The following is a 54707-nucleotide window of genomic DNA, read 5'->3' as shown; positions in this document are numbered from 1 at the left end:
GTGGTCGGCGCCGTCGCCGGCGCCCTCGCCGCTCAACCGCTGCTCAGCGAGGGTTTCGAGGGGCTCGGGCTCGGCGGCGGCATCGGCGCCGCGCCCTGGGTGTGGGCGGCGGCGCTGCTGGGCGTGCCGCTTCTGGTCGCGGTGACCGCGCTGGTGCCGGCGATGCGGGCGCGGCGGCTGTCGGCGGCTGAGGCGATCAGCGCCGGCAGTTCACCCCGGACCGGTCGCGGCCTGCGCGTACAGCGCCGCCTGGCCGGTGCCCGGCTACCCCGGTCGGTGAGCCTCGGGCTGGGGCTGCCGTTCGCGCGGCCGGGCCGGACCGCCTTCACGGTCGCGGCCGTCCTGCTGGGCGTGACCACGGTGACGTTCGCGACCGGGCTGGCCGACACATTGACCCGGATCTCCGCCATTGAGGAGCGGGCGTCCGGGCAGATCGGCGTCCGGCCGTCCGACGGCCGGAGCCGGCTCTCCGCCGAGGGCCAGCCGCCCGACCCGGGTGTGGCGCCGTCGATGACCGGCCGGTCCGACGCGCAGGTGGAGGAGCTGCTGCGTGGCCTGCCGGACGTGGCGCGCGTGACGGCCGTGCTGGGGATGCCGGTACCTGCGCTGGGGCAGACGCAGCCGCTGCCGGTGAATTTCGTGCGCGGCGACGCCGCGTCGATGGGCTACGAGGACGAGCTCACCGCGGGCCGCTGGATGACGCGGTCGGACGAGACGGTGGTGCCGTCGGAGGTGCTGCGCGAGCGCGGGCTGGCGGTCGGCGACCAGGTCACCCTCGAGCTCGACGGGCGGCGGACGGAGCTGACGATCGTGGGCGAGACGATGGACGGCGCCGCCGGTCCGCCCGCAGCTTTCGTCGACCGGCGCGTGCTGGCCGAGCTGGCCCCGGACCGGGTCGTCAAACCGTGGGAGGTGTACTACCAGGTCCAGCTGGTCCGGGGCGGCGACGTCGCGGCGTACGTCGCGGCGGTCACGGCGGCCGACCCGGCCATCGACGCGTGGGACACCTCGCAGCTCAGCGACTTCGCGGTGGTCGTGATCAGTTTCTCGGCGGTGCTGGCGCTGCTGCTGTCCACGGTGGCGGCGCTCGGTGTGTTCAACACGGTCATGCTCAATGTTCACGAGCGCCGCCGCGACCTCGGCATGCTGAAGTCGATCGGGATGACCCCGCGCCAGGTCGTGACGATGGTGCTGGCGTCCATGGCGCTGCTCGGCGCGGTCGGTGGGGTGCTCGGCATCCCGCTGGGGATCGTCGCGCACCGGCACATCATCCCGCTCACCGCCGACGCGGCGCAGCTCACCATCCCGGCGGTCGTCCTGAACATGTGGCACGCTCCGACGCTGGCTCTGTTGGGCATCGCCGGCGTCCTGATCGCACTGGTCGGGGCGCTGGTCCCGGCCCGCCGCGCGGCCCGCCTGAGGATCGCGGAGGTGCTCCACAACGAGTGAGCGGTCCCAGCGGGTGGGGTCGCCCCGTGACCCCACCCGCTGGCCCTGCTCCCGCCATGGCCGGTCAGCGACCGCGGCGACGCCCGTCATGCCCGTCGGCGAGCCCGGGCCGCCCAGATGACGTACGCGGGGTCGCGGTCGAGGTTGTGCCGGTCCCGGTCGTAGCGGCGGGTGGTACGCGGATCGGCGTGCCCCATCGCGTCCTGCACGTCCTCCAGCGGCACCCCCTCGGCCCGGGCCGTGGTGGCGAACGCGTGCCGCAGCGAGTGCGGGGACAGCTTCGCCCAGGCGGGGATGCCGGCGGTCTGGGCGAGCCGGCGGACCAGCCGGAACACCGAGTGCCGGTCCAGCCGGGCGCCGGTGGCGGTGACCAGCAACGGACCGGTCAGCTCCGGCACGGTCACCCCCTGCGCGGCGGCCCGCGCGGCCAGGTAGGCGTCCACCGCGTACGCGGTGCCGGGGGTGAGCGCCCGGCGGCGTGCCTTGCCGCCCTTGCCGACGAACCGCACACTGCGGTGCCCGCGTTCGGCGCCGAGGTCGGTCAGGTCGAGGGAGATCAGCTCGCCGACCCGCAGCCCCAGATCGGCCAGCAGGGCGACGGTGGCCCGGTTGCGGGCGGCCGTCGGCCCGGTGCCCGCCTCGGCGGCCGCGAGCAGCGCGTCCACCTCCTCCGGGGTCAGCCCCACGGTGGCGGAGTGGTCCCGGTCCACGCGGGGTCGGTCCGCGGCGGCGACCGGGTTGGCCCCGATGGCGCGCAGCTTGACCAGGAAGTCGTACCAGCTCGACAGGGCGGACAGCCGGCGGGCCACGGTGGCCGGGGTGAGCGGCCGGCCGCTGCGGGCGGCCAGGGTGGACTCCAGCTCCCGGGCGTAGGCGTTGACGTCGAGGAAGCTGACCCCCAGCGGTTCGAGACCGCGGCCGGCGCACCAGCTCAACCAACCGGTGATGTCCCGCCGGTACGCGTCCCGGGTGTGCTCCGACAGCCGCCGGTTGCGCAGCCACGCCTCGGTGAAGTCGGTCGGCCCGCCCGGCAGGGCGGGCCGGGCCGACCCGCGGAGCACCTCGGGACGCAGCATGTGAGAAAGGCTCTCAGCCGGCGCGGTGAATCGCGACGAGGCGCGCCCGACGGAAACCCGACGAAGGTCACACCGTCTCGTCGACCAGGCGGCCGTCGGCGACCCGCCAGCGCCGGTCGAAGCCGACCGCCTCGGCGAACCAGGTGTCGTGGCTGACCATCACCACCGTCCCCCGGAACTCGCGCAGCGCCGCCTCGACCACCTCCAGCGAGTCGAAGTCGAGGTAGTTCGTCGGCTCGTCGAGCAGCAGCACCCGGGCCGGGCAACCACCGCATTTCCGCCCGGGTTACGGTCAGCCGTGCGCGCCAGTCGCCTTGTCTCCCTGCTGCTGCTCCTGCAGACCCGGGGGCGGATGACCGCCCAGGAGCTCGCCGACGCGCTGGAGGTCTCCGTCCGGACGGTCTACCGGGACGTCGAGTCACTCAGCGCCGCCGGCGTCCCGGTGTACGCCGACCGCGGGCCGGCCGGCGGTTACCAGCTGGTGGAGGGCTACCGCACCCGGCTGACCGGGCTGACCGCCCCGGAGGCCGAGGCGTTGTTCCTGGCCGGGATGCCCGGCCCGGCCGCCGAGCTGGGCCTCGGGCCGGTGGTGGCCGCGGCCGAGCTGAAGGTGCTCGCCGCGCTGCCCGACGAACTGGCCGACCGGGGCGGGCGGATGCGGCAGCGGTTCCACCTGGACGCGCCGGGCTGGTTCCGGCACCCCGAGCCCACCCCGCACCTGGCGGCCCTGGCCCGGGCCGTGTGGGAGGACCGACTGGTGGAGATGCGCTACCGGCGCTGGCGGGCCCCGCGCGAGGTGACCCGGGTGGTGGCGCCGCTGGGGGTGGTGCTCAAGGCGGGCCGCTGGTATCTGGTGGCCCGCTGCGACGAGCAGCTGCGCACCTACCGGGTCGGCGCGGTGCTCGACCTGGTGGTGCGCGACCAGCGGTACGCGCGGTCGGCCGACTTCGACCTGGCCGGGTACTGGCGGGAGTGGACGCAGCGGTACGAGCGGGACGTCTACCGCGCCCACGCCCGGGTCCGCATGACGGCGGCCGCGCTGGAGTTCATGCCGTACGTCTTCCCGCCCGAGATGAGCCGGGCGGCCCGGGCGGCGGCCGGCGAGCCCGACGAGCACGGCTGGCTGGAGACCACCGTGCCGATCGAGTCGATGAAGCACGCCCACACCGAGCTGCTCAAGCTCGGCGCCGAGGTGGAGGTGCTGGAGCCGGCGGAGCTGCGGGACCGGCTGACCGCCACCGCGCACGCGCTGGCCCGGCTCTACCCGGCGACCCCCGACATGGCGGTGGGGGCGTCCGCGATGGACACCCCCACCTGACCCGCCGTCAGGCGCTGATCCCCCGGCGGCGTCCTGGACCCAGGGACGTCAAGTTGAGTCTGTGTGACTCAAGTCCTCGAGTTCTGGTTTAGCGCGGCGCGACGGCATCGTCAACTCGGGTCGGCAGGAGCTTCTCGAACCAGCGCTGGGCGTACTTGTCGTCGTTGAAGGCGGGGATCTCGGCGTAACCGTTGCGGGCGTACAGGGCGCGGGCCTCCACCAGGTCGGCGCGGGTGTCCAGCCGGATCCGGTCCGCTCCCGCCGCCCGGGCGTGCGCCTCGACCGCGGCGAGCAGGGCGGCCCCGCCGCCGGCGCCGCGGTGCGCGGGGCGAATGTAGACCCGGGTGAGTTCCGCCCATTCGGGGCGCCAGCGCAGCCCGGCGCAGCCGGCGAGGGCCCCGTCGCGGTAGGCCAGCAGGAGCAGCCCGGTGGGCGCCACCAGGTCATCGCTGGGTGACTCGGCGAGGGCCAGGTCGACCTCGCCGGGCCGTTCCGGGCGGCGGTGCCAGCGGCGGACCATCTCCGCCAGGTACTCGCGCAGCAGTGCCGCGGCGTCCGGCGTGGCGGGATGGGTGGGATGCGTCGTCCAGGTGCTCACCGCCCGATCCTCGCCGGACGGTCAACGGCTTTTCCGGCTCAGGGCCGCCAGTAGACGCCGTGGTCCCGGGCGAGCAGCAGGTCGTCGACCAGGTAGCGGCGCAGCGTGACGTGGTCGGCGCCGCTACCGTCGCACCAGGCCCGTAGCGCGTCGTCGACGGCCCGCTCCGGATACCGCACGCCCGGTTCGAAGGAGCGCTCGGTGATGTGTTCGAGCAGCACGCGACGGCGTCCGCGCTGGGCGGGCAGTCGGGTCAGCACGCCGTCGCGCAGGAAGGTGCGCAGGATCGTCTCCCGGGGGTTCGCCGCCGGCGCCGCCATCGGCGGGCCGCCCGCCCGGGCCAGCTCCCGTAGCCACTCCCCGTCGATGCGCAGCCCGACGTTGTCGTCGGCCACCACACCGACGTCCACCAGCCGGCGTACGGCGGTGGCGGCGTCACGCGCGGACAGTCCGGTGCGCGCCGCGACGGCGGGAAGGTCCGCCTCGCCGAGCGCGATCGCGGCGAACACGGCACGACGGCGGTCGTCGGCGAGCGCACCGGCCAGGGCTTGTGAACTCATGCGGCGCAGCCTCCCAGCCGCGCCCGCCGACGGCCAGGCGTTTTCCGCCGCCCTCGACTGTCAGGCGGGGGCGGGCACCGCGAAGTCGACCTCTGCGGTGTCGACGGTGCCGCCGGTGCGGCCGGGAGCGTTGTGGTAGCGCCAGTAGAGGTTGGTGTGGGCGATCACCTGGTCCGGCGGCGGCGCGCCGTAGGCGGTGAGGTCCTCGGTGGTGTGGGCGTCGGCGACCAGCGTCGCGTCGTAGCCCCGGGTGATCGCACCGTGCAGGGTCGAGCGGATGCACTGGTCGGTCTGTGCGCCGGTGACGACGAGCTGGCCGATGCCGCGCGCGGCCAGGACCGACTCCAGGTCGGTCTCCTCGAACGAGTCGCCGTACGCCTTGTGCACCAGCGGCTCGGCGTCGCGGCGCACCAGCTCCGGCACGTACTGCCAGGGCTCGCTGCCGGTGGGCAGCTCGTCGCTGTTGTGCTGGACCCAGACGACCTCGACGCCGCCGGCGCGCGCCCGGTCGACCAGGGTGGCGATGTTGGCGATCACCCGGTCCCGGTCGTGGGAGTGGGCCACGACGCCGTTCTGAACGTCGATGACGAGCAGGGCGGTGTGCGGTCGGTCGACGAGTGTGGTCATGGTGCCTCCTCGGACGTGCGGCTGCGGTCTGCGACCAACCTAGACCGGCCCACCGACATCGTCGGAGGCTCCGGATCGGGCCGGTGTGCCCTCGGCCGCGAGGGTGACCCGGCGGAGCAGGTCCGACAGGACGCGTCGCTCGTCCGGCGTCAGGGCGCCGAGCACCCGGTGCTCCTCGTCGCCGACCACCCCGATGGCACGCCGCCAGGCGGCCCGGCCGGCGTCGGTCAGCTCCACGTCGATGCGGCGACGGTCCACCGCGGAGGGGATCCGCCGGACGAAGCCGCGGCGGACCAGCGCGTCCACCCGGGCGGTGATCGAGGCGGGTGCCATCCGCAGGTCGCCGGCGATCTCCGAGGGGGCGGCCAGGCCGCCGCGGCCGGCGAGCGCGTGCAGCGTGCCGTACTCCTTCTCCTGCAGGTCCAGGTCGGCCAGGGCCCGGTCCTTGACGTCGCGCAGGTGCCGGGTGAGCACCGACATCCGGGTGACCGCGCCCTCGACGTCCGGGTCCAGGTCGGCCAGGACGGGCAGCCAGCGGTCGATGTGCTGGTCGATGCGGTCACGGGCGGTCACCCGCTCACCGTACGCCGGGTCGCAAAATTTCGTTGTCTAAATATTAGACGTCGAAGTATTCTGCGATGGTGACGCACCCCCTCCGGCTACCCGCCTTCCGCCTGCTCTTCCTCGGCCGCACGGTCTCCGCCGTCGGCGACGCGGTCGTTCCCACCGCCCTGGCCCTGGCCGTGCTCCGGGCCACCGGGTCGACGGCCGCCCTCGCCGTGGTGCTCGGCTGCGCCATGCTGCCCCGGCTGCTGCTGCTGCCCCTCGGTGGCGTGGTCGCCGACCGGTTCGACGCCCGGCGCGTCGCCCTTCTCACCGACCTGGTGCGCTGCGCCGCCCAGCTGGTCGTCGGCGTCGAACTGCTCGGCGGCGCCCCGGCGCTGGTCCACCTCGCGGCGGCCTCGGCCGTCGGCGGCGCGGCCTCGGCGTTCGCCAACCCCACCGCCGCCCCGCTGGTCGCCGGCACCGTCGACGGCGACGGCCGGCAGCGGGCCAACGCGCTGATGGGCGTCACCGCCAACGCCAGCCGGCTCGCCGGCCCGGCCCTGGCCGGCCTGCTGCTCTGGACCGCCGGCCCCGGCTGGGCGTTCGTGCTCGACGCGGCCTCGTTCGCGGCCAGCGCCGCGCTGCTGTCGGCCATCCGGGTCCGGCACGTGCCCGTGCCGCACCGGTCGCTCCGCGCCGACCTGGTGCTCGGCTGGCGGGAGGTCCGCGCCCGGGACTGGTACTGGAGCAGCCTGCTCGCCCACGGGGTGTGGAACGGCGCGGCCGCGGTGCTGCTCACCGTCGGCCCGGTGATCGCGGTGGACCGGCTCGGCGGGGAGGGCGTCTGGGTGCTGCTCCAGCAGGTCGGGGCGGTCGGCCTGCTGGCCGGGTCGCTGCTCGCCGCCCGGGCCCGCCCCCGCCGGCCGGTGCTGCTGGGCAACCTGGCCCTGGCCACGTACGCGGCGCCGCTGCTGCTGCTCGCCGCCGCCGCACCCGCCCCGGTGGTGGTCACCGCCTACTGCCTCGCGCTGACCGCCCTCGGCTTCCTCAACCCGGTCTGGGAGACGGTGGTGCAGGGCCAGTTCCCGCCCGAGGTGCTGGCCCGGGTCACCTCCTACGACTGGCTGATGTCGCTGGGCGCCATGCCGATCGGGTACGCGCTCGCCCCGCTCGCCGCCCGGACCTGGGGCGCACCGGCGCCGTTGGCCGTCGCCGGGCTGCTGGTGCTGCTCGCCTGCGCCGGCACCGCCGCCGTCCCCGGCGTACGCCGGCTGGGCTGGCCGGCCGGTGCCCCGGCCGCACCCGCGGAGCCGGTGTCGGTGGGGCGCTGACCCACCGGCGTCGGTCACAGGGGACGGTGCATCACATGCAGCCCCACCCGGCCCAGGGTCGGGTGGGCGAACGCCTCCGGCACGGTGCCGATCACGGTGAACCCGAGCCGCCGGTACAGCTCCACGGCCGTCGCGTTGGACTCCGCCACGGCGTTGAACTGCATGGCCGCGTAGCCCTGCCGGCGGGCCCAGTCCAGGGCGTACTCGACCAGGGCCCGGCCGACGCCGCGACCCCGGGCGGCGGCGGCCACCATGAAACTGGCGGTGGCCACGTGCGAACCGGGCCCCGGCCTGTTGGTGCCCATCTTGGCGGTGCCGAGGATCGTCCCGTCCTCCTCGGCGACCACGGTGTGGCCGGGGGGTCGTTCCACCCACACGTCGTGCAGCACCTCGGCCGGCCATGCCGGGTCGTACGGGAAGGTGTCTCCGGCGGTGACGACGTCCTCGACGATCGGCCGCACCTGCACCCAGTCGGCCTCGCCGAATTCACGGATCAGCATCCCGCGCACGCTAGCCGCCCGCCCGGGCCATCCGCGAGCCGATTCCGCACGCTAACGGGTCAGCGCGGGGTGGCGCGGCGGGACGATGATGGGCGGCGTGGCCGAACCCGTCACCGACCTCGACCGCCCCGCGCCGGCGCCGTCCCCGACGGACCCACCGCCACCGGGCCCGCGTACCACCGGGCCGTGGCTGCTCGGCGCGGCCGTCAGCACCATGCTCCTGCTGCTCGCCGGCCGGTACGGCTACCACCGCGACGAGCTGTACTTCCTGCTCTGTGGCCGACACCTGGACTGGGGCTACGTCGACCAGGGTCCGCTCGCGCCGGCCCTCGCCCGGCTGGCCGACACGATCGCGCCGGGCAACCTGGTGGTGCTGCGTACCCCGTCGGCGTTGATCGGCGGCGCGGCGGTGGTGCTGGTCGCGGCGATCGCCCGGGAGTTCGGCGCGGGCCGCGGCGCCCAACTCCTCGCCGCGTTCCTCGCCGCGACCGCCGGCGTGGTGCTGGCCACCGGGCACCTGCTCAGCACCACCACGGTCGACCTGCTGGTCTGGCTGGTCGCGGCGTGGTGCGCGGCCCGGATGCTGCGCACCGGGGACAGCCGGTGGGCCCTCGGCGTGGGGCTCGCACTCGGCATCGGGCTGCTCGACAAGCTGCTGCCCGCCCTGCTCGCCGTCGGCCTGCTGGTCGGGGTCGCGGTCGCCGGGCCGCGCCGGCTGCTGCGGGACCGGTGGGTGCTGGCCGGCGCCGGCGTCGCCGCCCTGCTCGCCGTGCCGTACCTGGCGTGGCAGGCCGCGCACGGCTTCGCGCAGCTGTCCGTGGCGTCCTCGATCGCCAACGGGGACAGCTCCTACAGCGGCCGGCTGGACGCCGTCGTGCTGCAACTGATCATCGTCAGCCCGTACGCCACGCCGATCTGGATCGCCGGGCTGGTGGCGCTGCTGCGCCGCCCGGCGTGGACGGCGTACCGGGCGCTGGGGTGGGCGTGGCTGGTGGTGTTCGCGCTCGTCCTGATCCTCGGCGGCAAGGGCTACTACGACGCGCCGCTGCTGCTGGTGCTCGCCGCCGCCGGCGCGGTGGTCACGGCCGGGTGGGCCGGCCGGGGCGGGGTGCGCCTGCGGCGGGCGCTGCTCGCCGCGGGCGCCGCCGTCACGCTGGCCGGCAGCGCGGTGCTGCTGCTGCCCACGCTGCCGGCGGACCGGCTGCCCGGCTTCGTCGTCGACGTCAACTACGACGCGGGCGAGACCATCGGCTGGCCGGCGTTCGCCGACTCGATCGCCGCTGTCCACCGCGGCCTGCCCCCGGCGGACCGCGCCCGCGCGGTCGTGCTCACCGGCAACTACGGCGAGGCCGGGGCGCTGGCCCGGTACGGACCCGCCCGGGACCTGCCGCGGGCGTACTCGGGGCACAACAGCGTGGCCGGATTCGGCCGCCCGGCGGACGACGCCGACGTGGTCATCGCCGTCGGCTGGGCCCGCCCGGACCAGCTACGGACCTGGTTCACCGAGGTCACCGAGGCTGGCCGGGTCGACCAGCGGGTCGACGTCGACAACGACGAGAACGGAATGCCGATCTTCGTCTGCCGAGGCATGCCGCGGCCGTGGTCGCAGATCTGGGACACCGAGGTACGCCACGCCTCCTGATCATTTTCAGTCGCACTTCGATCATGGGCGGTGCCGCGGAGGCCCGGGTGAACAGGTTTCGGGCCGGCTGAGCCGCCGAGCAATACTTGGCGCCATGCTCTGGGGTGTCAGCGGACCGCTCTTCCTCCTCGACTACGTCACGGCGGTCGCCGGGGCCCTCGCGATCGCCCTCGCGGTACGCGAGCTGACCGGCCGGCGTACCCGGGGCGCGGCGCCGGACACCGTCGAACTGGCCTACCTGACCGACCGGGCGGGCCTGGCCTGCCAGGTCGGCATTGCCGCTCTCCGCCGCGCCGGCGTGGTGCACCACGGCGAGCTGGCCACCCTGTCGGTCGGCGGTCCGCCACCGGCCCGCTCGGCCGCGCTGGTCCGTGGCCTGCACGCCGCCCTGCGCCGGCCGCAGACCTGGGCCGCCGTGCTCGCCGACCCGGGCGTGGGCCGGGCCCTGCGCCGGCTGGTCGGCCGGTTGGTCCGCGACGGCTGGCTGCTCACCCCGGCGCAGCGGCGGCGCGTCGCGCTGGGCACGCTGCCGCTGTTCGCGGTCGCCGCCGTCGGAGTGACCCGGCTGGTGGACAGCGCCGTCGAGGGCCGCGATGCCGGCGGACCCGCCTCCGTGGTGGGCCTGCTGCTGTGCTGCCTGGCCACCGCCCTCGGCGGCTGGTGGCTGTGCGAGGTGCCGGAGACCGGTGCGGCGACTCGGCGGCTGCTACGCCGGCTCCGTCGCGAGCACGCCGACCTCGCCCCCGAGCGGCGGCCGGCGTGGAGCGAGCGCGGCACCGACGAGCTGCTGACCGCCATGGCGCTGTTCGGGCCGCGGCCGCTGCTCGCCGTCGACCCGCGGTTCGCCGTGCAGGTCGGCGTCGACCCTGAGGGCACCCGCCCGGCCCCGCAGCACAAGCTCGCCCGGACCTGACGGGTCATCGGCTGTCGTACCCCCGGTCGAAGATGTCGGCCGGGGCCCGCAGCCCGGATCAGCGCAGTTCCTCGGCCGCGCGGATCACCCGCCCGAGGTCCCGCACCTCCGCGTCCTCGGTGGCGGCGGCCGCCCGGTCCGCGATCGTCGCCAGGTCATCCAGGCGTGCCTCTCCGCCGCCCTTCAGGGCCACCGCGAAGTACGCGGCCGCGTAGCAGGTGCGCAGTCGTGGGGACGCCGAGGCGAAGTTACGGTCCAGGTCGGCGACTGTCACCGACTCGTACGTCTCGGCCGGCTCCCGGTCCTTCGGATCGGTCCAGCGCACCTGTACCCGGGCGATCCGGGCCGAGGGGCCAGGCTCGTCGGCGAGCCGGACGGCGTACAGCGCGGTGACGTTGTGCCCGGGGCCGACCTCGCCGCCGTCGACCCGGTCGTCGCGGAAATCCTCGTCGGCGAGGGCCCGGTTGTCGTAGCCGACGAGCCGGTAGGAACGCACCGCCGACTTGTCGAAGGTCACCTGCACCTTGGCGTCGAGCGCCCGGACGCTCAGTGTCGCGGGCAACCGCTGCGCGAACACCTTCCGGGCCTGGTCACGCTCGCTGACGTACACCGCGAAGCCGTCGCCCCGGTCGGCCAACTGCTCCATCAGCGTGTCGCCGTACTCGCTGCCGACGCCCACGCCGAGCAGGGCTATCTGCTTCTCCGCCTCCTCGCGCACCCGGCGCAGAATCGGTTCGGCCTCGGTGCTGCCGGTGTTGGCGAGCCCGTCGGAGAGCACGATGACCCGGTTCGTCTTTCCGGGACGGAACCCGTCGCGGGCCACCTGGTACCCGAGCACCAGGCCGGCTTCGAGGTTCGTGCTGTCCTTGGTGTGCAGGGAGTCGATGGCCTCGTGCAGCTTCCCGGCGTCGGAGACGGGCGTCATCTCCCGGATCACCTGCGCCCTGGTACTGAACTCGACGATGGCGATGGAGTCGGTGGGGCGCAGCTGGTTGACCAGGGTGTGCAGGGCGTCCTGCACCAGGTCGAGCCGGCCGGGTTCGTTCATCGACCCGGAGACGTCGATGACGAAGGTGAGGGCGGCGTCGGGCCGGGTCTCCTGGTCCTCCGAACGGGTCTGCAACCCGACCCGCATCAGCCGGACGTCGCCGGCGGCCTCGTGGGTGCCGGGCAGGCGGGCGCCGTCGACGTGCACGGCGAAGCCGTCGCCGGCGGGCTCGGCGTAGTCCTGGCGAAACGAGTTCACGAACTCCTCGGGGCGCACCTCGGACCGATCCGGCAGCCGGCCGTCCATGATGAGCCGCCGGGCGTAGCCGTACGACGCGGTGTCGACGTCGACCCCGAAGGTGGAGGCCGCATCGTCCTCCGTCGTCGTCTCCTCCCCGCCGGACCAGGGCGTGCCGGCAGGCGGGCGGACCGGCCCGTGGGCCGAGTCGCTGCGCTGCCCGGAATCCCCGGACGAGCAGGCGGTGATCGTCATGGCGGCGGCCAGCACCGCCGGCAGCATCATCAGGCGGCGTCTCACGTGGACCATCGGACCTCCCGGCTGGACTGAGGGGCGAGCGATCCGGCCACACCACGCCGGATCCGTCACGGTCATTGACGCAGCGCGACCGTACGACGGCTCCCACCGTGGCCGAGCCGATACACAAGCGTGAACGTCGTGACCGATCCGTGCACGAAGCGTGATCTGAACCGGCCGCCGCAGCCGGCGGGCCTGTGCTGCGGCTCAACCGCGGATGCGGCAGAGTGGGCCCCGATGTCCGCAGCCGACGAGAGGAAGGTGACCGTGGAGGGCCCGACCGGGGTGGTGTTTCCCGAGACCGGCGGTACGCGCAGCACGACCGCGCTGGGCCGGGCCGTGGTCGCCGACGCCCTGCGCGCCGTCGACCCGGTCGGCGCGCGTGCCGCCGAGCACGAGACCAACTGGCGACACGGCTACCTCGGCCACTTCCGCCGGCTGGTCGAGGCCGGCCTGCTGTCCCGCGAGGCGGCGCTCACCATCGCCCGAGACGGGCTCGCCGCCCTGCACACCCGGATGCCGTACCTCCCTACCGGCGGCGAGGAGGTGCGGCTGGCCGAGGTGTTCGACCTGCCGGACCCGGAGCCGCTGGAGACCGTCACGGTGACCGGAACCGGCGAGGTGGAGCGGGAGCTGTCCCTGCCGTACCGGGGGCAGCGGCTGCGCGGCGACGAACTGCGCCGCCGCCTCGACGCCTGGGTGGACGCCGGTGTCATCGAGCCGAGCTGCGCCGAGGCGGTCCGCGCGGTGCTGGCCAACCCGGACTGGCTGGACCTGCGCGACCAGCGCATCGTGGTGCTCGGCGCCGGTGCGGAGATGGGCCCGCTGCCGTCCGTGCTCAGGTGGGGCGGCGAGGTGGTCGCGGTCGACCTGCCCCGCCCGGAGATCTGGCGCCGACTGCTGCGCACCACCCACCGGTACGGCGGACGCCTGCACCTGCCGGTACGCCCCGGCACCGGCCGGGACGACGCCGCCCTCGCCGCCGGTGCCGGCGCGGACCTGCTGCACCGCCTCCCCCAGGCCGCCGGGTGGCTGCGCGGCCTGGACGGGCGGCTGGTGCTCGGCAACTACGTGTACGCCGACGGCGCGACCAACGTGCGCGTCGCCACCGCCGTCGACGCGCTCACCGTCCACCTGGGCCAGCACCGCCCCGACGTCGCGCTCGCCTTCCTGGCCACCCCCACCGACGTCTACGCCGTCCCCGCCGAGGCCGTCGCCCACGCCGAACGCGGGTACGCCGCCCGCGGCCTGGCCCGACGATCACTGCGGGTGCTCTCCGGCGGCCGGCTGCTGCACTGCAACTACCCGCCGCACGCGGACCCAGGGATCAACGACAGCCTCGTGCCGCAGCAGGGGCCGAACTACGCCCTGGCCAAGCGCCTGCAACGATGGCGTGCGGCGGTGGCCCGCGACGCCGGGGCGACGGTCTCGTTCACCGTGGCGCCACCGACCCGCACCCGCTCGGTGCTGCGCAACCGCGCCCTCGCGGCCGCGTACGCCGGGGCGCACCGGTTCGGTATCGAGGTGTTCGAGCCGGCGACCAGCAACACCCTGATGGCCGCGCTCCTGGTGCACGACCTGCGCACCGGGGGCGGTCCCGCGCAGGAGCACCCGTGGCGGGACGAGGCGTACGGGGCGGCGCACGGCGGCCTGTGGCGGGTGCCGTACGCCCCGCGCAGTGCCCTCGGCCTGGCGGTGCTGCTCGGCCTGGGCGGGGCACGCGCCTGACCTGGCCAGGTTTCCGCTCGCGGCCCCCGGGAAGCCACCCGTATGGCCGAGACCTTCGCTGATCAGGACCTGATGACCCTGCGGTCCATCGCGCGCGGTGCCGGCGTACCGGACACCGAGCGCATGCCGCACGACGAACTGGTCGACATGTTGCGCCGGGCGGGTCTGGCCGACCCGGACGGTCGGCCGATCGACACCCAACTGGCGGATCCCGGTGATCCGGGCACGAACGAGGCCGTCTACCACGGCCGGGGCGTCGGACGCCGCGAGGCCGCGGGCGGCCCGGCGGCGGAGACGGGGTGGCCCGACCAGCCGACGCAGGACCCGGCCGGGTGGTCCAAGGTGCCGCGCAGCGACCTCACGCTCGGTGACGAGAGCACCGGCGGGCGGGCCGCCGAGGAGGCGATCGGCGCGCAGCCCGGCGAATCCGGCAAGGAGATCCCGGATCGCACCCAGGACGCGCGCGGCCCGCAGGGCGAGATCCGGGATCCGGCCGGGCTGTCCGGACTGCCCCGCAGCGACCTGACGCTGGGCGACGAGAGTACCGGCGGGCGGGCGGCCGAGGAGGCGATCGGCGCCCGGCCCTGGGAGTCCGCAACCGAGATCGAGGACCGCACGGAACGCTGACCGCCGCGGCGGGCCGCCCCGGGAAGGGGCGGCCCGCGCCGGCCGTCCGGATGCGGCTACCGCTGGTGGGCGGTCCGCGTGCTCCAGTCCGCGAGGGAGGTGCCAGCGATGCGGCCACCGTCGACGGGAACCAGTGACCGTTCGCCCAGCGTGGCCCCGAAGTACTGCGCGGCGGGGTCGGTCACCACCTCACGGGAGTCGTGACGCGCGGCGAGGGTGGACCGGCCCAGGTCGTCGAGACGGAACTGCTCGGGGCCGGCGATCTCCACGACGCCGGTCGCCGGATCGCCGACCGCGACGTCGGCCACCGACGCGGCGACGTCGTCGGCCGCCATCGGCTGGATGAGCACCGGCGCGAGGCGTACGGTGTCGCCGTCCGTGGCGGCGTCGACGATGCCCTGGACGAACTCGAAGAACTGCGTCGCGCGTACGAGCGAGTACGGGATCCCAGACGCGGCGATGAGCTTCTCCTGGGCGACCTTCGCCCGCATGTACCCGCTGTCGGGGATGCGGTCGGAACCGACGATGGAGAGCGCCACGTGGTGCCCCACGCCGGCGGTGGCCTCGGCGGCGAGGAGATTGCGGGTGGACGTCGTGAAGAACTCCAGCACGGCGGCGTCTTCGAACGATGGCGAGTTCGACACGTCGACGACGACGTCGGTGCCGTCGAGCACCTCGGCCAGTCCCTCGCCGGTCAGCGTGTTCACGCCGGTCTTGGGCGACGCCGCCACCGCCACGTGGCCCTGCTCACCGAGCCTGTCCACGACCTTGGAGCCGATGAGTCCGCTGCCGCCGATGACGACGATCTTCATGATCGAACCACTCCTGTCTGTCTGCGGCGGGTAGAGCCGCGGGTCACCCACTACGACCGGGCAGGGCCCCAATCTGTGACAAGGCGTTCGGCTGGCAGGTGGCGGAGCTGGCCGCGCCGGGCGATCATGCGGCAATAGGGGCCGGGTCCAGCTGCCCTGAATGCGGCGGGTCGCCGCGATCAGACTACGCGCCGATGTGGCCCGCAGCCCCACCTCCGGCTGCTTCTCCCGATCCTGGTGAACCGGCCGTTCCGTTTCGTGCAGCGGCCTAGCATCGGTGGGAGCCGAGGCGGGCGGGCGGGTCTGCCTCGTACGGTGCCGCCCATGGCAGATATCCGCGTGCGTCGCTGGGCCGGGAGGCGTGACAGGAGCTTTGCGAGCCCCGAACGCGCCGTTACCCGCCGTGCCGGGGCGCTTCGGCCGGCGCCGCTTCGACTCGGGAGTCGGACCCCGGGAAGAAGAGGCCCTCGTGTCCGTCGAGCCAGCGCACGACGTACGGAGGAGTGCCGTCCTCATGCCGTAGCGCGATGATTTCGGCGACCCGCCGCGGGTGCCCCACCCGGGTGCCCTCCACGATGACCCGGTCGCCGACGTTGGCCTTCATGATGCCCTCCCTCGCGGTCCGTCGTGGCCGGTCTGCCAGCGGCTCGGCCTTCCCGCAAGCCGCCGGACACCGCGCGCTCCGCTTCACCCAGGCTGGCCGCTTCGGACGCGCCCGTCAACGTCGAACTCGTACGAGCGGGTGGTGGCCGGCGGATGCGCCCGGCCACCACCCGCGGGACGACACGGTCAGTGGTGGTGTCCTAGTTGGGATCTGATCTCGCCGCCCGGGTACTTGGTGCTGTGGACGTTGACGTAGGTGCTGCCGGAGCGGAGTGCCTTGATGAGTTCGGCGAACTCTCCCGCCGCGATGCCCTGCCCAGCGGGACCGATGACGTCGGCGGGCCGGAGGGTCCCCGAGATCGTGACCGGCGCGGGTGGGCAGGCCTGGGTGCCCACCGGGCCGTTGCCGAGGTTGGAGCAGAGGAAGACGCTGATCCCCCCGGACTGCGACGGACTGCCCAGGTGGATGTGCGCCTGGGTCACAGTGCCCTCGAGACCCGTGTAGCTCAGCTCGTACGAGATCTCCTGTCGCCCCTCGTCGACCTGTACCCGGAATTGACCGTCGCCGGTCGTCGACAGCGCGAGCGGCGTCTCGTTGTAGCCGGTGAGTTGCTCGTGCAAGGTGTTCCCGGTTGTGCCGTCCGGATCGGCGAGAGCCGCGCTCCCCGTGACGGTGCCCGCCACCACGACGCTGGCCGCGGCCGCGATCGCGAATCTCCGTGCCCGTCCTGTCATGACATCGTGCCCCCTTCTGTAGACACGTGGTCTCCCCTCGGGTACACGCGTCAATGGCGGACCGGGTTCACTCCACGAGGCGGTGCGACCGATTTGCCAGCCTCGCCATCCACCATCGGCCCGTACCGGGGCCAGCTCCGGGCCGAGATCGTCCGGATCAAGGTGGCATCCTGTCCTGCATGGCCGAACCGATCGATCTCTCGCTTGCCGATGCCGAACTGGCAGCCTTCATTGAGGCCGTTCGGCACGATCCCGGACCTCCTGCCCGCGCTGTGGGAGCGGCGGAACTGCGGCGCGCGCAACGGCTTCGCGTCGAAGCGCGTGCCCCAGGCCCCGAGATCGCCTGGGTCGAGGATCTGGCGGTCGGTTCGACCGCCGTGAAGGCCCGCCTCTACCGGCCGTCGGCGGCGGCTCAACCGCTGGTGGTGTTCCTCCACGGCGGGATGTGGACGATCGGCGATCTTGAGTCGCACGACCGGGCGTGTCGCCGCTTGGCGTTCAAGACTGACACGGCCGTACTGAGCGTCGACTACCGCCGAGCTCCGGAGCACCCGTGGCCGGCGGCCGTCGATGACTGCGTGGACGTCATCCGGTGGGCGGCGACCAGCGGAGGTTCGAGCCTCGGCATCGGGGGCCCGACAGTCGTCATGGGCGACAGCTCTGGCGGAAACCTCGCCGCGCTCGCCTGCCTGCGCCTGCGCGATGAAGGCGGACCACTGCCTGCCGCCCAGATCCTGTTGTATCCCAACACCGACCTGACACTCTCCTATCCCAGCGCGCGGACGAAGGCCACGGGTTGGGGCTTGATCACCGACGACGTCGCGTGGGGGGCTGAGCAATGGGTCCCGAACCCCTCCCGGCGCGCCGACCCCGACGTCAGTCCGGTGTTCACCGCCGACCTTGGCGGGCTGCCGCCCGCCGTTGTTGTCACTGCGGAGCACGATCCGCTTAGAGATGAGGGGAACGCGTACGCGGCTCGGCTGGCGGCCGCGGACGTTGCGGTCAGGCATCGCTGCGAGGCCGGGATGGTGCACGGATTCCTCACCCTCGACACCATCTCACCCGCCGCGGCGGCGGCCGGAGACCGAGTTTTCGCCGACGTCGCCGATCTGGTCATCGGGGCATGATCATCTATACCGCCAATTTCTGCACTCAGAGTCCTCGGGGCCGGTCCATGTATCGGTGCCCACGGCCGCCTGGCCTTAGGGATCTTCAGAAAACGAAGGTCTATTGAAGATCTGCAGCTCTGGGAGTCTGACGGTCTCCGTGGTTCGGCCGGCGGCGGATTCGACCGGGGGACGGAGCGGCGGGTGCGGGTCAGCGCCCTTCGCCGGGGTGCGCCTTCGCCGCGGGGAAGAGGCGTTGGATGGCGGCGCGGCGGTCGGCCAGCTGCATGGCGCGCCGCGCTGGCCGGGCGGCAGTCGAGAGGAAACTATTTCCAGCGCCTCTCGGGCTGTTAGCCTGCGCGGATGTCCGACCTGGGGCCCATCGCCTGGCCGCCTGAGCCGATCAAGACCGAGAGACTCGTGCTCCGTGAGCCCGAGGCCCGGGACCGTGCGGCGTTCATCGAGCTGCTGGCGTCGCCAGAGGTGCACATCTACCTCGGCGGCCCCCGCCCGCGTGACGAGCTTGAGCGCGAGATGCCCGGGGCGCCCGAGCGGTGGCCCGGGAGTTTCGTCGTTGATCTCGACGGGGCGATGATCGGCCAGATCCTGCTCAGGAGAGCAACGGAGCACCGTCGCCCGGCTGCCGCGGGGAAGGCCGATCTCGGCTACCTGTTCCTGCCGCGAGCGTGGGGATTCGGGTACGCCGCCGAGGCGTGCGCGGCGGCACTCGACTGGTTCGACGGCGTCCTTCCCGGCGAGCCGGTGGTGCTCACCACCCAGACCGCCAACGTCGGCTCGATGCGCCTCGCGGCAAAGCTGGGGTTCACCGAGGTAGAGCGGTTCCAGGCCTGGGACGCCGAGCAGTGGCTCGGCCTGCGGTCCCCGGTCACGCCGTCCGCTTGAGCCCAAGGTCGCGCGCGTGCACCCACAGAATGTCCAGGTGGTCGGTGCGGAGCCGGCGCAGCGACGCCTCTACCGCCTGGCGGAGGTTGGCCGGGGCCGCTGGCGGTGATATTGAACTGGTAGCGGCCGAGGAAGTTGATGGGTCGGTCCTTGAGCGGGGAGAGTCGGGCCACGTCCTCGGCCTTGATGTCGTGTCCCGCTGCGCGAAGCTGGGCGACGGCGGGACGGTCACGTAGTTGTCCTGGTCGTGAAGTTGTTCCAACCGAGGACTCCTGCCCGTCAGTCGATCGGTGTCACGGCCGTGCATCGAGGAATCGCGTGATTGCAGCCGCGACGGCTTGGTGGTCTTCGAGCATCGGTAGGTGCCCCGTATCCAGGTCGTTCTGCCAGGCGGCGCCGAGCCGCTGGGCGCATCGTTGTTGCAGCGCCATCGGCAGCTCATGGTCGTCGGTGGTGCGCAGGTAACCGTGCCACCCGCGCCACGGCCGGTGAGCGGTCCGGTCTCGGTAGAGGGCGGGTGACTCGGGGGTGAAGTCGGCGATGATGCGGTCGGCGACTTCCTTGTCCAGACCATGGGCGAGGCCACGTCTGATCGCCGAGTCCGGCGGCCGGGTCCCGGCGAATCGCATTGCGGCACTGACCACCCACCGGTTCGGCACCGGCATCGCCGAGATGAACGATCCTCCCGGCTGCGGGATCATGGCACTGATCGCCAGGAACGCGCTGACGCGTTCGGGCACGAGCCTGGCGACTTCGGCGCCGATCACACCACCGGCCGAGTGTGCGACGATCGCGTACCCACCCGGCGGTGCGGAGTCGATGACCGCCTGGGCGTAGTCGCGCAACCGCGCTCGGCCGCCCTGCGGTCGGGAAGCGACACAGGTGTGCTGCCCTTCGCCGAGGTCGCGGCGGACGTCATCCCAGATCCAGGCGGGAAGCCCGGCGCCACTGAGGAACATGATCGGTTCGCGTGAAGTGCTCATGACACCATCGTCACCCTCAGCAATGTCACTGGTATGTCACTATCTATTTGATGAACCGCACCGACCGTCTCTACGCCTTGCGTGAGGAACTGCGGCGCGCGGGGCCCGCCGGGCGCTCGGCGGAACGACTCGCCGAGGTCTTCGAGGTCAGCGCCCGCACGATCAAACGAGACATTTCGACTTTGCAACACGGCGGTTTCCCGGTCTGGGCTCGACCCGGACCCGGTGGTGGCTACGTCGTTGACGCCGCCGCGACCCTCCCGCCGGTGAACTTCACCGACGCCGAGGTCTCCGGCCTCGCCGCCGCCGTGGCCGCCCACCGCGGACAGCCCTTCGACAGCCACGCCCGCGCCGCCCTCGTCAAGGTGCTCAGCGTGATGGACACCCGCGCACGAGAAAACGCCACCGCGTTGAACGGTCGTATCTGGATCGACCACACCGACACACCCGGCGATGCTCGGACTCGACACGCGATCGAGCAAGCACTCCACGCACAACGCGTCCTCGTCGTGGACTACCGCGACCGGCATGGCACGCCCACCACCCGGCAACTCGATCCCGTGCTCCTGGCCCGCACCCAAGGACACTGGTACCTCGTCGGGCACTGCCACACTCGTCAAGCGATCCGCTGGCTCCGCCTCGACCGCGTCACCGCCGCACACCTGACAGCCCAGCCCGCCACTCGTATCCCCGTCGAAGCCGTTGGCAGACCGCCCACCACCGCCGAAGCCATCGCCGAACTGTGACGCCACCCGCCATCGCCGACCAGTCCGCTACCACGGTCGACTGACACCAGCCCCTCGGCAAGCCGTGGACGCCGCGAACTTCGCCGCGTCCTCGGGAGCGCCCCTTGAGGACACCGCGCAGATCGTTGATCGTCATAGTCGTCTCCCTCTTCAAGTCTCGGAAATGCACCTGCCGGACCACGCGGTTTACGCGACGAGCAGGAGCACACTGATCGCCAGCATCACCACGGCGCCGATCAGTCCGGCGAGCACAGTGGCGATGTTGCTGAGCATGAGTTGTCCCCTCAATCCCCGATTGGCCCTCGGCGGGGCGATGGCATCAGGCGGGCTGCGGGGCGGGCGTCGCCGGAGCGGCCGCGACCTTGCGGGTCTCGCGCATCATCAGCAGGCCGTTGACCACCATCAGCGTCGCGGTCAGGCCGTGGACGCCGAGCGCGGTGGCCACGGAGCCGTGGTGGGCCAGCACGTTGGTCATGTCGCCGTACGCGGCGAGGGCCTCCACCAGCAGCACCCAGCCCAGCGCCCGGCGGTGGCCCGTCACCAGCAGGATGCCCAGGACCAGGGCCAAGACGACGTCGCGGATTCCCTTGATGATCAGGAAGCCGTCGCCGTCGCCGGACGGCCAGCTCGGCAGGCCGAAGCCCGGCGCGGTCGTCTCCGGGCTCAGGATGAACTCCATCCCGAACCAGAGGATGAAGAGGATGAAGGCGGCGGCCAGGGCGGTGTTGATCTTCTTCAGCGACATTGTTCTTCTCCTTGCGAGTCTTCGGTGAGCTTGGTGAGTCGTGCGTGGGGTTTGGGGTCTGGTCAGGCCGCGCGGACGCGGCGGATGTGGCGGGCGTAGCGGGGGCGGCCGATGACGTGCCAGATGCCGCGCACCGGCGCGGGGAGGGCGGAGAGGAGCGTGGCGCGCTCGGCCGGGTTCGCGTCCTCCAGGACGAGGCCGAAGAGCGTGAGCAGGGTGAGCTTGGGCGTGTTGGCCACCAAGTGGTCGCCCTGTGCGGCCCACTCCTGCTCGGTGATGTGCTCGGCCGCGAGCGGGAGAAGAGTGGCCTCCTCGTCGTCGAGGTGTTCGAGCAGGACCGCCCGGTGATCGGCGAGGGCCGCCACGAGGGTGTCGCGCTCGTCGGCTCCGGCGGTGGCCTCCCACGCCGGGACTGCGGCGTCCAGCCTGGTCAGCGTGGCCGCGACGCGCTCGTGCTGGGCCTCCATGCGTAGGACGATGTCCGCCTCCAGATCTACCCGGGACAGGAGCGGCGGCCACAGCAACTCGTCCTCGCCCTCGTGGTGGTTCTTCAGTCCCAGCCGGTAGTCGCGGAAGTGGTCGGCGATCACCTTGGCGCGAGCGGTGTCGCCCGGGGCGACCGCCGCGACGAGCTCCATCAGCAGCCGCGACTCGCGGCGGAAGGCGCGGTGGACGATCTCCATGTCCTGGGTGTTGACGCTCATCTGTTCCTGCCCCTTCATCTGTTCTGTTCGACGTGCTCAAGGCTGCTCTCGGGGGTTTGGAAGGCACTTGGAGCCGACTTGGAACGCGTGCGGCGGCCGCGCGTACGATGTCTCACCTCATGGTCTTGATCAGGGTGTTGGGCTCGTTCGCGGCCGAGGCCGGCGGCGAGCCCGTTCCCCTCGGCGGACCGCGGCAGCGCGGCGTGCTGGCCCTGCTGGTGGCGGCGCGCGGACAAGTCGTGCCGGTCGACCGGATGGTCGAGGACCTGTGGCGCGGCGAACCGTCGTCGCGCGCCCTGGCGTCGTTGCAGGCGTACGTGTCGAACCTGCGCCGCCTGCTGGAACCCGGCCGCCCGCCGCGGACCCCGGCCCGCCTGCTGGTGAGCGCGTCGCCCGGCTACGCACTGCGGCTGCCGCCGGGGGCGGTGGACGCATGGCGCTTCGAGGAGCTGCTCGACGAGGCCCGTACGCTCATCGATCCCCGTGACAGCCGCGCCCGGCTGGACGAGGCGCTGGCGCTGTGGCGCGGACCCGCGTTCGCCGAGGTCGCCGACGAGCCGTGGGCCGCCGCCGAGACGGCCCGGCTGAACGAGCTGCGCCTGGTCGCCCGCGAAGTGCACATCGCCGCGGGACTGCGGCTCGGCGACCCCGGGGCGGTGGTACCCGAGGCGGAGGGCCTCACCCGCGACGCTCCCCTGCGCGAGGAGGGCTGGCGCATGCACGCTCTCGCGCTGTGGAGCAGCGGCCGCCAGGCCGACGCGCTGGCCGCGCTCCGCCGCGCCCGCGCCACCTTCGCCGACGAGCTGGGCCTCGACCCCGGCCCGCACCTGGTGGCCCTGGAAGAGGCGATCCTCACCCAGCGCACGGACGTCCTCCGCGCGGCCGTCCCTCCGCCCCCCGCGGACACGCCCCGGCCCCGGGCAACCGCGCCGCCGCCTCCGAACAACGGGCCCCGCGCGACACCGTTCGTGGGGCGGGAGGGCGAGCTCGCGGCGCTGGTGGCGGCCGCCGGGGAGGCCACCGCCGATGGGGCGCGCGTCGCGCTCGTCACCGGGGAGGCGGGGCTCGGCAAGTCGACGCTGCTGGAGCACCTCGGCGCGCGACTCGCACAGGACGGGTGGCTCGTGGCCGCCGGGCGCTGTCCCGAGGTGGACAGCGCGCCGCCCGCGTGGGCGTGGGTCGAGGCACTGCGGAAGGTGGCCGTGAGCGTTCCTCCGGGAGAGTTCGCGGACGACCTGGCGCCGCTGCTCTCCGACTCCGCGCCGGTGGACGATGACGCGGCGGCCGGGCGGTTCCGGCTCCGGCAGGCCGTGTGGAACTGGCTCGCGGCGGCCGCCGCCGACCGGCCGGTCGCCGTCGTCCTGGACGACCTCCACTGGGCGGACGCCGCCACGCTGGAACTGCTCGGCGGCGGCGTCGGCGCGCGGGCCCCGATCCTGGTCGTCGCGGCGTACCGCGCGGACGAGAGCGAGCGCCTCACCGAAGCGCTCGGGTCCCTCGCCAGCACCGCGCCCCTCCGGCTGGGCCTGCCCGGACTGAAGGGCGACGCCGTCGCGGAGCTCGTACGTGCCGAGTGCGAGGCCGACGACGCGACCGTGGCCGGGATCGCCGAGCGAACCGGCGGCAACCCGTTCTATGTGCGGGAGAGCGCGCGGCTGCTGACCGGCGAGGGCGCGCTGGTCGCGCTCTCCGAGGTCCCCGAGGGCGTACGGGACGTGCTGCGGCGCCGACTGGCACGGCTCCCCGAGAGCGGCGTGTCCGTCCTGCGGCTGGCGGCGATGGCCGGCCGGGAGAGTTCGGTGGACGTGCTCGTGCAGGCCGCCGACTCCGACGAGGACGGCGTGCTGGACGCGCTGGACGCGGGCGTCATCGCCGGGTTGCTCGACGAACCCGGACCCGGGCGCGTCCGGTTCGTTCACGCGCTGGTCCGGGACACGCTGGTCACCGACGTCACCCGGTTGCGGGCCACCAGGATGCACGCCCGGATCGCCGCCGCCCTGGAGGGCACCGGCGACGTCGCGGCGCTCGCCCATCACTATGCGCGAGCGGGATCACCGAAGGCCGTCGCTTATTGCGTACGGGCCGCCGAACTGGCCGAGGCGCGCTACGCCCACGACGTGGCGGCCGCACTCCTCACCGACGCCGTCACCAACTCCAGCGAACCGGACGAGCGCGTCGGCCTGCTCGGCAGGCTGCTGCGCGCGCAGATCAGGGCCGGGGCCGTCGCTGCGGCCAGGGACACACGCGAGCAGGCCGTGGAGTACGCCGAGTCGATCGGCCGCGACGACCTGATGATCGCCGCGTTCACCGCCTGGACCGAGCCCACCCCCTGGCAGGCCCGCACGTACGGCACGGTCGACCGTCCCATCGTCGGCCGCCTCAGCCGCCTGCTCAAGCGGACCGACCTCGCCCCCGACGTGCGGTCCCGGCTGCTCATCGCGTACGCCAACGAGCTGGTGGGCGAGGACGATCCGACGGTCATGGCGGCGGCACGGGAAGCACTCGACCTCACCACCGATCCCGCCTCCGGGCCGCAGCGCTCCTGGTCCTGGCCAGCGAACCCGGGCGGGAGGAGTACGCCCGCGAGCTGGTGGAGATCGGCGTCGAGCACGACCTGCCCGTCTACCGCGTGACCGGGCTGCTCCAACAGGCCGCGAACGCCGCCGCGGCCAACGACCCGGCGACCATGCGCCGCGTGACCGGGGAGGCGCTCGACCTCGCCCGCGCCTACCGGATGCCGGAGGCGATCAGCGCCGCCGAGATCGCGCTGGCGACCCTGGTGCTCATCGAGGGCCGGTTCACCGACGCCCAGCGCCTCTACACCGAGGCCACCGCACACATGGAACGCGCCGGATCGGTGCACGCTGGCTTCCTCCGCCTCGCGCTGGCGGCGATCTGGCTGAACGACGGCACGCTCGGCGACCACCTGGACGACGTGCACGCTCTCCACGAGGCGCTCGGCCCGATGGTCGCCGACCTGCTCGCGCTCGCCCTCCACGCCGCCGGCCGCAGCGACGAGGCACGCACGTCACCGAGCCCGATCCGGCCCGACTTCTTCTTCACCTTCCTGACGAGCCTGCGCGCGATGGCGATCGTCGCACTGAACGACCGCGACGCCGCCGCGGAGATCTACGCGGACCTGCTCCCCCACCGCGACGGTCCCCCGGCCGGCGCGGAGAGCCTGTCGCTGGCCCTGCGTCCGGTCGCCCACACGCTCGGCGAACTCGCCCTCCTCCTCGGCCGAGACGACGAGGCCGCCGCCCACTTCGCCCAGGCCGCCGCCATCGCCGACCAGTGGAACGCCCCCCATTGGTCCGCCGACGCCCGAACACACGCCGATCTTGCCCTCGGCGTTTCGCCCCCACAGGAACGCTGAAAGCAAGAACGGCATTGGGTGCCTCAGCTGCGGAGCTGCTGCCGGCCGGGTGTGCTCATCCGCGTAGGAAGTTGCTGATCCGGTAGGCGGTCTGCTCGGCCGGCCCGATCAGCGGATCAAGCAAGCCGCCCCACACCTCGTCGGTCTCCCTTGACCTGGACTCGCGGATCCGCGTCGCCTCGACGACGCGGTCCGGCATGTCCTCCATCAACGCCTGAATGTTGGCCTTCACCCTGGGCTCGTCGGGAATCGCTGCGATCCGCGGCTGCTTCCAGGGCACGTAGCGGACGAGATGCCGCTCTCACAAACGACCGTTTCTCAGACAGCCTCCGCGGCGCCCCGATCATGGCTGATGGGCCGTGGGAGGAATCGCCGAACCGATCCTTCTCAACCCGAAGATCGAACCACCGAAGATCGGTGACGCGCGCACTGAAGGACGGTGTCGTCCCTACTGAACGCCCGCGTCACTGGCCAATGAAGAGCGGCTGGCGCTCAACGGTAGCGGCGAGTTCTGCGGCTGATGCTCCTCAGTGACTGACACGAGCGCGATCGGCAACACAATAACTGTCATTATGATGTAGCAGCCTTACGCCCCTTTTGTCCGGATCAGTTACTGGATTGCTGTTATCGGCAATCCGATAATCGGTCTCGAGGTAGAGCCCGGGGCATGCGGGGGCAGCGGCAGACGGGTGGCGCGCGAGGGGAGAGGGTTCCGGCGGAGCGGTCAGCTGACGAGGGTCTGGGTGCCGAGGACGGTGAGCAGGGCGAGACGTTCGGCATCCTCCGTGCCGGGCTCGGCCGTGTAGACCATGATGCGCAGGTCGCTGCCCGCCACGGTGAGCACGTCGCAGTCCAGGGTCAGCGGGCCCACCTGCGGATGGCCGATCGTCTTGCGGGCGGCCTGGTGCCGGCCCACGACACCGGAGTCCCACAGCTCGGCGAACCGGTCACTGTTCGCCCGCAACTCCGCGACCAGCCGCCGCAGCCGCTGGTCTGCCGGATAGCGGGCGGCGGCCGTACGCAGGTCGGCGACGAGCGCCGCCTCGAAACCGCGCCGCGATTCCGGCGTGAGCCGGACCCGGGAAGCCGGGCCGAGAAAGTTCCGCCACACGCCGTTGCGCTGGTGGCCCCGCCATCCGGACGGATCACCCATCAGGGCCGCGTACGGCGGGTTGGCCAGCAGCAGCGTCCAGGACGCGTCGTAGACCGCGACGGGTGTCCCGGTGAGCCGGTCCAGCAGCCGCTGGACGCCGGGGGTGATGTCCGCGGGAATCGTGTCCGGGCCGGGCGGTGCCAGCCCGGCCAGCCGGAACAGGTGTGAGCGCTCGGTACGCGCCAGCCGCAGCGCCCGGGCCAGGGCCTCGACGACCTGCGCCGACGGGTTGGCCGCGCGACCCTGCTCGAGGCGGGTGAGATAGTCGACGGAGATCCCGGCCAGCAGCGCCAACTCCTCCCGGCGCAACCCAGGCGCGCGTCGCTGCCCGCCGGCGGGCAGCCCGGCGGCCTCAGGCGGGACCCGGTCGCGCCAGCGGCGTATCGCCTGCCCGAACTCCCCCGTCGCCATGCCACCAGTCTGCCGCGCCGGACACCGGCCTGCCTGGTACCCGCAGTCCCAGGAAGACGGGACGCCTGGCTGGCCTCCCGGGGCCGGCGGAACCTGGAGACATGACGACAACATTGATCACCGGAGCTAACAAGGGCCTCGGCTTCGAGACCGCCCGTCGACTCGTCGCCGCAGGTAACACGGTTTACCTCGGCAGCCGGGACGCCGAGCGCGGACACCGGGCCGCCGAGGAGTTGGGCGCCCGCCTGATCCTCATCGACGTGACCGACGACGCGTCCGTCGCGGCCGCGGCGAAGGCCGTCGAGGCCGGCGGTGGCTTGGACGTGCTGGTCAACAACGCCGGCATCGAAGGGCGGACCGGGGACAACAGGGTGGTCGGCGCCGCCGAGGTGACCGCCGATCAGATGCGGACGCTGTTCGAGACGAACGTCTTCGGCGCGGTCCGCGTCACCCGCGCGTTCCTGCCGCTCCTGCAGCGGTCCGCCGCCCCGGTCGTGGTCAACGTGAGCAGCGGCCTAGCCTCGGTGGCCCGGGTCACCGACCCCGGCGACCCGGCGTCCGCGTACCCGGGGCTCGCCTATCCGGCCTCCAAGGCCGCGCTCAACATGGTCACCGTGCAGTACGCCAAGGCGTTCCCGAGCATCCGGATCAACGCGGTGGAGCCGGGCTTCACCGCGACGGACCTGAACGGGCGCACGGGCATCCAGACCGTCGAGGAGGGCGCCGAGATCATCGTCCGGATGGCACAGCTGGGCCCGGGCGGTCCGACCGGGGGCTATTTCGACGTGGAGGGTCCGCTCCCCTGGTGAGGAGCTGCCGTCGGGTGGCCGGGCGCGCGGACTGCTGGCAGGGTCGTCGGCATGACGGGAATGACCGGCGCGGACGTCCGGGCGGCGGCCGCCGAGATGGTTCGCGTCCTGGGCCCGTCCGGGGACCGGGACTGGACGGTACGGGCCGGTGACCTGGAGTGGTCCTGCTGGACCACCGCCGCGCACGTGGCCCACGACCTGCTCGCCTACGCCGGCCAGGTGACGGGCCGGCCGGCCGACGGCTACCTCCCGTTCGACCTGCGGGTACGTGCGGACGCGACGCCGGCCGAGGTGCTGGCCGTGGTGACCGCCTGCGCGGGCCTGCTCGCCGTTGCCGTCGACACCGCCGCCCCGGACAGCCGGGCCTGGCACTGGGGGCCCTGCGACGCCGGAGGGTTCGCCGCGATGGGTGTCGCGGAGATCCTGCTGCACACCCACGACGTCACCCGGGGTCTCCGGCAGGAGTGGTCGCCGCCGGCGCGGCTGTGCGCCGGGGTGCTGCGCCGGCTCTTCCCCGACGCACCGGCCGGCGAGCCGGTGGCGGTGCTGCTCTGGATTACCGGCCGGGCGCCGCTCGGTGACCGGCCGCGGCGGACCGGGTGGAGCTGGCGGGCGGCGGTGGAATGAGGCGGGTCAGCGGCGTCGCCAGGGCAGCCGCCACCGCAGCCGCAGCTTGGTGGGCGGCGTGGCGGGGGCGGGATGGTCCGGCACGGCAACGGCCGGTTTCGTCGCTGCCCGCTCCCGGGCGGCCCGCCACCGGCGTACGGTGTCGTCGACATTGACCGGGCGGACCACCACCTGCGGCCCGGTCGGGGTCCGCAGCCAAGCCACGATCTGCGCGTTCAGGTCGGCGACGTACGTCCGGACCGACTCCTCGGTGGGCAGGTCGCGCACCTCGTCGGGGAGCCGTTCCACGCGGCGGCGCAGCTGCAGCGGCGTGGGCAGCAGCAGGTCGCCGGGGAGTTGCTCCCGCTCCAGGAAGCTCTTGATCCACCACGACTCGTCGTACGGCAGGTCCTTCCCGGGGATCGGCTTGCCGGCGCCGGGCAGGTTGTCGAAATCGCCGCGCTCCTGGGCCGAGCGGATCTGCGCCTCGACCGCAGCCTCCCAACCAGTCGTCACCGCCGTCACCTCCCCGCACCTACCGTATCCGCCGGATCCGACCAACATCAGCGCCCGGCGGAGACGGCACATTCCCCGCCGGGCGGCCGAAGCCGGTCCGGCGTACATTCCTCTGGTGGGTCGGCGGGCGGCCCGTACCCCGCGGGAGGGACCACGTGCGCGACTGGCTGACCGCTCTCGGCATCGCGGTGGCCTGCCTGCTGGCGAGCTGGGCGCTGCTGGTGCTGCTGGCCCGGCGACTCCCGCCGGGCATCCTGCGGGACCTGGCCGCGTTCATCCCCGACTGCCTGACCACCGTGCGCCGGCTGCGTAAGGATCCCCGGGTGCCGCGCCGGGCGAAGGTGGCCATCGTGATCGCCGGGCTGTGGCTGGCCAGCCCGATCGACCTGATCCCCGAGTTCCTGCCGGTCATCGGCCCGCTCGACGACATCGTCGTGGTGGCCCTCGCCCTGCGGTACGCCGGCCGGCAGGTGCCCCGGCAGGTGCTGCTCGACGCGTGGCCGGGCGAGCCACGGCTGCTGCTGCGCCTGCTCGGCCCGGCGAGCGACGACTCCGCCCCGACCGATGCCGAACCGGTCGACCGCTGACCGGTGCTCGGCACCCTGCTGGCCGCGTCGGCGGCGGCGTTCCTGCTGGCCCTGCTGTCTGCGGTGACCGGTTTCGGCGGCGGTGTGCTGTTGCTGCCGGTGTTCACCGCCCTGTTCGGGCTGCGCGTCGCGGTACCTGTGCTCACCCTCACCCAACTGTCCAGCAACGCCTCCCGGGTGTGGCTGAACCGGCATGAGCTGCGCTGGCCGCTCGCCGGCCGGTTCACCCTCGGGGCTGTGCCCTTCGCGGTAGCCGGCGCGCTGCTGCTGGCCACCGCCCCGCTGGCGGCGCTGAAGCGGCTGCTCGGGGTGTTTCTGCTCGCCGTGGTGGTGTGGCGCCGGCTCGGCCGCCGGCCGGGTCGCCCCGGCGAGTGGACCTTCGTGGCGGTCGGCGCGGCGTCGGGTCTCGGGTCGGCGCTGCTCGGGTCGGTCGGCCCGCTCACCGCGCCGTTCTTCCTGGCGTACGGGCTGACCCGGGCCGCGTACGTGGGCACCGAGGCGGCCGCGGCGCTCACCCTGCACCTGTCGAAAACCGCCGGATACGCCGCCGCCGGCCTGCTCGGCCGGGAGGTGCTGCTGCTCGGGGCGGCGCTGACCCCGGCCACCCTGGCCGGCGCGTGGGTGGGCCGACGGGTCGTCGGCCGGATCAGCGACCGGGTCTTCGTCGCCCTGGTCGAGGCGGGGCTGGTTGCGGCGGCGCTGGTGTTCCTCGCCGGGTGGTGAGCGGGCGGTCAGCGCAGCTTCGGGGTCGAGGGCCTCGCGGACCGCCTCGCCGAGCATGACGAAGCTCAGCACGGGCGCCGTCAGGGCCGGTGGCGGACGTGGCGATGCCCGTCGCGGGGGAACGGCGGGTAGGCGGGCAGCACCTCCTGGAAGGCGTACCCGCTCTTCTCCGCCACCCGGCAGGAGGCAAGGTTGTCGACCTGGTGCATCAGCTCCAGGCGGGTCAGCCCGCCGGCGGCGAAGCGGGCGAACGCCCAGGCGCTGACCGCGTCGACGGCGCGCGGCGCCACCCCGCGACCACGGGCCGGGGCCGCCGTCCAGTAGCCCACCTCGGCCTGCGGCCGACCGGGGGTGACCTCCTTGAGCAGCACGTTCGCCACCAGCCGCTCCCCGTCGGGCGTCGCCTCCAGCACGGCGAAGCTGAACCGGCGGTCGGCCGCCCAGCCCTGCCGGCTGCGGCGCAGGAATGCGCGCGCCTCGGCCGATGTGGTCACCGGAAACCTCGTCCACTGGCGCAGCACGGGATCGCGGTACGCCTCCAGTACGGCGTCGACGTCGTCGCCGCGCCAGGGCCGCAGGACCAGTTCGGGAGCCACCGACGTGGCGGGGGCACGCAGGACGATGGACATTGCCGCATTCTCGCCCGCCCGCTGCGATTCGTGGGAGCCCGCGCCGCGCGGCGGACGGCGCTCAGGACGCGCACCCTGTTGACGGTCGCCGAGTTTCGCCAGGAACAGGTCGCGCCCGCGCGGGAGACGTTCGACACAGCGGACCGTGATCACCCGGGCGTAGGGTCGCCGGCAGGTCTGCGGAAAGCGGGGGTCGTCATGGTCGCTACCGGCGCGTTGGTGGGCATCGGTCTGGTCGCGCTCGGGCTGGTGCTCACGCCCGGGCCGAACATGGTCTACCTGGTGTCCCGATCGGTCACCCAGGGCCGACGGGCCGGCCTGGTGTCGCTGCTCGGGGTGGCCGTCGGCTTTCTGGTCTACCTGGCCGCGGCGGTCGCCGGGATCGCCACGGTATTCGTGCTGGTGCCCCCGCTGTACCTGGCGGTGAAGCTGGCCGGGGCGGCGTACCTGCTCTGGCTCGCGTGGCGCACCCTGCGCCCGGGCGGCACGTCGGCGTTCACCCCGACGCCGCTGCCGCCGGACCGCCCGCGGCGACTGTTCACCATGGGCCTGGTCACGAACCTGCTCAACCCGAAGATCGCCATCCTGTACGTGTCGCTGCTGCCGCAGTTCGTCGACCCGGCGCGCGGGCACGTGGCGGTGCAGAGCCTGCTGCTGGGGCTGACCCAGATCTGCATCGCGCTGACCGTGAACGGGCTGATCGTGCTCACCGCCGGCACGGTGTCGGCGTTCCTGACCCGACGGCCCACGTGGGCCAAGGTGCAGCGGTACGTGATGGGCAGTGTGCTGGCCGGCCTCGCGGTCCGGATCGCCGCCGACCGCTCCCGCGCCGCCGTCGCCGCCCCCTGACCGGTACGCCGCGCCGGAGTTCGTGCTCTCCCGTCGCTGACACGGGCGTCAGAGGTTGTCGGGCTGGTGCAGCGCCGGGTGGCGCTCGCCCGGCGCGGCGTACCAGGCGGTGGGCTCCTCGCTTAGCGCGGTGGAGATCCGCAGTCGGGACCAGTCGTCCAGTTCCGGCAGGTGGTCGGGGGCGAACCAGCCGACCGCGAGGGATTCGTCGCCATCGGGGGTGGCGGCGCCGCCGACGGCCCGGCAGTGGAACCAGACGTTGAGGTATTCGCAGGTGTCGCCGTTGGGGTAGACGACCGGGTGGGTGGCGACCCCGCCGAGCCGCTCGATCTCCACCTTGACGCCGGTCTCCTCGTGGACCTCGCGCAGCAGCGCGTCGGCCGGCTGCTCGCCCGGATCGACCATGCCGGCCGGCACCGACCAGCGACCGTTGTCGCCCCGGCGGGCCAGCAGCACCCGTCCGGCGTCGTCGGTCACCACCGCGCTGACGCCGTAGAGCAGGAGCAGCTCGGATCCGATGTGCTGGCGCATCCGCGCGATGTACGGCGACAGGGGCATGCCGGCACCCTACCGGCGGGCCTCTGGTGCCGCCGCACCATCGCCGGCCGATGCCCGCCGCGGTGACGGTGGCGGTGCTGCTGCAACACCGCTACATCCTGGACTCCGTGGCGCGCGCCGAGACCAGGGCCGGCCACTAGACTTCGGCCCCGATGGACGCCCAGCCCGCCCCCGACACCCGTCCCTGCGCCCACTGCGGACGGGAGGTGCCGCAGCGCGCCGGCGCCGGCCGGCCGTTCCGGTACTGCCGGGACAACGACGGCGCCTGCCAGCGGGCGTCGCGCAACTCCCGGATGCGCCACCGCAACGCCCCCGGCCTGCCCGGCCAGGTGGCCCGCACGTGGGAGGCGGTGGACCGGCTCGACCAGATCGTGGAGTCGCTCACCGAGGCGCTGCACGCCGAGCTCTCCCCCGGCGGGGTGGAGCGGCAGCTCGCGCAGGTCCGCGCCGAGACGGCCGCCGAGGTGGCGGCGGCGCACACCGAACGGGACGAGGCCCGCCGGGATGCCGAGGACGCTGCCGCGACCGCCGCGCGGACCCGGCAGGAGGCCCGGACCGCGCACGCCGAGCGGGACACCGCGCGGGAGCGCGCCGGCCGGGCCGATGCGGAGGCCGCCCGCGCCGCCGACCGGGTCCAACGCGCCGAAGTGACCCGCGACGAGGCGCGCGGGGAGGCCAGCGCCGCGCAGGCGCTGCGGGTGCAGGCCGAGCGGGACCGGGACGCGGCCCGCCACGAGCTGCGTACCGTGCGGGCGGAGCTGGATGGCGAGCGGCGCCGGGTCACCGACCTGACGGCCGAGCGGGACCGCGCCCGGGCCGACGCCGAGCGAGCCACCCGCTCGGCCGCCGAGGCGGTGGAGCGGGCCGAGCGGCTGCGGGCCGAGGCGGACCGGTCGCGGACCGACGCCGAGGCCGCCCGGGCGGTGGCGGAGCAGGCCCGGACGGAGGCCGAGCAGGCCCGGACGGAGGCCGAGCAGGCCCGGACGGAGGCCGACGAGGCACGGCGGGCGGGCCGGGACGCGGAGAGCGCCCGGGACCGGGCGGAGGCCGGCCGGGCGGTGGCCGTCGCCGCGACCGCCGCGGCCCGCCAGGAGTTGGCGGCCCGTACCGGCGAGCGCGACGCCCTGGCCGCGGACCTGGCGGCCGCGCGGGAGTCCATCGAGGCGCGGCTGGCCGAGCTGACCGACCGGCTGGCCGCCGCCGAGGCCGACCGCGACGCCGCCCAGCGGCGGGCCGGGCAGCTGGCCGACCAGGTCAGCGACCTGGCCAGCGCCCTTGCCCGGCTCGGCTCCCGGGCCGGCTGACCGGCCGCGCTATTCTGATTGAATGCTCAACCAGTTTTCGTCGCCCGTCGTCGCCACTACCGGCAGCACCGACCCGGCCGCACCCCTGGTCGTCCTGCTGCACGGCCGCGGCTCGCACGAGCGGGAGATCCTCTCCCTCGCCGACCACCTGCCGGCCGGCCCGGCGTACGCGGCGGTCCAAGCGCCGATCGCCGAGGGCGGCGGGTACGCGTGGTTCGCCAACCGGGGCATCGGCCGGCCGGTGGCCGAGTCGCTGCGCGCGACGATGGACTGGTTCACCGGCTGGCTCGACGAGGTGGCCCCGGCGGGCCGCCCGGTGGTGCTGGTCGGGTTCAGCGGCGGCGCGGCGTTCGCCGGCGGTCTGCTGCTCGACGACCCGGCCCGGTACGCCGGCGCCGCGATCCTCTACGGCACGCTGCCCTTCGACGCGGGGGTGCCCACCACGCCCGGCCGGCTCACCGGGATGCCGGTATTCGTGGCGCAGGGCGAGCACGACACCGTCATCCCCCGCGAGCTGCTGGACCGCACCTGGACCTACCTGCGCGGCGAATCCGGCGCGAGCACCGTCGCCCGGCGGGACCCCGTCGGCCACGGTATCGCCGCACCGGCCCTGACCGCCCTCGCCGACTGGCTGCGGGAGCGGCTGGGCTGAGCCGCCACGGGCTGGGACGAGGCAGCCGTGCAGCCGTCCCGGCGGGGATGATGTGGGACGTGGGAAAGACGTACCAGCGCATCGACGGCCGGCTGCGGACCTTCATCGAGGCGCAGCCGATGTTCTTCACCGCCACCGCCCCCCTCGCCGGCGACGGCACGGTCAACCTCTCCCCCAAGGGCCTGCGGGGCTCCTTCGCCGTGTTGGACGAGCACACGGTGGCCTACCTGGACTTCGCCGGCAGCAACGCCGAGACCGTCGCCCACCTGCGGGAGAACGGCCGCATCACGCTGATGTGGTGCGCCTTCTCCGGGCCGCCGAACATCGTGCGGGTGCACGGGCGGGGCGAGCCGGTGTTCCGCGACGATCCCCGGTGGACGGAACTGCTGCGCCTTTTCCCCGACATCGACCCGAGGGTCCACGGGCTGCGGGCCGTCATCGTGGTCCGGGCCGAGCTGATCCGCGACACCTGCGGCTACGCGGTCCCGCTGATGACGTACGAGGCCGACCGGGACCTGCACGGCCGGCGGTTCGCCCGGGAGGACGACATGTCGCTGAGCGCGTACTTCGCCGGCAAGGAGCACGTGGCGACCAGCATCGACGGGCTGCCCGGCCTGCCCCTGCCCTTGCCGCCCACCCCGGCGGCCTGATGACCCGGCCGGTCAGTGGATGCCGGCCATCAGGTGCCGAATCTGCCGGGCGAACATCACCGCTGCCACGCCCAGCACCACCGACGCCAGCCCGAAGGTCAGGAAATACGTCGGCTCGGACCAGGTCTCGGCCAGCCGGGCCACCTGGCCACCGATCGCGTCACCGACGGCGGTGGCCAGGAACCACAGGCCCAGCATCTGGCTGGCGTACTTGACCGGGGCCAGCTTGGTGGTGGCCGACAGGCCCACCGGGCTCAGCGCCAGCTCACCGGCGACCTGGATGGCGTACACCGCCACCAGCCACCACGGCGAGACCAGCCCGCCCCCGACGGCGGCCTGCGCGGCGGCGGCCATCAGCACGAACGACAGGCCGTTGAGGACCAGACCGACGGCGAACTTCATCGGCGTGGACACCCGGTGCCCCAGCTTCAGCCACAACCAGGCGGCCAGCGGCGCGCCGATGATGATCAGGATCGGGTTCACCGACTGGAGCCAGGACGCCGGGAAGGTGAACCCGGACACGTTCCGGTCGGTCTTGTCGGCGGCGAAGATGTTCAGCACCGACCCGGCCTGGTCGTAGATCAGCCAGAACGCGGCGGCGAACAGGAACAACCACACGTACGCCTTCATCCGGCTGCGTTCGGTGGCGCTGATCTCCCGGTCGGTCAGGATCCGGGCGAAGTACCCGATGGTGACCAGCACGGTGACCACGGTGAGCAGGTTCACCACGGTGTTGACGGTGAACAGCCCGAGCAGGGCGAGCACGGCCAGCACCACCAGCACCACCACGGTGACCACGGCGATGCGGGTCAACGCCCGCCGCCGGTCCGCCCCGAGCAGCGGGTCCGCCGGCCGGGCGCCCGCGTCGCCCAGGTTGCGCCGGCCCAGCACGTACTGGAGCACGCCGAAGGTCATGCCGACCGCGGCGGCGCCGAAGCCCAGATGCCAGTTGATCTTCTCGCCGAGGTAACCGGTGATCAGTGGGGCGATGAACGCGCCCAGGTTGATGCCCATGTAGAAGATCGAGAAGCCGGCGTCGCGGCGCGGCGAGTCCCGGTCGTACAGGTCGCCGACCATGGTCGAGATGTTCGGCTTGAGCAGGCCGGTGCCGAGCACGATCAGCGTCATGCCGACGAACACGCTCCACCGCACCGGGATGGCCATCACGTAGTGGCCGGCGGCGATGACCACCCCACCCCACAGCACGCTGCGCCGCGCCCCCAGCAGCCGGTCGGCGACCCAGCCGCCGGGCAGCGCCATCAGATACACCATCGCGTTGTAGGTGCCGTAGACGGCGTTGGCGGTGGACTCCCGGATCGCCAGCCCGTCGTCGGCGACCGCCGCCGTGAGGTACAGCACCAGGATGGCCCGCATGCCGTAGAAGCTGAACCGCTCCCACATCTCGGTGAGGAACAGGGTCGACAGCGCCCGCGGGTGGCCGAAGAAGGTCTTCCCGCCGGGCGGCCGGGCCTCCACCGGCGCGTCACTGGTCATCGTCACCTCCGGACATGTGGCGGCGACTAACATCCCCGTTGACAGTCGAAACACTCCACCGATTCGACCCGGCCGGGGACGACCCCGCCGGGCAGCCGTCATGGCCGGCTACCCTTGCAGGGTTCCGATCCGCGCGGACGTGTCGGCGTGGGCGGGAATGTCCCGGCGGAGACGGACCGTTACACCGAGAAGACCAGCACCACTAGCGAGGGGAAGTCGATCATGGGCGAGCGCATGCTGCGCGGAAGCCGCCTGGGCGCGGTCAGCTACGAATCCGACCGCAACACGGAGCTCGCGCCGCGTCAGACCCGCGAGTACCTCTGCGCCAAGGGCCACCAGTTCGAGGTGCCGTTCGCCGTCGATGCCGAGGTCCCGACGACCTGGGAGTGCAAGTTCGACGGCAGCGTCGCCCGGCTGGTCGACGGCAACGAGCCGGAGCAGAAGAAGGCCAAGCCGCCGCGTACCCACTGGGACATGCTGCTGGAGCGGCGTTCGATCGCCGAACTGGAGGACATCCTCGCCGAGCGGCTCCAGGAGGTCCGCACCCGCCGCGGCCGCGCTTGACGCATCTGACGACCGAAACGCCCCCGGGGATCACCCGGGGGCGTTTCGTCACGTACGGGGTGATTCAGGGCCGACCGGGTTCGATGATCTCCCCCTCGATGGCCCGTCCCGGCTCGGCGGGCGCCGGCTGCTGCGGGCCCGGCGAGGGCTGCGGGCCGGGCGGGGGCGGCGAGGCACCTCGGTACACCCGCACCCGGCGCGGGCCGAACAGGTCACCGGCGACCATCGACGACACCCGGCGCTCGGCGGCCCGCTGCACCCCGCCCCGGGCCAGCCGCCGCACCGGCGGCACCAGCAACAGCAGCCCCACCGCGCCGCTGACCAGGCCGGGCAGGGCCAGCAGCAGCGCCCCGACCAGGCCGACCAGGCCGTCGGTGACCTGCTGCCCGGGCGGCTGCCGAGACTCCACGGCGGCACGGAACCCCCGCCACGCGCGCATCCCCTCCCGGCGCAACAGCACCAGGCCGAGCAGGGACGCCGCGAACACCAGCAGCACCGCGGCGCCGAACCCGAGGCCCCGGCCCACCAGGACGAACACGGTCAACTCCAGCACCGCGAGCAGCAGCAGGGCCGGCGGTACGAACCTCAGTCCTCGGCGCATCTCACCTCTTCAGCCAGGGGCGTCATCACGCCCCTCCAGCATGACACGCCGACGCTCACGGCCACCGGGCCAGCGCGTCCGGTCGGCGCGCCGCGGCACGCCGGTCCCGCAGGCCCCAGTTGGTGATCCGCCACAGCGCCTCGGCCACGATGAGCGGGCTCATCTTGCTGTCGCCGTGCTCCCGCTCAGCGAAGGTGATCGGCACCTCGACGATGCGTACCCCAGCCCGGTGCGCCAGCCGGGACAACTCCACCTGGAACGCGTACCCCTGGGAGCGCACCGAGTCCAGGTCGATCGCGTCCAACGCGGTCGACCGGTACACCCGGTAGCCGCCGGTCGCGTCGGAGACCGGCATGCCCAGCGCCAGCCGCGCGTACAGGTTGCCGCAGCGCGACAGCAGCAGCCGCCGTAGCGGCCAGTTCACCACCCGCGCGCCACGGGTCCACCGGGAGCCGATCACCACGTCGGCGTCACGGGCGGCGGCCAGCAGCGCCGGCAGGTCCTCCGGGGCGTGCGAGCCGTCGGCGTCCATCTCCACCACGGCGTCGTAGCCGCGCTGCCGGGCCCACGCGAAACCGGCCAGGTACGCCGCACCGAGGCCTTCCTTGCCCTGCCGGTGCAGCACGTGCACGTGCGGGTCGGCACCCGCCAGGGCATCGGCGATCGCCCCGGTGCCGTCGGGGCTGTTGTCGTCGGCGACGAGGATGTCCACCGCGGGCGCCGCCTCGCGGACCCCGGCCACGATCCGGCTGACGTTGTCGGCCTCGTTGTAGGTGGGGATGACCACGAGGACCCGTCCCACCCCGGGATGGCCGGCCGTCCGCCTCTCGGCTGCCACGCCCACCGTCGTACCGCCTCCCCGCCGGCGTGCCGGCATGTCGTCCTACCCGGGGGCGACCTCCCGGCGGCGGCGCAACACGGCCGCGCCCGCCAGGGCCGCGACGGCGAGCGCCGCGAGGGCCACCTCCGGCCACACCCCGGCCCGGGTGGCCGGGGTACGCCCGTCACCGAGCCGCATCTGCCGCACCACCACGGCGGCGGTGTTGAACCCGGTGGCCCCGTCTACCCGCCCGTCGGGGGTAACGAACCCGGACACGCCGACCGTGGAGGCCATCAGGGCGCTGCGGCCGTGCTCGACGGCGCGCAGCCGCACCATGGCCAGCTGCTGGCGGGCCTCCGCCACGTCGAAGGTGGCGTTGTTGGTCTGCACCACGAGCAGTTGCCCGCCGCCGGTGACGGTGTCCCGCACGAGGCCGTCGTAGGCGACCTCGAAGCAGATCACGTCGCCGAGGGTGGCCGGGCCGGCGTCGAGCACGCCGGCGTGGGTGCCGGGGACGAAGTCGGAGCGGACCCGGTCGACCTCGGAGCTGACCATCCGAGCGATCTTGCGCAGCGGCACGTACTCGGCGAACGGCACCGGGTGCCGTTTGGTGTAGAGCTGGTCCAGGTCGGGGCCGGTGCCGGGCTGCCACAGCAGGCCGGCGTTGCGGACCTGCCCGGCGCCGGGGCCGAGCAGCACCGCGCCGACCAGGATCGGCGCGCCGATGGCGTCGGCGGCCTGGGAGATCCGGTCACCGGCGTCGGGGTTGCGCAGCGGGTCGATGTCGCTGGAGTTCTCCGGCCACACCACCAGGTCGGGCCGGCGCTGGGTGCCGGCGGTGACCTGTTCGGCGAGTTTCAGGGTGGCGTCGACGTGGTTGATGAGCACGGCCTCCCGCTGGGCGTTGAAGTCCAGCCCGAGGCGGGGCACGTTGCCCTGCACGATGGCCACGGAGATGGTGTCGCCGCCGCCGCGTACGCCAGCCGGGACGGCGGCGCCGACGGCGAGCAGGGCGGCCAGGGCGGCGGCGAGGGCGGCCACCGGCCGCCACAGCCCGGCGGGGCGCCGCCAGTCGCGCCAGGCGAAGGTGACCAGCAGCCCGCCGGCCAGGGCGACGGCGAAGGTGACCAGCGGGGCGCCGCCGAGGGCGGCCAGCCGCAGCAGCGGGGAGGTGTCCTGGCTGAACGCCAGCCGGCCCCACGGGAACCCACCGAACGGGGTGCGGTCGCGCAGCGCCTCCTGCCCCACCCAGAGCAGGCCGGTGACCGCGGGCCAGGCCCAGCGGTGCCGGTCCACCAGCGGGGACACCCAGGCGGTGGCCACGCCGAGCAGCGCGAGGTAGCCGGCCTGCAGCAGCGACAGCAGGAGCCACGGCACGTAGCCGGTGTGCAGGTTGGTCCACTCCAGCAACGGCCCGAACAGCACCACCCCGGCGAGGAAGCCCAGCCCCGCGCCGGCGCGCAGCCGGCGGCGGTGGGTGGCGGCGGCGAGCAGCGCCACCCCGACCGGAGCGAGCGCCCACACCCCGTACGGGGGGAAGGCGACGAGCATCGCCAGGCCGGCCAGCAGGGCCGCCGGCACGGCCAGCTTCAGCGGCAGGGGATGGCCGCCCGCGCCGTCGAGTGCCACGTCGGTGGCACGGGTCTGTTCCCGGTCGAGCGTCGTCACCGGCACCTCACCACGATCACGCGCCGAAGGCTACCCGCCCGGCCCGGGGATCGGCGTCGCCCGGTCCGGGTGGCGGCGCGGGGCCTCGGGGGGCCGGTGACCGACCGCACTTCCCCGCGACCGCCCGGGCTGGTCAGCCGGCCGGTACGGGGGCGCTGAGGCAACCGTCGTGCACCTCGGCGATCCGGTCGACGACAGTGAGGTGGGTGCGGTCGTGGGTGACCAGGACGGTGGCGGTGCCCCGCTGACGGGTGAGGCGGGAGAGCAGGTCGATGACGGCGGCGCCGCGGCCGTGGTCGAGGGCGCTGGTGGGTTCGTCGACCAGCAGGACGGCGGGGTCGTTCATCAGGGCCCGGGCGATGTTGACGCGCTGGCGCTGGCCGCCGGAGAGCTGGTGGGGGCGTCGGCCGGCCTGGTCGGCGAGGCCGACGGCGTCGAGCAGGTCCCGCGCCCTCGCCCGGGCCCCGGCCGGGGAACGGCCGTCGAGGTGGGCCATGACCTGGAGTTGTTCGGCGGCGGTGAGGGCGGGTAGCAGGTTGGGCTGCTGGAAGACGATGCCGATGGTGTTCCGGCGCAGGTCGGTGAGCCGACCGCGGGTCAGGCCGGTGGTGGGGGTGCCATCGACGGTGACGGTGCCGGCGTCCGGGGTGACGAGGGTGGCGGCCACCGCGAGCAGGCTGGACTTGCCGGACCCGGAGGGGCCGACGACGGCGGTGATGCTGCCCCGGGGCACGTCGAGGGTGACGTGGTCGAGGGCGGTGAGCCGGCCCGTGCCGTCGGGGTAGGTGAGAGTCACGTCGGTCAGGTTGAGGCTCATCGGGCGCTCCCCAGGGCGGTCAGCGGGTCGACGGAGGTGATGCGGCGTACGGACAGAGCAGCGCCGAGCGCGCCGAGCACGATGATCACGACGGCGGGACCGACGACCGTGGCGGCGGTGAGCCGGAACGGCACGGCGGTCTCGGCGACGAGGGCTCCGAGGCCGGCGGCGGCGCCGCTACCGACGGCGGTGCCGGCGGCCAGCAGCACGACGGCCTGGCCGAGCGCGTCGCGCAGCAGGTACGCGGTGGAGCCGCCGAGGGCCTTCAGGACGGCCACGTCGGCGCTGCGCTGGATGGTCCACACGCTGAAGAAGGCCCCGATGACCAGCGCGGCGATGCCGAACAGGAAGCCGCGCATGAGCTGCAGCGAACCGTTCTCCGAGGAGTACGAGCCGATCGCGGACAGGGAGTCGTCGATGGTGACGCTCTTTGTACCGGCGGCCGTGTCGGTGGCCGGGATGTCGGCGTCGGCGGTGGTGGTCAGGGCGATGACGGTGGCCGTCCGGTCGTCGGTGGCGCTCGTCGGGGGTGCGGTCGCCCGCCAGGTGTCGAGGCTGATCCAGACCACCGGGGTGTGGCTGTAGGAGGCGTCGCCGCGGACGGCGATGACGGTCAGCGTCCGCGCGGCGAGGGTGACGGTGTCGCCGGCGCGGACCTGCAGGTCGTCGGCGGCCGGGGTGGACAGTACCGCCGAGTGGTCGTCGATCCGGCCGCCCTCGGGGGCCAGGGCGGAGCCGGGCAGCACGCCGAAGGCGGTCACGCCGACGCCGGTGTCGCCGGCGGTGGCCCGGGTGGTGGTGATGCCCAGCGGCTCGGCGCGGGTCACGCCGGGGGCCTCTGCCCACCGCTGCCACTGCCGCCGCGTGACGGTGGAGTTGGCGTACGACGGGTCCTGCCCGGCCTCGGGTGCGCCGAACGCGATCCGGTCCGCGGGCAGGCCGGTGATGGCGGAGACGTTCTCCCGGCCCAACCCGGCGGTGAGCCCGGACAACAGCCCGACCAGTGCGCTGATGAGCGCGACGACGGCCGCCATCAGGGCGAACCGCCCCTTGGCGTACCTCAGGTCTCTCCATGCCACGAACACGACGGGCCCCTGCTTTCCTGACGGCGGTGGGTGGTGCCTGTCCACCGTCGCCGCCGGCGGCGGCCGGCGCCTCTGGCCCGGGGCGGGACTTCGCGGGCCGAAGGGCGACGGCCGCTTTCTACCTTTTGGCAGAGGGCGCCGCGCTGGCCGCCGCCTACGCTGGAGGGACCGTGAACATGGCCGCCACCACCTCCCCGCCGGGCGCCCGGGCCCTGGCCTGGTGCCTGCACCTGCTGCTCGTCAGCCTCCTGATGCTGGCCGCCGGCCGGGCCGTGGCCGACCACGACCCGCGGGCGGCCGGCGTGGTGGCCGCGGCGGCGGCGCTGGGGCTGGTGTACGCGGCCGGCGGGCTGCTGACCCGCGCCCGGGCCGCCCACCGGGCCGCCGTGCTGTGGCTGACCGCCGTGAGCGCGGTGTGGCTGGTGCTGCTGGTGCTGTCCGCCGACGGGGTGTGGCTCGCCTTCCCCCTGTACTTCCTGCACCTGCACCTGCTGTCACGCCGGGCCGGTCTGGCGGCGGTGGCCGCCACCACCCTCGCGGCGGTGGTCGCCTTCGCTGCCCACCGCGGCTCGTTCGGGCCGGCCACCGCGGTCGGCCCGATCCTCGGCGCCGTGGTGGCGGTGGCGGTGGTGTGGGGGTACGAGGCCCTGTACCAGGAGAGCGAACGGCGCCGGCGGCTGATCGAGGACCTCAGCGCCGCCCGCGCGGACCTGGCCGCCGCCCAGCACGCCGCCGGGGTGCTGGCCGAACGGGAGCGTCTCGCGCGGGAGATCCACGACACCCTCGCCCAGGGCCTGTCCAGCATCCAGTTGCTGCTGCGCGCCGCCGAACGGGCGCTGCCCGACGGCGTCGCCGCCCGGCACGTGGCGCAGGCACGGCAGGCCGCCGTGGACAACCTGGCCGAGGCCCGCCGCTTCGTCGCCGCGCTCGCCCCGCCGGCCCTGGAGGGCGGCACGCTGACCGCCGCCCTGCACCGGCTGTGCGCCACCACCTCCGCCCGGCACCGGCTCGCCGCCCGGTTCCGCCTCACCGGCGACCCGGTGCCGCTGCCGACCGCGTACGAGGTCGCTCTGCTGCGGGTGGCCCAGTCCGCCCTGGCCAACACGGTCCGCCACGCGCATGCCAGCACCGTCGAGGTGACCCTCGGTTACCTCGCCGGCCAGGTGACGGTGGACGTGGCCGACGACGGCACCGGTTTCGACCCGGCCGCCACGCCCACCGGCGACCCGGGCTCCGGCGGGTTCGGCCTGGCGGCCATGCGCGCCCGGGTGCGGGCCCTCGGCGGCACCCTCGACGTCCGGTCCGCACCGGGCCGCGGCACCGCGGTGAGCGCCCACCTCCCCGTCGACGTCGATGCGGAGCTGAGCCGGTGAGCGGGATCCGCCTGCTGCTGGCCGACGACCATCCGGTGGTGCGGGCCGGCCTGCGGGCCGTGCTGGAGACCGAGCCGGGCCTGCTGGTGGTGGCCGAGGCCGCCACCGCGGAGGAGGCTGTCGCCCGCGCCGCCGGCGGCGACGTCGACGTGGTGCTGATGGATCTGCGGTTCGGCCCGGGCATGAGCGGCGCGGAGGCCACCGCCGCCATCACCGCCCGTCCCGGCGCGCCCCGGGTCCTGATCGTCACCACCTACGACTCGGACGCCGACATCCTGCCCGCCATCGAGGCCGGCGCAACCGGCTACCTGCTCAAGGACGCCCCGCCCGAGGAACTGGCCGCCGCCGTGCGCTCGGCGGCGGCCGGACGCACCGCGCTGGCGGCCACCGTCGCGCAGCGGCTGATGCAGCGGCTGCGCGCCCCGGCCACGGTGCTGACCCGCCGCGAGACCGATGTTCTCAAGCTGGTCGCGCAGGGGCTGTCCAACCGGGCGGTCGGGCAGCGCCTGCACCTGACCGAGGGCACCGTGAAGTCCCACCTGGCGCGGATCTACGTCAAGCTCGACGTCGACTCGCGTACCGGCGCCGTGGCCGCGGCCACCGCCCTCGGCCTGATCCGCCGCTGAGCCCGCTGCGGGCATTGATGGATTCACCTGCTTGCGAGGCGGGTAATCCTGACCCGGATGCCCGACCCGGGCGGCAGCGTCCTGGTCGACGAGGAACGCCTCGGCGCGCTCACCCCGCAGCAGCAGGCCTGCCGCAACGAAATCGGGGCGCGGCTTGCGCCGCGCCCCGATGCTCCCAGGCCCTTCCCGGCCGGTGGGGCGAGGGCGAACGGCGCCGACCTTCGGACCGACCGGACGTGGACTGGCTGCCCCCGCCTGGCCGTTGTCTACTGGCCGTGCCCTTCACCCTGCCCGTACACCGGTAACCGCGGCCGGTTCGCGCCGCCCCGCCGACCCCCGCCCGCTGGACCTGGCCGCCGCAACCTTCCGGTCGCTCGGCCAGCGGACGAAGGGACGAAGCGAACAACAGCCGCTTCCCGTGGTAGGACTCAAAGACGGTACGGCGTCGACCCCCGCCGCTGTCAACCCACCCGGGCCTGTCGTGTGTTGCGACACGGCGTGTCGCGTCGGCGCGTCTCGATCCCTCTCGGTGCCGGGCGCACGGCTGTCAGGCGTTGCGTTGGTTCGCGGCCTGGTACTGCTCGTCGGGGAGGGGTTCCAGCCAGGTGGTGGGGTCCTGCCCTCCGGGCAGCGCCTCGAGCATGGCCAGGTGGCTCATGAACGTGTCGGCGGTGGCGCCGTGCCAGTGTTCCTCGCCTGGTGGGCAGATGACGGTGTCGCCCGCGCGCACCCGCAGCACGGTTCCGTCGCGGGTGCCGACCAGGCCCACCCCCTCGGTGACGTGCAGGGTCTGCCCGACCGCGTGGGAGTGCCAGTTGGTGCGGGCGTCGGGGGTGAAGCGGACAAGGGCGACGTCATCCGCGACGGCTCGGTGCCGCTGTAGACAGGGGTCAGGTAGACGTCGCCGGTGAAGTTCTGGGCAGGCGCCTTGACGGTGGGGTTGACGGGCTTCAGTTCCATCGACGCTCCTCGGTGCGTGAGGTCGTCACGGGCGCAGCAGGGTCTTGACGGCGCGGCGTCCGTCCATGGCCTGGTAACCCTCGGCGGCCTGGTTGAGGGGCAGGTCGAGGTCGAAGACCTTGCCCGGGTTGATCGTGCCGTCGCCGATCAGGCGCATCAGGTCCGGCAGGAACCGCCGTACGGGTGCGGGCCCGCCGTGCAGGTGCACCAGGGACCAGAACAGCTCCATGCCGGGCACGGCCACTTCAGCGACATCTACACCGCCAGCGGCTCCCCACCGCCGAATCTGGCCCGCTACCAGTTCCTCGACCCGGCCGCCCGCCGCTTCTACCCCGACTGGGAACTGATGGCCGACGTCACCGTCGACGTGCTGCGCACCGAAGCGGGCCGCGACCCCCACGACAAGGACCTCCACGACCTGGTGGGCGAATTGTCCACCCGCAGCGACGCCTTCCGCACCCGGTGGGGCGCCCACAACGTCCGCCGGCACGGCACCGGCACCAAGCGCTTCCACCACCCGGCGGTCGGGGAGCTCACCCTGGCCTTCGAGACCCTCGCGATGACCGCCGAACCGGGCCTAAGCCTCGTCATCTACACCGCCGAGCCCGGCACCGCCGCCGAAGACAATCTCCGGCTGCTCGCCTCCTGGGCAGCCTCGCAGGAAGCGGACGCCCGCGGCGACAAGCTCCCCGCCGAATAGCGCTCAGACCCCGGCGAGGTGGCGGCGCAGCAGCGCGGCTGCCGCCTCGGGGTGGTCGGCGGCGAGCAGTCCACCGGCGGCCAGGACGTAGTCGACGTCGACGACGGCGCGCGCGGCCCGCGGCAGCGGCCACCCGCCGGCGTGATCACCGAGCACCGCGCCGAGCACCGCGGCCGCGTCGGCGGGTTCGGCGTGGCGCAGCACCCCGCCGGAGCCGACCATCAGTTTCACGTCGCGCAGGTCCCGGCCGGCGCGTTCCCCGGTGGCGGCGCCGCGGGCGTGCCGGCGCAGCGCCACCGTCGCGGCGAGCGCGGCGATGCGCCGGTCGACGGCCCGGTCGGTGTCGTCGCCGGGCAGGAACCCGGGGTCGCCGGCCCGCACCTGCGCCGCGGCGGCCAGCTCGTCCTCCTCCCCCGGTGCGAGGAGGCGTTCCTCGGCGGCGGCGCGGACCACGCCGGGGGCGCTCCACCGCATACCCAGGTCCCCTTCCACGGTGCGGGCCCGCCACAGGGTGCCGGCGACCTCCCGGCCCGGCCCGGTGTCCCGCTCGTCGGGGGTAAGCACCGAGTACACGTCGGTGGTGGCGCCGCCGACGTCGACGACGGCCAGGTCGCCGCCGAGGGCGTCGGCGAGGACCTCCACCCCGGTGAGCACCGCGTCGGGGGTGGCCGCCCGGACCAGGTTGGCGAACCGGCCGCCGCGGGACAGCTTCTTGCCGCCGATGACGTGGCGCAGGAACACCTCGCGGATCGCGGCCCGGGCGGGGGCGGGGGTGAGCACCCCGATGCGGGGCAGCACGTTGTCGGCGGCGGTGACCGGCACCTTCGCCGCGGCGAGCAGGGCGTGCAGGTCGTCGCGGACGTCGGCGTTGCCGGCGAGCACCACCGGCACCCGCCAGCGCGCCCGGGCCAGCCGGGTGGCGTTGTGGGTGAGCGTGTCCGCGTCGCCGCCGTCGGTGCCGCCCACGAGCAGCACCACGTCGGGGCGGGCGGCGCGCAGCGCGGTCAGGTCGGCCTGACCGAGCCGCCCGGCGGCCACGTGCACCACGTTCGCCCCGGCGGACAGCCCGACCCGCCGGCCGGCCTGGGCGGTGACCAGCGGCTCGTAGCCGACGACGGCCAGCCGCAGGCCGCCGCCGGCGGACGAGCAGACGTACCAGGGCAGGTCGCGGGCGGTGAGCCCGGCGGTGGCCGCGCCGACCGCGGCGTCCAGGCCGTGCAGCACGTCGGTGCCGACGGTGGTCGGCGCGGCCGCTGCGGCGACGAGCCGGCCGCCGTCGAGGTCGACCACCGCCGCCTTGGTGTACGTGGACCCGACGTCGGCGCAGACGGCGACGTTCACGCCGCCGGCGGGACGACCACCGTGCCGGTCGCGGTGACCGCCACGATCGGCTCGGCCAGGACCTCGGCGGCCGACTCGCTCTTGTCGGGGCGGCCCCGGCACACCACCCGGGCTTCGAAGTCGATGGTGCGGCTGCGGGTGCCCACCCGGGTGACGGTGGCGGTCACCTCGAGCACGTCGCCGGCCTTCATCGGCGCCCTGAACTGCACGTCGGAGTAGGAGGCGAACAGCCCCTCGTCGCCGTCGGTGCGGATGCACACCTCGGTGGCGATGTCCCCGAACAGGCCCAGCGCGTACGCCCCGTCGACCAGGTTCCCGGCGTAGTGGGCGTGCGAGTACGGCACGTACCGGCGGTGGGTGACGGTCAGACCGACGCGGGAATCACTCATGCCTTCGCCTTCTTGTTCGTGATCAGGGCGTGGACCAGGTAGCTGGCGACCTCGCCGGGGGTGGTGCCACGGCCGAAGATCCGGTCGACGCCCAGTTCGTCGGTCATCGTCTCGTCGAAGCGGGGACCGCCGACGATCAGCAGCGGCCGCTTCCCGGCGGGCATGGCCTCCCGGAACGCGGCGGACATTTCGCGGGTGTTGTGCAGGTGCGCGTCGCGTTGGGTGACCACCTGCGACACCAGCACCGCGTCGGCCTTCTCCCGCCGGGCGGCCTCCACCAGCTCGGGCACGCTGACCTGGGCGCCCAGGTTGGTGACCTTCAGCTCCCGGTAGTACTCCAAGCCCTTCTCCCCGGCGATGCCCTTGACGTTGAGGATCGCGTCGATGCCGACGGTGTGCGCGTCGGTGCCGATGCAGGCGCCCACCACGGACAGCTTGCGCCGCAACCGCTGCTTCACCACCGCGTTGACCTCCTTGGCCGACAGCAGCGGGAAGTCCCGTTCCACCACCTGCACCTGGGACAGATCCACCAGATGGTTCGCCCGGCCGTAGACGACGAAGAAGGTGAACCCGTCGCCCATCTGCTTGGCGTGCACCAGCATCGCCGGGTCGATGCCCATCTTGTTGGCCAGTTGGACCGCGGCGCCCTCGGCCCGCTTGTCGTGCGGCACCGGCAGGGTGAACGACACCTGCACCATGCCGTCGCCGGTGGTGTCCCCGTACGGCCGGACGATCTTCTTCTCCGCCGCCGCGGTCACGCGCCCTCCCCTTCCAGGATCTCGGTGGCCGGGTTGTAGTAGTCGGCCTCGTGCCGCGCGACGCCGTCGAGGCCCTTGCCGCGGTCCGCGGGCCGCTTCATGATCCCGAAGGTGCCCTCGGCGATCGCGGTCAGCAGGGACTGCTCGCCGATGCGGTCCAGCAGGTCGACGGCCTCGGACAGCACCCGGTGGGCGCGCTGCTGGATGAACCCGCCGGAGGCGGGCACGAAGTCCTCGTGCAGGCCGCCGGCGGCGTTGAGCACGTACCGCACGTTCTGCAGGGCGATGTCCCGATCGGACAGCCACGGCGTCACCACAGCCTCGGTCATCATGCCGACCAGCAGGATGCCCTGCCCGGTCATGGTGCCGACCAGGTTGAAGAACCCGTCGAGCAGGTTGCCGCGGAACACGTCGCCGGTCATGTGCTTGGTCGGCGGCATCCACTTCAGCGGTGCGTCCGGGAACAGCTCCCGGGCCAGCAGCGCGTGCGCCAACTCCAGCCGGAACGACTCCGGCAGGTCCGGGTTGATCTCGAACGCGTGGCCCAGCCCGAGCTGCCAGTCGGCCAGGCCGGCCTCGTGCGCGAAGTACTCGTTCAGCAGCTGCGACACGGTCACCGTGTGCGCCTCGTCGACCGCGTCGGCGGTGGTGAGGTAGTTGTCCTCGCCGGTGTTGATGATGATCCCGGCGCGGGCGTGCACCTGCCGGGAGAACCGCTGGTCGACGAAGGTGCGGATCGGGTTGATGTCCCGGAACAGGATCCCGTACATCGAGTCGTTGAGCATCATGTCGAGGCGTTCCAGGCCGGCCAGGGTGGCCATCTCCGGCATGCACAGGCCCGACGCGTAGTTCGTCAGCCGCACGTACCGGCCCAGCTCCTTCGACGACTCGTCCAGCGCCGCCCGCATCAGCCGGAAGTTCTCCTGCGTGGCGTACGTGCCGGCGAAACCCTCCCGAGTGGCGCCCTCGGGTACGTAGTCCAGCAGCGACTGCCCGGTGGAGCGGATCACCGCGATGATGTCCGCGCCCGCGCGGGCGGCGGCCTGCGCCTGCGGGATGTCCTCGTAGATGTCGCCGGTGGCCACGATCAGGTAGATCCACGGCCGCTGCTTCGGGTCCCCGTACCGCTTCACCAGGCGGTCCCGCTCGGCGCGGCGCCGGTCGATCTGCCGGACGCCCGCGGCGACCGCCCGGCGGGCGGCCTTACGGGCGGCGGTGGCCGCCTTGCCGGTGGGTTGGGTGAACCGCACCGACCCGGCAGCGGCCTTCTGCGCGAGCAACGTCACATCGCTGATGTGCCCCCGGGCCAGGGCGTCGAACACCGGCACCGCCACCCCGTGCCCCAGGCCGACGTCGCCGACGACCGCGTCGACGAGACGGTTGACCCAGGGGATGCCGTCGGGGTCCGCGCCGGTCACCCCGGCCAGCCGCAGCACCGCCCGCTCCACCGACACCGTGGTGTGGCTGCGCGCCAGATCCACCACCGGCTGCCCGGCGCGGCGCGCCAACTCCCGCGCCCGCGCCACCAGCGCCGGATCCAGCCCAAGCTTCCCTGTCACGAACGCCCTTCCTGATAGATCACGTCACCGCGCAGCACCGTGGCCCGGCACACCGGCAGCGGCGTCGGGTCGTCCGCGCCGCGCAGCTCCGGGTCCTCGGCCTGCAGCACCGGCAGCCCCCGGTCCACCCCGGCCGGGGTGGACCACACCGCGAACGTGGCCGGCGCGCCCAGGGCGAGGACACCCTCGTTGTCCAGGTGCACCGCCCGCCACCCGCCACGGGTGTGCGCGGCGAACGCCGCCCGCACACTCATCCGCTGCACCGGATTGTGGTGCGCCGCCGCCGCCCGCACCGACCCCCACGGGTCCAGCGGCGTCACCGGCGAGTCCGACCCGAACGCCAACGCCACCCCGACCGAGTGCATGGCACCCATCGGGTTGGACTCCAGCGACCGGTCCAGTCCCAGCCGCGACTCGTACATCCGGCCCGCGCCGCCCCACAGCCGGTCGAACGCCGGCTGCATCGACGCGACGATGCCGTACTCCACGAACCCGGCGATCAGCCCCTTGTTCATGATCTCCGCGTGCTCGACCCGGTGCCGCGCCGCCCGAAGCCGGTCCACACCCAGCTTCTCCGCCGCCGACGCGAACCCGTCGAGGACGGTGGTGATCGCCGCGTCGCCGATGGCGTGGAAACCGCCCTGCAGGCCGTGCGCCGCGCAGTCCAGCAGATGGTCACGCACCTGCTCGGCCGTGACGTACCCGTGCCCGCACGTCCCCGGCTCCCCGTCCAGGTACGCCGCCGACACGTGCGCCGTCCGCGACCCGAGCGCCCCGTCGGCGAACAGGTCACCACCGGCCCCGACCGCCCCGAGGTCCCGGGCCCGCGCCGCGCCCAGCAGCTCACCCCAGTAGCCGTACACCTCGGGCACCCCGGCCCCCGAGATGGCCAGCAGCCCGGTGAAGTCCTCCTCGTCGGAGATCTCCGGCCCGCCGCACTCGTGCACCGCGGCGATGCCCAGCGACGCCGCGTGCGCCAACGCCGCCCGCTGCGCGGCGACCCGCTGCGCCCGGGTCACCGACGCGAACGCCGCCGCCCGCACCACGTGATGGGCGTCACGCCGCAGCCAGCCCGACGCGTCGTAGCCGGCCGCCGCCGCCACGTCCGGGCAGGCCGCCAGCAGCGCCGCCGACACCAGCGCCGAGTGGATCGACGCCTGCGACAGGTACACCCGCCGGCCGCCGGCCGCCCGGTCCAGCGCCGCGGCGTCCGGCAACGCCTTGTCCGCCCAGTTCGACTCGTCCCAACCGTGGCCCAGCACCACCGCGTCCCCGGGCAGCCGCGCCGCGAACGCGGACACCGCGTCCAGCAGCTGCGCGGCCGACCGCATCGCCGACAGGTCCAGCCCCGACAGGGCCAGCCCGGTGTCGGTGGCGTGCACGTGAGCGTCCACGAACGCCGGCGTCACCAGCGCCCCGTCCAGCTCCACCACCCGGTCGGCGGCCGGCGCGTCGGCGTCGGCGCCCAACCAGGCGATCCGCCCGTCGCGCACCAGCAACGCGGTCGCGCCCGGGTCGGCAGGACAGTGCAGCACTCCGCCGCGGTACAAGGTCGAGGGGTTCGTCATGGTGTCAGTCTGCCGCCAACCGGGCCTCGAAGAGACGACGCACCCCCGCCTCGGCGCGCAGCAGCTCCAGCGCCAACGCTGCGTGTCCCGGCACGTACCCGTTGCCGACCAGCATCGTCACGTCCGCCGCCAGCCCCTCCGCACCCAACGCCGCCGCCGCGAAGCTCGTCGCCATCGAGAAGAAGATCACCGTGCCGCCGTCCTCGGTCGCCAGCACCGCACCGTGCTCACAGCCCGGCACGTCCACGCACACCACGGTCACGTCCGCCGGCGCGCCCAGCGCGGTGGTCACCGCCGTCGACAGGCCCACCGGATCCCGGGCGTCGGCCAGCGCGACCACGTCGGCCAGGCCGGCCGCCTCGAGCGCGTCCCGCTCCGCGACCACCGGCACCACCCCGACCGTACGGGCGGCGCCCGCCCGCCGCGCCGCCGCCAGCGACAGCGACCCGCTCTTGCCGGCGCCGCCGATCACCGCCACGCTCACCGGCCGCGGGTCACCCTCGCGGCGCCGCCGCGCCACCTGCTCGGCGACCACCCGCGCGGTCAGCGCCGGCGCCCCGCACACGTCCAGCACGGCGAGGGACAGCTCCGGGTGCAGGTCCGCCGGCAGCACCGCGGCGATCGACCGGGCGAACAGGATCGCGTACCCGTCGCAGGGCACCTGCTCGCTGCGCCCGTCCCAGCGGGCCAGCCCGTCCAGGATCATCAGCGGCGTCAGGGTCAGCGACACCAGGGTGGCCACCCGGTCGCCCGGCTTCAGCCCCAGCGGGGACCGCTTGCCGGCGTCCTCCACGGTGCCGATCAGCATGCCGCCGGAGCCGGTCACCGGGTTCTGCATCTTCCCCCGGGTGGAGATGATCTCCAACACCTCGGCGCGGACCTTCTCCCCGTCGCCGCCGTGCTTCTCCGACAACTGCCGGAAGCTCGCCGCGTCCAGGTTCAGCCGCTCCACCCGGATCCGCACCTCGTTCGAGGCGATCCGCGGGTCGGCGTCCAGCCGCCAGGCCGCCTGCGGCAGCACCCCCGCCGGTTCCACGACGCGGTGCAGACCCACCGGTGACGTCACGCCGACCCTCCTCCATCCAACCGCCCGAACCCCCGACTAGGGCTCGCGTAGCGGGAAAACTTCCGGCAGACTAATTTCTTCACCGGATATTTTCCAGTAGCCTTCGCAACCGTTGATCCACCCGCACCGCCAACGAGGAGGGGCCGTGACCCAGACCCAACCGGTGGAGACCATCCCTGCGCCCCGCTCCACGCCGGTCGCGGTCCCCACCGCCGGACAGCCCTACGAATACCGCCGCAGCCCCCTGGTCGAGCCCGACTGGACCCGCTTCCCCGGCTGGCGCGACGTCACCCGCGAGCAGTGGGAGAGCGCCCAGTGGCAGCGCGTCAACTGCGTCAAGAACATCAAGCAGCTGCGCACCGTCCTCGGCGACCTCGTCGACGAGACCTTCTACGCCGACCTCGAGGCCGACCAGAAGGCCCTGGCCACCATGTCGATGCTGGTCCCCCCGCAGATGCTCAACACCATGGTGCCGTTCGAGCCCATGACCACCGAGGCGCTCCTCGCCGACCCGGTCCGCCGCTACATGATCCCCGTCGCCTCCGACCGGCGCACCGACTGGCCGTCCCACCCCTACGCCACCCGCGACAGCCTCCACGAGCACGACATGTGGGTCGCCGAAGGCCTCACCCACCGCTACCCCACCAAGGTCCTCGCCGAACTGCTCTCCACCTGCCCGCAGTACTGCGGCCACTGCACCCGGATGGACCTCGTCGGCAACTCCACCCCCACCGTCGACAAGCTCAAGCTCACCCTCAAGCCCGTCGACCGCTACGACGCCCACATCGCCTACCTCAAGGCCCACCCCGGCGTCCGTGACGTCGTCGTCTCCGGCGGCGACGTGGCCAACGTGCCGTGGAAGAACCTCGAGTCCTACCTCACGCGGCTGCTCGAGATCGACACCATCCGCGACATCCGGCTCGCCACCAAGGCCCTCATGGGCCTGCCCCAGCACTGGCTCCAGCACGACGTGGTCGAGGGCCTCGAGCGGGTCGCCCGCACCGCCGCCCGCCGCGGCGTCAACCTCGCCATCCACACCCACGTCAACCACCGGCAGTCCATCACCCCGCTGGTCGCCAAGGCCGCCCAGACCGCCCTCGACGTCGGCGTACGCGACGTCCGCAACCAGGGCGTGCTCATGCGCGGCGTCAACGCCACCAGCGCCGACCTGCTCGACCTCTGCTTCGCCCTCCAGGGCGAAGCCGGCATCCTGCCGTACTACTTCTACATGTGCGACATGATCCCCAACGCCGAGCACTGGCGAGTCCCCGTCTGGCATGCCCAGCAGCTCCAGCACGACATCATGGGCTACCTGCCCGGCTACGCCACCCCGCGCATCGTCTGCGACGTCCCCTTCGTCGGCAAGCGCTGGGTCCACATGCTCACTGAGTACGACCGCGAACGCGGGATCTCCTACTGGACCAAGAACTACCGCACCTCGATCGAGTCCGCCGACCTCGAAGCGCTCAACAAGCGCTACGCCTACTACGACCCGATCGACACCCTGCCCGAGCCCGGTCAGGCATGGTGGGAAGCCCACCGCAACGACTGACCCCGCACCACCCGTCGCCCGGCACCCACGCAGGTGCCGGGCGACGGCCGTTCCGCCACCACCGACACCCGCGGCCACCATCCTCCGGACCCATGAGCCCGGCCGAGCCCGACACCGCCAATCGGGTCACCCCCGTCGAGGTCTTCTTCGACGTCGTCTTCGTCTTCACCGTCACCCAACTCGCCCACGTCCTCGAAGACGAACTCACCTGGGCCGCACCGTCCTCATCCTCGGCGTGCTCTGGTACCCCTACACCGGCTACGCCTGGCTGACCAACCAGGTGCCACCCCGACGCCCCGCCCAGAAGATCCTCCTCTTCGCCGGCATGACCGGCTTCCTGCTCACCAGCGTCGCCATCCCCGCCGCCCTCACCGACACCGGCCTGCTGTTCGCCCTCGGCTACCTCCTGCTCACCGCCGTCCACGGCGTGCCCCGCCGCCGGCGCGCCGCCAGCAGCTCCGCCACCTCGTCCAGCGTGAACCCCAACCGTTGCGCCGCTTTCACCGCCCGCAGCAGCGTCACCGCCTCCACCGGATAGATCCGGTGCCCGCCCGGGCTGCGCGCCGGCGCGGCCAGCAACCCCCGCCGCTCGTAGTAGCGCAACGTCTGTGGGTTCACCCCGACCGCCGCCGCGAGCTCCCCCCTGCGCAGCCCGCTCACCACCGGCATCCCGTCGCCGCCCGCGCCGCCAGGGCGTCCAGCACGTCGACGTACGCCGCCGGTACCGCCACGTCCACCCGCACCGCACCGTCCACCGGCGTCACCGTGATGCCGAAGAACGAACAGCACCCCGATTCGCGCGCGGTCAGGTCACGTACCGCCGCCTCGGCCTCCGCGGCCACCTCCCAGCGGAGCCGCGTCGGCGACGACCGGCGCTGCCCGCGAAGCGCAGTGCGGAACAGTTCGTCGAACTCGGCCACCCGCAGCGGCCGTTCCACCGTCGGCAGGGTGCACGCCTGCGGCACCTAGCCCTCCTCGTCGGCACCCATGCCTCGACGGTAATCCCGTACCCGGGTACCGGATGCAAGCGTCGGGGGGGGGGCCCCGGCCCCCCGGGGCCCCCCCCCCCCCCCCACACGAACGGGGGGGGGGGGGTTTTAGCACCGCCCCCCAAAGGCCCGCCCCCGGCCGGGGCGGCCGCCCCGCGCCCACACCCCCCCACCCCCCCC

General features: G+C 73.7%; 58 protein-coding genes and 3 pseudogenes (1 of these 61 running past the window's edge). 26 read left to right on the top strand and 35 right to left on the bottom strand.

The features are described 5' to 3' along the window. Positions 1–1449, top strand: partial view of an FtsX-like permease family protein gene (locus ACFYOS_RS20930; protein ID WP_387143969.1) — the 3' portion only. It extends 921 nt beyond the left edge of the window; the window shows 1449 of its 2370 coding nt (coding positions 922–2370); the start codon falls outside the window, past its left edge; the stop codon is at positions 1447–1449. Between the two features lie 86 nt (positions 1450–1535). On the opposite strand, the gene ACFYOS_RS20925 is transcribed toward ACFYOS_RS20930, so the two are convergent. Further along, positions 1536–2525 carry a tyrosine-type recombinase/integrase gene (locus tag ACFYOS_RS20925; RefSeq protein ID WP_387143966.1) on the bottom strand — a complete coding sequence of 330 codons (990 nt, stop codon included), beginning with the start codon at positions 2523–2525 and terminating at the stop codon, positions 1536–1538. Between the two features lie 67 nt (positions 2526–2592). Then, positions 2593–2778, bottom strand: coding sequence for a hypothetical protein (locus ACFYOS_RS20920; RefSeq protein WP_387143963.1), 186 nt, complete (start codon positions 2776–2778; stop codon positions 2593–2595). A gap of 45 nt (positions 2779–2823) precedes the next feature. Between ACFYOS_RS20920 and ACFYOS_RS20915 the strand changes: the two genes are divergently transcribed. Further along, positions 2824–3843: a helix-turn-helix transcriptional regulator gene (locus ACFYOS_RS20915; protein ID WP_387143960.1), complete on the top strand. Its 1020-nt coding sequence runs from the start codon at positions 2824–2826 to the stop codon at positions 3841–3843. Between the two features lie 88 nt (positions 3844–3931). Here the strand turns inward: ACFYOS_RS20915 and ACFYOS_RS20910 are convergent, their stop codons facing one another. Genes ACFYOS_RS20910 through ACFYOS_RS20895 form a run of 4 tightly spaced genes read right to left on the bottom strand, consistent with a single transcriptional unit; the run spans position 3932 to position 6201 of the window. Beyond that, a complete protein-coding gene (locus ACFYOS_RS20910; RefSeq protein WP_387143957.1) occupies positions 3932–4441 on the bottom strand; it encodes a GNAT family N-acetyltransferase in 510 nt (169 codons plus the stop codon). A gap of 38 nt (positions 4442–4479) precedes the next feature. Continuing rightward, a complete protein-coding gene (locus ACFYOS_RS20905) occupies positions 4480–5001 on the bottom strand; it encodes a DUF2087 domain-containing protein (RefSeq protein ID WP_387143954.1) in 522 nt (173 codons plus the stop codon). Between the two features lie 60 nt (positions 5002–5061). Next, complete coding sequence (locus tag ACFYOS_RS20900; RefSeq protein WP_387143951.1) at positions 5062–5628, bottom strand: cysteine hydrolase family protein; 567 nt, start codon at positions 5626–5628, stop codon at positions 5062–5064. 39 nt (positions 5629–5667) lie between these two features. Further along, positions 5668–6201, bottom strand: coding sequence for a MarR family winged helix-turn-helix transcriptional regulator (locus tag ACFYOS_RS20895; protein ID WP_387143948.1), 534 nt, complete (start codon positions 6199–6201; stop codon positions 5668–5670). 68 nt (positions 6202–6269) lie between these two features. Here ACFYOS_RS20895 and ACFYOS_RS20890 point away from each other — a divergent pair, with 68 nt between their 5' ends. Continuing rightward, positions 6270–7505 carry an MFS transporter gene (locus ACFYOS_RS20890; RefSeq protein WP_387143945.1) on the top strand — a complete coding sequence of 412 codons (1236 nt, stop codon included), beginning with the start codon at positions 6270–6272 and terminating at the stop codon, positions 7503–7505. Between the two features lie 14 nt (positions 7506–7519). Here ACFYOS_RS20890 and ACFYOS_RS20885 read toward each other — a convergent pair whose 3' ends face one another. After that, positions 7520–8005 carry a GNAT family N-acetyltransferase gene (locus ACFYOS_RS20885; RefSeq protein ID WP_387143943.1) on the bottom strand — a complete coding sequence of 162 codons (486 nt, stop codon included), beginning with the start codon at positions 8003–8005 and terminating at the stop codon, positions 7520–7522. A 97-nt stretch (positions 8006–8102) separates the two neighbouring features. On the opposite strand from ACFYOS_RS20885, the gene ACFYOS_RS20880 reads away from it, so the two are divergent. Together ACFYOS_RS20880 and ACFYOS_RS20875 are read left to right on the top strand one after the other, a co-directional pair. Then, positions 8103–9647 (top strand): ArnT family glycosyltransferase, encoded by a 1545-nt coding sequence (locus ACFYOS_RS20880; protein WP_387143940.1) that lies wholly within the window; start codon positions 8103–8105, stop codon positions 9645–9647. A gap of 94 nt (positions 9648–9741) precedes the next feature. Beyond that, positions 9742–10560, top strand: coding sequence for a TIGR04222 domain-containing membrane protein (locus tag ACFYOS_RS20875; RefSeq protein ID WP_387143937.1), 819 nt, complete (start codon positions 9742–9744; stop codon positions 10558–10560). A gap of 58 nt (positions 10561–10618) precedes the next feature. Here ACFYOS_RS20875 and ACFYOS_RS20870 read toward each other — a convergent pair whose 3' ends face one another. Next, positions 10619–12094, bottom strand: a complete 1476-nt coding sequence (locus ACFYOS_RS20870) for a von Willebrand factor type A domain-containing protein (RefSeq protein WP_387143934.1) — start codon at positions 12092–12094, stop codon at positions 10619–10621. Positions 12095–12319: 225 nt separating this feature from the next. Here ACFYOS_RS20870 and ACFYOS_RS20865 point away from each other — a divergent pair, with 225 nt between their 5' ends. Together ACFYOS_RS20865 and ACFYOS_RS20860 are read left to right on the top strand one after the other, a co-directional pair. Continuing rightward, positions 12320–13810, top strand: coding sequence for a hypothetical protein (locus ACFYOS_RS20865; RefSeq protein WP_387143931.1), 1491 nt, complete (start codon positions 12320–12322; stop codon positions 13808–13810). Positions 13811–13852: 42 nt separating this feature from the next. Beyond that, a pseudogene (locus ACFYOS_RS20860) lies at positions 13853–14128 on the top strand (hypothetical protein); the annotation flags it as partial. Between the two features lie 365 nt (positions 14129–14493). On the opposite strand, the gene ACFYOS_RS20855 reads toward ACFYOS_RS20860, so the two are convergent. The 3 genes from ACFYOS_RS20855 to ACFYOS_RS20845 form a co-directional block, all read right to left on the bottom strand. Beyond that, entirely contained in the window at positions 14494–15249 is a 756-nt protein-coding gene (locus ACFYOS_RS20855; RefSeq protein WP_387143928.1) for an SDR family oxidoreductase, read from the bottom strand. Between the two features lie 394 nt (positions 15250–15643). Further along, complete coding sequence (locus ACFYOS_RS20850) at positions 15644–15853, bottom strand: DUF1918 domain-containing protein (protein WP_387143925.1); 210 nt, start codon at positions 15851–15853, stop codon at positions 15644–15646. A gap of 185 nt (positions 15854–16038) precedes the next feature. Then, positions 16039–16587: a CHRD domain-containing protein gene (locus ACFYOS_RS20845; protein ID WP_387143922.1), complete on the bottom strand. Its 549-nt coding sequence runs from the start codon at positions 16585–16587 to the stop codon at positions 16039–16041. Between the two features lie 179 nt (positions 16588–16766). Here ACFYOS_RS20845 and ACFYOS_RS20840 point away from each other — a divergent pair, with 179 nt between their 5' ends. Together ACFYOS_RS20840 and ACFYOS_RS20835 are read left to right on the top strand one after the other, a co-directional pair. After that, entirely contained in the window at positions 16767–17714 is a 948-nt protein-coding gene (locus ACFYOS_RS20840; protein ID WP_387143920.1) for an alpha/beta hydrolase, read from the top strand. 342 nt (positions 17715–18056) lie between these two features. Further along, on the top strand, positions 18057–18596 hold the full coding sequence (locus ACFYOS_RS20835) for a GNAT family N-acetyltransferase (RefSeq protein WP_387143918.1): 540 nt from the start codon (positions 18057–18059) through the stop codon (positions 18594–18596). Positions 18597–18889: 293 nt separating this feature from the next. On the opposite strand, the gene ACFYOS_RS20830 is transcribed toward ACFYOS_RS20835, so the two are convergent. Then, a complete protein-coding gene (locus ACFYOS_RS20830) occupies positions 18890–19555 on the bottom strand; it encodes an alpha/beta fold hydrolase (protein WP_387144200.1) in 666 nt (221 codons plus the stop codon). 74 nt (positions 19556–19629) lie between these two features. Between ACFYOS_RS20830 and ACFYOS_RS20825 the strand changes: the two genes are divergently transcribed. Beyond that, the gene (locus ACFYOS_RS20825) at positions 19630–20325 is read left to right on the top strand and encodes a helix-turn-helix transcriptional regulator (protein WP_387143916.1); all 696 of its coding nucleotides are present in this window, start codon (positions 19630–19632) and stop codon (positions 20323–20325) included. Between the two features lie 319 nt (positions 20326–20644). Here ACFYOS_RS20825 and ACFYOS_RS20820 read toward each other — a convergent pair whose 3' ends face one another. Continuing rightward, positions 20645–21070, bottom strand: coding sequence for a DUF4267 domain-containing protein (locus ACFYOS_RS20820; protein ID WP_387143913.1), 426 nt, complete (start codon positions 21068–21070; stop codon positions 20645–20647). A gap of 62 nt (positions 21071–21132) precedes the next feature. Then, positions 21133–21774: a hemerythrin domain-containing protein gene (locus tag ACFYOS_RS20815; RefSeq protein WP_387143910.1), complete on the bottom strand. Its 642-nt coding sequence runs from the start codon at positions 21772–21774 to the stop codon at positions 21133–21135. Between the two features lie 119 nt (positions 21775–21893). Here ACFYOS_RS20815 and ACFYOS_RS20810 point away from each other — a divergent pair, with 119 nt between their 5' ends. After that, positions 21894–24407 carry a BTAD domain-containing putative transcriptional regulator gene (locus ACFYOS_RS20810; RefSeq protein WP_387143907.1) on the top strand — a complete coding sequence of 838 codons (2514 nt, stop codon included), beginning with the start codon at positions 21894–21896 and terminating at the stop codon, positions 24405–24407. Further along, the gene (locus tag ACFYOS_RS20805) at positions 24365–25150 is read left to right on the top strand and encodes a hypothetical protein (protein WP_387143904.1); all 786 of its coding nucleotides are present in this window, start codon (positions 24365–24367) and stop codon (positions 25148–25150) included. The genes ACFYOS_RS20810 and ACFYOS_RS20805 overlap by 43 nt, the downstream gene beginning before the upstream one ends. 55 nt (positions 25151–25205) lie before the next feature. On the opposite strand, the gene ACFYOS_RS20800 is transcribed toward ACFYOS_RS20805, so the two are convergent. Both ACFYOS_RS20800 and ACFYOS_RS20795 read right to left on the bottom strand, forming a co-directional pair. Further along, positions 25206–25430: a hypothetical protein gene (locus ACFYOS_RS20800; RefSeq protein ID WP_387143901.1), complete on the bottom strand. Its 225-nt coding sequence runs from the start codon at positions 25428–25430 to the stop codon at positions 25206–25208. 444 nt (positions 25431–25874) lie between these two features. Continuing rightward, a complete protein-coding gene (locus ACFYOS_RS20795) occupies positions 25875–26714 on the bottom strand; it encodes a helix-turn-helix domain-containing protein (RefSeq protein WP_387143898.1) in 840 nt (279 codons plus the stop codon). 101 nt (positions 26715–26815) lie between these two features. Here ACFYOS_RS20795 and ACFYOS_RS20790 point away from each other — a divergent pair, with 101 nt between their 5' ends. Next, complete coding sequence (locus ACFYOS_RS20790; protein WP_387143895.1) at positions 26816–27523, top strand: SDR family NAD(P)-dependent oxidoreductase; 708 nt, start codon at positions 26816–26818, stop codon at positions 27521–27523. Positions 27524–27583: 60 nt separating this feature from the next. Beyond that, positions 27584–28150, top strand: coding sequence for a maleylpyruvate isomerase N-terminal domain-containing protein (locus ACFYOS_RS20785; RefSeq protein WP_387144197.1), 567 nt, complete (start codon positions 27584–27586; stop codon positions 28148–28150). Positions 28151–28156: 6 nt separating this feature from the next. Here the strand turns inward: ACFYOS_RS20785 and ACFYOS_RS20780 are convergent, their stop codons facing one another. Next, positions 28157–28645, bottom strand: a complete 489-nt coding sequence (locus ACFYOS_RS20780) for a DUF1992 domain-containing protein (protein WP_387143892.1) — start codon at positions 28643–28645, stop codon at positions 28157–28159. Positions 28646–28800: 155 nt separating this feature from the next. Between ACFYOS_RS20780 and ACFYOS_RS20775 the strand changes: the two genes are divergently transcribed. Beyond that, positions 28801–29232 carry a YkvA family protein gene (locus tag ACFYOS_RS20775; protein ID WP_387143889.1) on the top strand — a complete coding sequence of 144 codons (432 nt, stop codon included), beginning with the start codon at positions 28801–28803 and terminating at the stop codon, positions 29230–29232. 3 nt (positions 29233–29235) lie between these two features. Beyond that, positions 29236–29955: a sulfite exporter TauE/SafE family protein gene (locus ACFYOS_RS20770; protein ID WP_387143886.1), complete on the top strand. Its 720-nt coding sequence runs from the start codon at positions 29236–29238 to the stop codon at positions 29953–29955. Positions 29956–30035: 80 nt separating this feature from the next. Here the strand turns inward: ACFYOS_RS20770 and ACFYOS_RS20765 are convergent, their stop codons facing one another. Next, on the bottom strand, positions 30036–30584 hold the full coding sequence (locus ACFYOS_RS20765; protein ID WP_387143884.1) for a GNAT family N-acetyltransferase: 549 nt from the start codon (positions 30582–30584) through the stop codon (positions 30036–30038). A gap of 198 nt (positions 30585–30782) precedes the next feature. On the opposite strand from ACFYOS_RS20765, the gene ACFYOS_RS20760 reads away from it, so the two are divergent. Then, positions 30783–31433 (top strand): LysE family translocator, encoded by a 651-nt coding sequence (locus ACFYOS_RS20760; protein ID WP_387143881.1) that lies wholly within the window; start codon positions 30783–30785, stop codon positions 31431–31433. A gap of 48 nt (positions 31434–31481) precedes the next feature. On the opposite strand, the gene ACFYOS_RS20755 is transcribed toward ACFYOS_RS20760, so the two are convergent. Next, positions 31482–31991: an NUDIX domain-containing protein gene (locus ACFYOS_RS20755; protein WP_387143878.1), complete on the bottom strand. Its 510-nt coding sequence runs from the start codon at positions 31989–31991 to the stop codon at positions 31482–31484. Positions 31992–32143: 152 nt separating this feature from the next. Here ACFYOS_RS20755 and ACFYOS_RS20750 point away from each other — a divergent pair, with 152 nt between their 5' ends. From ACFYOS_RS20750 to ACFYOS_RS20740, 3 genes are read left to right on the top strand one after another with little or no spacing between them, the layout of a single operon-like run. Beyond that, positions 32144–33295 carry a hypothetical protein gene (locus ACFYOS_RS20750; protein WP_387143876.1) on the top strand — a complete coding sequence of 384 codons (1152 nt, stop codon included), beginning with the start codon at positions 32144–32146 and terminating at the stop codon, positions 33293–33295. Positions 33296–33317: 22 nt separating this feature from the next. Beyond that, complete coding sequence (locus ACFYOS_RS20745) at positions 33318–33947, top strand: alpha/beta hydrolase (protein ID WP_387143873.1); 630 nt, start codon at positions 33318–33320, stop codon at positions 33945–33947. Positions 33948–34006: 59 nt separating this feature from the next. After that, positions 34007–34597 (top strand): pyridoxamine 5'-phosphate oxidase family protein, encoded by a 591-nt coding sequence (locus tag ACFYOS_RS20740; protein ID WP_387143870.1) that lies wholly within the window; start codon positions 34007–34009, stop codon positions 34595–34597. Between the two features lie 12 nt (positions 34598–34609). Here the strand turns inward: ACFYOS_RS20740 and ACFYOS_RS20735 are convergent, their stop codons facing one another. Further along, positions 34610–36091 carry a peptide MFS transporter gene (locus ACFYOS_RS20735; RefSeq protein WP_387143867.1) on the bottom strand — a complete coding sequence of 494 codons (1482 nt, stop codon included), beginning with the start codon at positions 36089–36091 and terminating at the stop codon, positions 34610–34612. Between the two features lie 222 nt (positions 36092–36313). Here ACFYOS_RS20735 and ACFYOS_RS20730 point away from each other — a divergent pair, with 222 nt between their 5' ends. Then, the gene (locus tag ACFYOS_RS20730) at positions 36314–36655 is read left to right on the top strand and encodes an RNA polymerase-binding protein RbpA (protein WP_007460094.1); all 342 of its coding nucleotides are present in this window, start codon (positions 36314–36316) and stop codon (positions 36653–36655) included. A 64-nt stretch (positions 36656–36719) separates the two neighbouring features. Here the strand turns inward: ACFYOS_RS20730 and ACFYOS_RS20725 are convergent, their stop codons facing one another. The 5 genes from ACFYOS_RS20725 to ACFYOS_RS20705 form a co-directional block, all read right to left on the bottom strand. Further along, positions 36720–37256, bottom strand: coding sequence for an FxsA family protein (locus tag ACFYOS_RS20725; RefSeq protein ID WP_387143864.1), 537 nt, complete (start codon positions 37254–37256; stop codon positions 36720–36722). Between the two features lie 55 nt (positions 37257–37311). After that, the gene (locus ACFYOS_RS20720) at positions 37312–38133 is read right to left on the bottom strand and encodes a polyprenol monophosphomannose synthase (RefSeq protein ID WP_387143861.1); all 822 of its coding nucleotides are present in this window, start codon (positions 38131–38133) and stop codon (positions 37312–37314) included. A 6-nt stretch (positions 38134–38139) separates the two neighbouring features. After that, a complete protein-coding gene (gene lnt, locus ACFYOS_RS20715; RefSeq protein WP_387144194.1) occupies positions 38140–39744 on the bottom strand; it encodes an apolipoprotein N-acyltransferase in 1605 nt (534 codons plus the stop codon). 133 nt (positions 39745–39877) lie between these two features. After that, complete coding sequence (locus tag ACFYOS_RS20710; protein WP_387143858.1) at positions 39878–40561, bottom strand: ABC transporter ATP-binding protein; 684 nt, start codon at positions 40559–40561, stop codon at positions 39878–39880. Continuing rightward, on the bottom strand, positions 40558–41640 hold the full coding sequence (locus ACFYOS_RS20705) for an ABC transporter permease (RefSeq protein WP_387143855.1): 1083 nt from the start codon (positions 41638–41640) through the stop codon (positions 40558–40560). The genes ACFYOS_RS20710 and ACFYOS_RS20705 overlap by 4 nt, the downstream gene beginning before the upstream one ends. 182 nt (positions 41641–41822) lie before the next feature. On the opposite strand from ACFYOS_RS20705, the gene ACFYOS_RS20700 reads away from it, so the two are divergent. Continuing rightward, on the top strand, positions 41823–43019 hold the full coding sequence (locus tag ACFYOS_RS20700) for a sensor histidine kinase (RefSeq protein WP_387143852.1): 1197 nt from the start codon (positions 41823–41825) through the stop codon (positions 43017–43019). Between the two features lie 5 nt (positions 43020–43024). Next, positions 43025–43645 (top strand): response regulator, encoded by a 621-nt coding sequence (locus ACFYOS_RS20695; protein ID WP_387144191.1) that lies wholly within the window; start codon positions 43025–43027, stop codon positions 43643–43645. Positions 43646–44192: 547 nt separating this feature from the next. Here the strand turns inward: ACFYOS_RS20695 and ACFYOS_RS20690 are convergent. Further along, positions 44193–44432, bottom strand: a complete 240-nt coding sequence (locus ACFYOS_RS20690; RefSeq protein ID WP_387144189.1) for a cupin domain-containing protein — start codon at positions 44430–44432, stop codon at positions 44193–44195. Between the two features lie 198 nt (positions 44433–44630). Then, positions 44631–44834, bottom strand: coding sequence for a hypothetical protein (locus tag ACFYOS_RS20685; RefSeq protein WP_387143849.1), 204 nt, complete (start codon positions 44832–44834; stop codon positions 44631–44633). On the opposite strand from ACFYOS_RS20685, the gene ACFYOS_RS20680 reads away from it, so the two are divergent. Then, positions 44802–45305, top strand: coding sequence for a hypothetical protein (locus ACFYOS_RS20680; protein ID WP_387143846.1), 504 nt, complete (start codon positions 44802–44804; stop codon positions 45303–45305). The two genes, ACFYOS_RS20685 and ACFYOS_RS20680, sit on opposite strands and share 33 nt — an antisense overlap. Positions 45306–45308: 3 nt before the next feature. On the opposite strand, the gene ACFYOS_RS20675 is transcribed toward ACFYOS_RS20680, so the two are convergent. From ACFYOS_RS20675 to ACFYOS_RS20650, 6 genes are read right to left on the bottom strand one after another with little or no spacing between them, the layout of a single operon-like run. After that, on the bottom strand, positions 45309–46646 hold the full coding sequence (locus ACFYOS_RS20675) for a glutamate mutase L (protein WP_387143843.1): 1338 nt from the start codon (positions 46644–46646) through the stop codon (positions 45309–45311). Next, positions 46643–47035, bottom strand: coding sequence for a hotdog domain-containing protein (locus ACFYOS_RS20670; protein ID WP_387143840.1), 393 nt, complete (start codon positions 47033–47035; stop codon positions 46643–46645). Before ACFYOS_RS20670 ends, ACFYOS_RS20675 begins: the two co-directional genes overlap by 4 nt. Next, a complete protein-coding gene (locus ACFYOS_RS20665) occupies positions 47032–47793 on the bottom strand; it encodes an OAM dimerization domain-containing protein (protein WP_387143837.1) in 762 nt (253 codons plus the stop codon). Before ACFYOS_RS20665 ends, ACFYOS_RS20670 begins: the two co-directional genes overlap by 4 nt. Next, complete coding sequence (locus ACFYOS_RS20660; RefSeq protein ID WP_387143834.1) at positions 47790–49352, bottom strand: lysine 5,6-aminomutase subunit alpha; 1563 nt, start codon at positions 49350–49352, stop codon at positions 47790–47792. Before ACFYOS_RS20660 ends, ACFYOS_RS20665 begins: the two co-directional genes overlap by 4 nt. After that, entirely contained in the window at positions 49349–50920 is a 1572-nt protein-coding gene (locus ACFYOS_RS20655; protein ID WP_387143831.1) for an amidohydrolase, read from the bottom strand. Before ACFYOS_RS20655 ends, ACFYOS_RS20660 begins: the two co-directional genes overlap by 4 nt. A 4-nt stretch (positions 50921–50924) precedes the next feature. Continuing rightward, entirely contained in the window at positions 50925–51974 is a 1050-nt protein-coding gene (locus tag ACFYOS_RS20650; protein WP_387144187.1) for a zinc-binding alcohol dehydrogenase, read from the bottom strand. A 157-nt stretch (positions 51975–52131) separates the two neighbouring features. Between ACFYOS_RS20650 and ACFYOS_RS20645 the strand changes: the two genes are divergently transcribed. Next, on the top strand, positions 52132–53538 hold the full coding sequence (locus tag ACFYOS_RS20645) for a KamA family radical SAM protein (RefSeq protein ID WP_387143828.1): 1407 nt from the start codon (positions 52132–52134) through the stop codon (positions 53536–53538). Next, positions 53511–54076 (top strand): annotated as a pseudogene (locus tag ACFYOS_RS20640) (low temperature requirement protein A). Before ACFYOS_RS20645 ends, ACFYOS_RS20640 begins: the two are co-directional and overlap by 28 nt. Here ACFYOS_RS20640 and ACFYOS_RS20635 read toward each other — a convergent pair. Together ACFYOS_RS20635 and ACFYOS_RS20630 are read right to left on the bottom strand one after the other, a co-directional pair. Next, positions 53989–54207 (bottom strand): annotated as a pseudogene (locus ACFYOS_RS20635) (MerR family transcriptional regulator); the annotation flags it as partial. The pseudogenes ACFYOS_RS20640 and ACFYOS_RS20635 sit on opposite strands and share 88 nt — an antisense overlap. Then, positions 54195–54503: a hypothetical protein gene (locus tag ACFYOS_RS20630; protein ID WP_387143825.1), complete on the bottom strand. Its 309-nt coding sequence runs from the start codon at positions 54501–54503 to the stop codon at positions 54195–54197. The pseudogene ACFYOS_RS20635 and the gene ACFYOS_RS20630, both read right to left, overlap by 13 nt. Between the last annotated feature and the right edge of the window lie 204 nt (positions 54504–54707).

It is taken from the genome of Micromonospora sp. NPDC005806, from assembly GCF_042871425.1.
Lineage (GTDB): Bacteria > Actinomycetota > Actinomycetes > Mycobacteriales > Micromonosporaceae > Micromonospora.
This window is presented reverse-complemented; position numbering and strand designations above follow the sequence as displayed.

Coding starts and splice junctions, on each gene's coding strand:
- ACFYOS_RS20925 (WP_387143966.1), bottom strand. CDS start 2,525: ATGCTGCGTCCCGAGGTGCTCCGCGGGTCGGCCCGGCCCGCCCTGCCG.
- ACFYOS_RS20905 (WP_387143954.1), bottom strand. CDS start 5,001: ATGAGTTCACAAGCCCTGGCCGGTGCGCTCGCCGACGACCGCCGTCGT.
- ACFYOS_RS20900 (WP_387143951.1), bottom strand. CDS start 5,628: ATGACCACACTCGTCGACCGACCGCACACCGCCCTGCTCGTCATCGAC.
- ACFYOS_RS20885 (WP_387143943.1), bottom strand. CDS start 8,005: ATGCTGATCCGTGAATTCGGCGAGGCCGACTGGGTGCAGGTGCGGCCG.
- ACFYOS_RS20875 (WP_387143937.1), top strand. CDS start 9,742: ATGCTCTGGGGTGTCAGCGGACCGCTCTTCCTCCTCGACTACGTCACG.
- ACFYOS_RS20870 (WP_387143934.1), bottom strand. CDS start 12,094: ATGGTCCACGTGAGACGCCGCCTGATGATGCTGCCGGCGGTGCTGGCC.
- ACFYOS_RS20865 (WP_387143931.1), top strand. CDS start 12,320: ATGTCCGCAGCCGACGAGAGGAAGGTGACCGTGGAGGGCCCGACCGGG.
- ACFYOS_RS20855 (WP_387143928.1), bottom strand. CDS start 15,249: ATGAAGATCGTCGTCATCGGCGGCAGCGGACTCATCGGCTCCAAGGTC.
- ACFYOS_RS20850 (WP_387143925.1), bottom strand. CDS start 15,853: ATGAAGGCCAACGTCGGCGACCGGGTCATCGTGGAGGGCACCCGGGTG.
- ACFYOS_RS20845 (WP_387143922.1), bottom strand. CDS start 16,587: ATGACAGGACGGGCACGGAGATTCGCGATCGCGGCCGCGGCCAGCGTC.
- ACFYOS_RS20840 (WP_387143920.1), top strand. CDS start 16,767: ATGGCCGAACCGATCGATCTCTCGCTTGCCGATGCCGAACTGGCAGCC.
- ACFYOS_RS20835 (WP_387143918.1), top strand. CDS start 18,057: ATGTCCGACCTGGGGCCCATCGCCTGGCCGCCTGAGCCGATCAAGACC.
- ACFYOS_RS20830 (WP_387144200.1), bottom strand. CDS start 19,555: ATGTTCCTCAGTGGCGCCGGGCTTCCCGCCTGGATCTGGGATGACGTC.
- ACFYOS_RS20825 (WP_387143916.1), top strand. CDS start 19,630: ATGAACCGCACCGACCGTCTCTACGCCTTGCGTGAGGAACTGCGGCGC.
- ACFYOS_RS20820 (WP_387143913.1), bottom strand. CDS start 21,070: ATGTCGCTGAAGAAGATCAACACCGCCCTGGCCGCCGCCTTCATCCTC.
- ACFYOS_RS20815 (WP_387143910.1), bottom strand. CDS start 21,774: ATGAGCGTCAACACCCAGGACATGGAGATCGTCCACCGCGCCTTCCGC.
- ACFYOS_RS20810 (WP_387143907.1), top strand. CDS start 21,894: ATGGTCTTGATCAGGGTGTTGGGCTCGTTCGCGGCCGAGGCCGGCGGC.
- ACFYOS_RS20795 (WP_387143898.1), bottom strand. CDS start 26,714: ATGGCGACGGGGGAGTTCGGGCAGGCGATACGCCGCTGGCGCGACCGG.
- ACFYOS_RS20790 (WP_387143895.1), top strand. CDS start 26,816: ATGACGACAACATTGATCACCGGAGCTAACAAGGGCCTCGGCTTCGAG.
- ACFYOS_RS20785 (WP_387144197.1), top strand. CDS start 27,584: ATGACCGGCGCGGACGTCCGGGCGGCGGCCGCCGAGATGGTTCGCGTC.
- ACFYOS_RS20765 (WP_387143884.1), bottom strand. CDS start 30,584: ATGTCCATCGTCCTGCGTGCCCCCGCCACGTCGGTGGCTCCCGAACTG.
- ACFYOS_RS20760 (WP_387143881.1), top strand. CDS start 30,783: ATGGTCGCTACCGGCGCGTTGGTGGGCATCGGTCTGGTCGCGCTCGGG.
- ACFYOS_RS20755 (WP_387143878.1), bottom strand. CDS start 31,991: ATGCCCCTGTCGCCGTACATCGCGCGGATGCGCCAGCACATCGGATCC.
- ACFYOS_RS20750 (WP_387143876.1), top strand. CDS start 32,144: ATGGACGCCCAGCCCGCCCCCGACACCCGTCCCTGCGCCCACTGCGGA.
- ACFYOS_RS20745 (WP_387143873.1), top strand. CDS start 33,318: ATGCTCAACCAGTTTTCGTCGCCCGTCGTCGCCACTACCGGCAGCACC.
- ACFYOS_RS20735 (WP_387143867.1), bottom strand. CDS start 36,091: ATGACCAGTGACGCGCCGGTGGAGGCCCGGCCGCCCGGCGGGAAGACC.
- ACFYOS_RS20730 (WP_007460094.1), top strand. CDS start 36,314: ATGGGCGAGCGCATGCTGCGCGGAAGCCGCCTGGGCGCGGTCAGCTAC.
- ACFYOS_RS20725 (WP_387143864.1), bottom strand. CDS start 37,256: ATGCGCCGAGGACTGAGGTTCGTACCGCCGGCCCTGCTGCTGCTCGCG.
- ACFYOS_RS20720 (WP_387143861.1), bottom strand. CDS start 38,133: ATGCCGGCACGCCGGCGGGGAGGCGGTACGACGGTGGGCGTGGCAGCC.
- ACFYOS_RS20710 (WP_387143858.1), bottom strand. CDS start 40,561: ATGAGCCTCAACCTGACCGACGTGACTCTCACCTACCCCGACGGCACG.
- ACFYOS_RS20700 (WP_387143852.1), top strand. CDS start 41,823: ATGGCCGCCACCACCTCCCCGCCGGGCGCCCGGGCCCTGGCCTGGTGC.
- ACFYOS_RS20685 (WP_387143849.1), bottom strand. CDS start 44,834: ATGGAGCTGTTCTGGTCCCTGGTGCACCTGCACGGCGGGCCCGCACCC.
- ACFYOS_RS20670 (WP_387143840.1), bottom strand. CDS start 47,035: ATGAGTGATTCCCGCGTCGGTCTGACCGTCACCCACCGCCGGTACGTG.
- ACFYOS_RS20655 (WP_387143831.1), bottom strand. CDS start 50,920: ATGACGAACCCCTCGACCTTGTACCGCGGCGGAGTGCTGCACTGTCCT.